At 62.4% G+C, this 57,671-nt stretch carries 38 protein-coding genes and 1 pseudogene (1 of these 39 running past the window's edge); 13 read left to right on the top strand and 26 right to left on the bottom strand.

What is annotated here, in order from left to right; translation table 11 throughout:
• Together PLJ71_08600 and PLJ71_08595 are read right to left on the bottom strand one after the other, a co-directional pair.
• Positions 1-1,183: the 5' portion of a hypothetical protein gene (locus tag PLJ71_08600; protein ID HQM48734.1), read on the bottom strand. It extends 161 nt beyond the left edge of the window; 1,183 of the gene's 1,344 nt are visible here — the first part of the coding sequence; the start codon lies at positions 1,181-1,183; its stop codon lies beyond the left edge, outside the window.
• A gap of 163 nt (positions 1,184-1,346) precedes the next feature.
• Positions 1,347-2,126, bottom strand: coding sequence for a DeoR/GlpR family DNA-binding transcription regulator (locus tag PLJ71_08595; protein HQM48733.1), 780 nt, complete (start codon positions 2,124-2,126; stop codon positions 1,347-1,349).
• A 234-nt stretch (positions 2,127-2,360) separates the two neighbouring features.
• Here PLJ71_08595 and PLJ71_08590 point away from each other — a divergent pair, with 234 nt between their 5' ends.
• Positions 2,361-3,299 (top strand): PfkB family carbohydrate kinase, encoded by a 939-nt coding sequence (locus tag PLJ71_08590; protein ID HQM48732.1) that lies wholly within the window; start codon positions 2,361-2,363, stop codon positions 3,297-3,299.
• Positions 3,300-3,355: 56 nt separating this feature from the next.
• On the opposite strand, the gene PLJ71_08585 is transcribed toward PLJ71_08590, so the two are convergent.
• The 3 genes from PLJ71_08585 to cysE all read right to left on the bottom strand — a co-directional run bounded on the left by PLJ71_08585 (position 3,356) and on the right by cysE (position 9,009).
• Entirely contained in the window at positions 3,356-6,625 is a 3,270-nt protein-coding gene (locus tag PLJ71_08585; GenBank protein HQM48731.1) for a hypothetical protein, read from the bottom strand.
• 19 nt (positions 6,626-6,644) lie between these two features.
• Positions 6,645-8,120, bottom strand: a complete 1,476-nt coding sequence (locus PLJ71_08580; protein HQM48730.1) for a sulfatase — start codon at positions 8,118-8,120, stop codon at positions 6,645-6,647.
• Positions 8,121-8,223: 103 nt separating this feature from the next.
• Positions 8,224-9,009, bottom strand: coding sequence for a serine O-acetyltransferase (gene cysE, locus PLJ71_08575; GenBank protein ID HQM48729.1), 786 nt, complete (start codon positions 9,007-9,009; stop codon positions 8,224-8,226).
• Between the two features lie 304 nt (positions 9,010-9,313).
• Between cysE and PLJ71_08570 the strand changes: the two genes are divergently transcribed.
• Entirely contained in the window at positions 9,314-9,769 is a 456-nt protein-coding gene (locus tag PLJ71_08570) for a PTS sugar transporter subunit IIA (GenBank protein HQM48728.1), read from the top strand.
• Between the two features lie 39 nt (positions 9,770-9,808).
• Entirely contained in the window at positions 9,809-10,873 is a 1,065-nt protein-coding gene (locus PLJ71_08565; GenBank protein HQM48727.1) for a hypothetical protein, read from the top strand.
• 31 nt (positions 10,874-10,904) lie between these two features.
• On the opposite strand, the gene PLJ71_08560 is transcribed toward PLJ71_08565, so the two are convergent.
• Positions 10,905-12,197 (bottom strand): Gfo/Idh/MocA family oxidoreductase, encoded by a 1,293-nt coding sequence (locus PLJ71_08560; protein HQM48726.1) that lies wholly within the window; start codon positions 12,195-12,197, stop codon positions 10,905-10,907.
• 159 nt (positions 12,198-12,356) lie between these two features.
• Positions 12,357-13,256 (bottom strand): SMP-30/gluconolactonase/LRE family protein, encoded by a 900-nt coding sequence (locus PLJ71_08555; GenBank protein ID HQM48725.1) that lies wholly within the window; start codon positions 13,254-13,256, stop codon positions 12,357-12,359.
• 312 nt (positions 13,257-13,568) lie between these two features.
• On the opposite strand from PLJ71_08555, the gene PLJ71_08550 reads away from it, so the two are divergent.
• The gene (locus tag PLJ71_08550; protein HQM48724.1) at positions 13,569-14,735 is read left to right on the top strand and encodes a SpoIIE family protein phosphatase; all 1,167 of its coding nucleotides are present in this window, start codon (positions 13,569-13,571) and stop codon (positions 14,733-14,735) included.
• Entirely contained in the window at positions 14,725-15,222 is a 498-nt protein-coding gene (locus PLJ71_08545; protein HQM48723.1) for an STAS domain-containing protein, read from the top strand. Before PLJ71_08550 ends, PLJ71_08545 begins: the two co-directional genes overlap by 11 nt.
• 280 nt (positions 15,223-15,502) lie before the next feature.
• Here the strand turns inward: PLJ71_08545 and PLJ71_08540 are convergent, their stop codons facing one another.
• Positions 15,503-16,051 carry an acyloxyacyl hydrolase gene (locus tag PLJ71_08540; GenBank protein HQM48722.1) on the bottom strand — a complete coding sequence of 183 codons (549 nt, stop codon included), beginning with the start codon at positions 16,049-16,051 and terminating at the stop codon, positions 15,503-15,505.
• A gap of 332 nt (positions 16,052-16,383) precedes the next feature.
• Between PLJ71_08540 and PLJ71_08535 the strand changes: the two genes are divergently transcribed.
• Positions 16,384-18,588 carry a DUF3857 domain-containing protein gene (locus PLJ71_08535; protein HQM48721.1) on the top strand — a complete coding sequence of 735 codons (2,205 nt, stop codon included), beginning with the start codon at positions 16,384-16,386 and terminating at the stop codon, positions 18,586-18,588.
• A 4-nt stretch (positions 18,589-18,592) separates the two neighbouring features.
• Complete coding sequence (locus PLJ71_08530; protein HQM48720.1) at positions 18,593-20,650, top strand: DUF3857 domain-containing protein; 2,058 nt, start codon at positions 18,593-18,595, stop codon at positions 20,648-20,650.
• A gap of 133 nt (positions 20,651-20,783) precedes the next feature.
• Here PLJ71_08530 and PLJ71_08525 read toward each other — a convergent pair whose 3' ends face one another.
• The 6 genes from PLJ71_08525 to aceE form a co-directional block, all read right to left on the bottom strand.
• Positions 20,784-21,872, bottom strand: coding sequence for a uroporphyrinogen decarboxylase family protein (locus PLJ71_08525; protein ID HQM48719.1), 1,089 nt, complete (start codon positions 21,870-21,872; stop codon positions 20,784-20,786).
• 23 nt (positions 21,873-21,895) lie between these two features.
• Positions 21,896-23,335 carry a dihydrolipoyl dehydrogenase gene (gene lpdA / locus PLJ71_08520; GenBank protein HQM48718.1) on the bottom strand — a complete coding sequence of 480 codons (1,440 nt, stop codon included), beginning with the start codon at positions 23,333-23,335 and terminating at the stop codon, positions 21,896-21,898.
• Positions 23,336-23,379: 44 nt separating this feature from the next.
• Positions 23,380-24,861: an FGGY family carbohydrate kinase gene (locus tag PLJ71_08515; protein ID HQM48717.1), complete on the bottom strand. Its 1,482-nt coding sequence runs from the start codon at positions 24,859-24,861 to the stop codon at positions 23,380-23,382.
• Positions 24,862-24,939: 78 nt separating this feature from the next.
• Complete coding sequence (locus PLJ71_08510; GenBank protein HQM48716.1) at positions 24,940-25,497, bottom strand: NUDIX hydrolase; 558 nt, start codon at positions 25,495-25,497, stop codon at positions 24,940-24,942.
• Between the two features lie 4 nt (positions 25,498-25,501).
• The gene (locus PLJ71_08505) at positions 25,502-26,839 is read right to left on the bottom strand and encodes a 2-oxo acid dehydrogenase subunit E2 (protein HQM48715.1); all 1,338 of its coding nucleotides are present in this window, start codon (positions 26,837-26,839) and stop codon (positions 25,502-25,504) included.
• Between the two features lie 85 nt (positions 26,840-26,924).
• Positions 26,925-29,606 carry a pyruvate dehydrogenase (acetyl-transferring), homodimeric type gene (aceE, locus tag PLJ71_08500; protein ID HQM48714.1) on the bottom strand — a complete coding sequence of 894 codons (2,682 nt, stop codon included), beginning with the start codon at positions 29,604-29,606 and terminating at the stop codon, positions 26,925-26,927.
• Between the two features lie 363 nt (positions 29,607-29,969).
• On the opposite strand from aceE, the gene PLJ71_08495 reads away from it, so the two are divergent.
• The 5 genes and pseudogenes from PLJ71_08495 (at position 29,970) to PLJ71_08475 (ending at position 38,484) form a co-directional block, all read left to right on the top strand.
• Entirely contained in the window at positions 29,970-31,148 is a 1,179-nt protein-coding gene (locus PLJ71_08495) for an acetylxylan esterase (GenBank protein ID HQM48713.1), read from the top strand.
• 79 nt (positions 31,149-31,227) lie between these two features.
• A pseudogene (locus PLJ71_08490) lies at positions 31,228-32,313 on the top strand (alpha-L-fucosidase).
• Between the two features lie 752 nt (positions 32,314-33,065).
• A complete protein-coding gene (locus PLJ71_08485) occupies positions 33,066-35,867 on the top strand; it encodes a family 78 glycoside hydrolase catalytic domain (GenBank protein HQM48712.1) in 2,802 nt (933 codons plus the stop codon).
• Positions 35,868-35,969: 102 nt separating this feature from the next.
• The gene (locus PLJ71_08480) at positions 35,970-36,764 is read left to right on the top strand and encodes an HAD family hydrolase (GenBank protein ID HQM48711.1); all 795 of its coding nucleotides are present in this window, start codon (positions 35,970-35,972) and stop codon (positions 36,762-36,764) included.
• Between the two features lie 199 nt (positions 36,765-36,963).
• The gene (locus PLJ71_08475; GenBank protein ID HQM48710.1) at positions 36,964-38,484 is read left to right on the top strand and encodes a hypothetical protein; all 1,521 of its coding nucleotides are present in this window, start codon (positions 36,964-36,966) and stop codon (positions 38,482-38,484) included.
• Positions 38,485-38,510: 26 nt separating this feature from the next.
• On the opposite strand, the gene vsr is transcribed toward PLJ71_08475, so the two are convergent.
• From vsr to PLJ71_08435, 8 genes are all read right to left on the bottom strand, one after another.
• Positions 38,511-38,945 (bottom strand): DNA mismatch endonuclease Vsr, encoded by a 435-nt coding sequence (gene vsr, locus PLJ71_08470; protein HQM48709.1) that lies wholly within the window; start codon positions 38,943-38,945, stop codon positions 38,511-38,513.
• Between the two features lie 5 nt (positions 38,946-38,950).
• Positions 38,951-39,901 carry a DUF4928 family protein gene (locus PLJ71_08465; GenBank protein ID HQM48708.1) on the bottom strand — a complete coding sequence of 317 codons (951 nt, stop codon included), beginning with the start codon at positions 39,899-39,901 and terminating at the stop codon, positions 38,951-38,953.
• Positions 39,901-41,094 carry a DNA cytosine methyltransferase gene (locus tag PLJ71_08460; protein HQM48707.1) on the bottom strand — a complete coding sequence of 398 codons (1,194 nt, stop codon included), beginning with the start codon at positions 41,092-41,094 and terminating at the stop codon, positions 39,901-39,903. Before PLJ71_08460 ends, PLJ71_08465 begins: the two co-directional genes overlap by 1 nt.
• A gap of 272 nt (positions 41,095-41,366) precedes the next feature.
• Positions 41,367-41,822 carry a hypothetical protein gene (locus tag PLJ71_08455; GenBank protein ID HQM48706.1) on the bottom strand — a complete coding sequence of 152 codons (456 nt, stop codon included), beginning with the start codon at positions 41,820-41,822 and terminating at the stop codon, positions 41,367-41,369.
• 70 nt (positions 41,823-41,892) lie between these two features.
• Positions 41,893-42,030 carry an entericidin A/B family lipoprotein gene (locus PLJ71_08450; protein HQM48705.1) on the bottom strand — a complete coding sequence of 46 codons (138 nt, stop codon included), beginning with the start codon at positions 42,028-42,030 and terminating at the stop codon, positions 41,893-41,895.
• A gap of 71 nt (positions 42,031-42,101) precedes the next feature.
• Complete coding sequence (locus tag PLJ71_08445) at positions 42,102-42,464, bottom strand: MTH938/NDUFAF3 family protein (protein ID HQM48704.1); 363 nt, start codon at positions 42,462-42,464, stop codon at positions 42,102-42,104.
• A gap of 173 nt (positions 42,465-42,637) precedes the next feature.
• Entirely contained in the window at positions 42,638-43,774 is a 1,137-nt protein-coding gene (locus PLJ71_08440) for an Sb-PDE family phosphodiesterase (protein ID HQM48703.1), read from the bottom strand.
• 144 nt (positions 43,775-43,918) lie between these two features.
• A complete protein-coding gene (locus PLJ71_08435) occupies positions 43,919-48,205 on the bottom strand; it encodes a sigma-70 family RNA polymerase sigma factor (GenBank protein ID HQM48702.1) in 4,287 nt (1,428 codons plus the stop codon).
• Between the two features lie 587 nt (positions 48,206-48,792).
• On the opposite strand from PLJ71_08435, the gene PLJ71_08430 reads away from it, so the two are divergent.
• Positions 48,793-50,874, top strand: a complete 2,082-nt coding sequence (locus tag PLJ71_08430) for a hypothetical protein (protein ID HQM48701.1) — start codon at positions 48,793-48,795, stop codon at positions 50,872-50,874.
• A gap of 10 nt (positions 50,875-50,884) precedes the next feature.
• Here PLJ71_08430 and PLJ71_08425 read toward each other — a convergent pair whose 3' ends face one another.
• The 4 genes from PLJ71_08425 to PLJ71_08410 all read right to left on the bottom strand — a co-directional run bounded on the left by PLJ71_08425 (position 50,885) and on the right by PLJ71_08410 (position 57,503).
• Positions 50,885-51,889 carry a nucleoside hydrolase gene (locus PLJ71_08425; protein ID HQM48700.1) on the bottom strand — a complete coding sequence of 335 codons (1,005 nt, stop codon included), beginning with the start codon at positions 51,887-51,889 and terminating at the stop codon, positions 50,885-50,887.
• A 278-nt stretch (positions 51,890-52,167) separates the two neighbouring features.
• On the bottom strand, positions 52,168-52,605 hold the full coding sequence (locus tag PLJ71_08420) for a hypothetical protein (protein ID HQM48699.1): 438 nt from the start codon (positions 52,603-52,605) through the stop codon (positions 52,168-52,170).
• Between the two features lie 65 nt (positions 52,606-52,670).
• Positions 52,671-54,866 carry a histidine kinase N-terminal 7TM domain-containing protein gene (locus PLJ71_08415; GenBank protein ID HQM48698.1) on the bottom strand — a complete coding sequence of 732 codons (2,196 nt, stop codon included), beginning with the start codon at positions 54,864-54,866 and terminating at the stop codon, positions 52,671-52,673.
• Positions 54,867-55,142: 276 nt separating this feature from the next.
• Positions 55,143-57,503 (bottom strand): GH92 family glycosyl hydrolase, encoded by a 2,361-nt coding sequence (locus tag PLJ71_08410; GenBank protein ID HQM48697.1) that lies wholly within the window; start codon positions 57,501-57,503, stop codon positions 55,143-55,145.
• Between the last annotated feature and the right edge of the window lie 168 nt (positions 57,504-57,671).

The raw sequence follows: 57,671 nt of genomic DNA, 5'->3' as shown, positions 1-57,671 counted from the left end.
ATTCCACGCAGTAGGCGTCGGAGAAGAAGCCCACCTGGCGGTTGAGGGGGAGCATGTCGAGCCGCTCGGCCATGACGCGCGACATGATCGACGGGAAGAAGTTGTGCCACCAGTATCCGGCCAGCGACAGGTTGGGCAGTTCGCGGCACAGCGTGCACAGCGACTGGTTGGCGTGCGCGCTCGACAGCGAGCATTGGAACTGGAGCCCGGGATGGCGGCCAACCATCGCGGCCAGTTGATCGATGGTGCGCTGCGCAAGACGGCTGCCGGTCTCGAAAGGCAGCGGTTCGGCGCCGAAACTGAACTGGAACAGGAGCCGTCCGCCGTAACGCCGCTCCAGGGCGGTGAGGAACGCCTCATGGATGTAGGAGGCGTAGATGTCCCGCTCGCGGGAACCGGCTGTGGAGCGGCGCGCGAGCGCTTGTTCCATCTCCGCGTCGCTGACCGGCTGGTAGTCGATGTCGGTGCTGATATGGGTTGCCGTCGAGATGATGTCGTCTATGGGGATCTGATCGACGTACCATGCAACGGCGTCGTGCACGCCGGCCAGGGTGCGGATAACGCGGTCCGTTGCCGGCCGCGGTCCGCCGCCGATGGGCGACGCGGCGGCGGGCGTACGGCCCCAGCATCGTTCCAGTTCGTACAGCGCCGTATCGTATTCTCCCCACTGGCACCGGGTAAAGAAAGCCCACTCGAGCGAATACTGCAGCAGGTCGTCATCCTGGCCCTGTTCCCGGCGCGAGAGCTCGGTGCAGATGCGTTCGATGCCCGCACGGCGCACGAGCTCGCGGTGCCATGTGCGGTCATCGGCCCGCTCGCGTATCAGCGCGTCCAGGTTACGCCAGTTGCCGGCTGTAACCGGCGCGGTCCAGCCGTAGAGTTCGTTGAGGAGCGTGCGAATGCCCCAACTGATGCTCGTGTTGCGGACCGCATCGAGATGGGGCAGCGCTTCTTCGATGCGGCGGCGGGCCTCGTCCGTGTCCGGCCAGCCGGGATACTGGGTCAGCCGCGCGCCCGAGGGACACCCGGCCGCGTACAGTTCGCTCACCGCCATGTGGTACAGGAGGATATCGTGCAGCCCTCGCGCGCCAAGGCGGCCGCCCACGAGGTGGGTATGCGTGTCCAGCAAGGGCGTTGCGTTGAGCGCCTCAAGCACTTGTTGTTCCAGAGAGTCCGTCGACATGGGGCCTTCGCCTTTCTTACCCACGCGGGGCGGCCTGTTCCGGGTTTGTTAGCGGACTGAGCGGGAAGTCCGTCCATTTCTTCTCGTGGACCATCATGTGGCCGCCGGGCGTTCCCGGTTTGCCGTTCATGCCCTGTCCCTTTCCATTCGCCACCTGCCGGGACTAGCCCGAAGTGGAAACCGCGATCACCTCCGCGCCTGCGCGGCGGAAGGCGTCGAGAATCTTTTCATCAGCCCCGTCGTCGGTCACCAGAGTGGTGATTGCAGTCACCGGGGCGACCTTATACAGGGAGAATTGACCCAGCTTGGCGTGGTCGGCAACCACGATCACCTCACGCGACGCGGCAATCATGGCCTTCTGGGTCTGGGCCGTGGCGAGCAGGGGCGAGCTGAGGCCCTCCTCGGGCGAGACCGCATCCGCGCCGAGGATCGCCTTGTTCGCGATGAGTTGAGCCAGCTGCTGTTCGGCAGCGGGCCCGGCGGTGGTCCCGGTCTCGGCGCTTACCTCTCCGCCAGCCATGACCAGTGCCACGTCACCGCGGGGAATCAGCGCCTGCACCACAACAAAGGAATTGGTGATAACCGTCACGCCCGGGGCGTTAAGATGGCGTGCGGTCTGATAGGCGGCATACCCGCCGTCCACCATGACCACGTCATTGGCCGCCACCAGCCCCGCCGCCGCACGGCCGATGCGCGCCTTCTCGTCCGGATTGACGAGGTGGGTTTCGGCGAATGCCCGATCCGTGCGCATGGGGCGGCTCGGCGCCGCGCCGCCGCGCGTGCGCTCGATGAGGCCCCGTTCTTGAAGATGCCTCAGGTCGCGGCGCACCGTAGCAGGGGAGATTCCGACACATTGGACAAGCTCCCCGATGCTCGCGCCGCCCCGGGACTCCACAAGCTGGATAATCCACTCCCATCGTTCTGGTATCAGGGTCCTTCTCAACAGATGTTTCCCCAACGCTCTCATCTGGCCTGTTTTTGGGGTCGAAGCGGCCAGAGGGCTGCTTTGTTTCGTTCTCAACGACAAGATCTATCAAAAACTGCTTGAAATGGCAACTCAAATCGTCAAATATGACCGAAATTGACCTATTATGGGCTTTTCAGGTCATTCTTCAATCATCTTGTGCTCATTCCCGGCTTGACGTGCCCTTTCCGCCCTGCAATACTGTCTCCCGTTATGGAAAGCCCGGACATAGAGAACCAGCCTATCCGTATTGTCGGGGCGGGCATCTGTTGTCTCGATCACATCGTGGTCGCGCCCACGGTTCCTTGGGGCAACACAGCGCCGGTGCGCGAGTACTGTATGCAGGGCGGCGGACTGGTTGCGACGGCCCTTGTGGCCTGCGCGCGCCTGGGCGCCCAAACGGAATTGCTGAGCATGCTGGGGGATGACGCGGCGGCGGACCACATCCTTGCGGAGCTGGGCGCCGAACATGTGTCGACCGCTCATGTGCTGCGCCAGCCGGGAGGGGCCAGCCCGTTCAGCTTCATCCATGTGGACGAGGAGACGGGCGAGCGCACGATCTTCCACCGGCGCGCCACAGGAATGGAATGGCGAACGATGGACCGGGGTCTTCTGGCGGGCGCTCGGGCGGTACTGGTCGACGGCTACTATCCCGAGCTCGCCCGCGACGCCGTGCGCGCCGCGCGGGACTGCGGTGTGCCGACGGTGGCCGACACGGTACCCGGCGAGGCTAACGCGGAATGGCTCCGCGACGTGAGCGTGCTGATCGCGCCGCGCCACTACTTGCGCGCAGGCGGGTTCGGCAACGACCTCGAACGGGCGCTGGACGCGATCCACGCGATGGGACCCGCCACGGCGGTCGTTACCCTGGGTGCCGACGGATGGGTGGCCTCCGCCCCCGAAGGCCGCTCGAAAGGCAATGCGTTTCAGGTCGACGTGGTGGACACGGTGGGCGCCGGCGACGTGTTTCACGGGGCTTACGCCTACGGTCTGGCGCGTGACTGGCCCACGGCGCGGTGTGCCGAATTCGCCGCGGCCGTCGCCGCCGTCAAGTGCACCCGCGTAGGCGGCCGCGCCGGCATCCCCACGCTGGGACAAGCCCTGGAATTCCTGCGGGCCCGCAGCGCCAACGGCTGGACCGGCATCGCCTGAAGCCGCAGGCCAAGAGCGCCCGGCCGAGCCGCACTGTCGGTTCTCCGGCACAAGTGCTATGCCGGCAGGCGAAAATAGTGGCGGGTCACGATACCCGAGGCCAATTCCCGCGCTTCGAGCGTCCACATACCCGGAACATCGTTTGGGGCAGGCGTGATAGTAAGAGTCAGCAGCCCGTCCCGCGCACCGTAGTACCCGCTGAACTCGGCGCGTCTTCCGTCCGGGTCTCTTATGACAACTTCGAGAGGAACGACCGCATTCAGGGGCGCGCCCGCATCGTCCGCTACCGTAATCGACACGGGCAGGTCTTCACCGCGGACTGCTTCCGCCGGGGCCTGAATATGAACGCCGCCGACCGCTTTTTCTGTAATCAGCCAGAGCCTTCCGCCTCCGGGTTCCAAGTCCACGGGGATGCGGAGCACGCTGCCATCACTTTCCACGGACACCGGGCGATGTTCAACCAGGTCGTAGACAAAACCCGCTTTCCTGTTTACCGTGAATTGCGCGCTTGCCGGGAGGCCATTTTCCATGACAAGGCCGTGGTGGCCAACATAAGTGCCGAATTCACGCCGGTCATTGATGGCGAATACGTAATCCGATGAGCCATAGGACCGCCGGTAGGGAAGCGCCTCCTCCAGGGAGGAGTCCACGTATGGCTGGTACCGCGGGCCAAGTTGTTCCCGAAGCAGCCGGGCACGGGCCAGCAGCGCTTCCTTGTCGGCGGCGGCCTGTTTCGTGCGTTCATACACTTCCAGAAGCACGTCCGGCCGGATGGCGGGACAGAGGCGCGCGTCGCCCACGATGACGCCCCCGGATTGCTGGAAAGCGGCGATACGTTCCACAACGGGCGCCGGGAGAACATCACAATCCGCCAGCACGAGGACTCGATAGCCTTCCAGCCCCCACTTCATGATGGTTTCTTCGTAAACGATCTCAGGCTGGAGCCGGGCATAGAGCAGCACGTGGTAGGCGTCGCCCGCCCAGGAACCGCCCCAGCCGTGCGTGCCCCGGCCGGCGAACATGGCCGAGGAGAAACTCTCGAGGAAGGCCACATCCGCCGGAACCGCGGGCACTTGAAGCAGCGTGGGACCCAGGGGCCGGATAACCCCGGCGATGAGTTCCTTCAGGGCGTAGCGCGTTTCGGGGTGGGTAAACCGGTATGCCGAAGCGCCCTCGGTAGGCACGAGGGATTGCCACCCGTGGTACATGATGCCTTTCACCGGACGGGCTATCTTGGTCCAGAACGCCTCTTTAAGATGCATGGGAGCAATGGTGATGTAGTTGGCGTCGGGGTCACGGTCCTCCCAGGGTGAAGAGGCGGCGGCGGCGCCGGCCGTTTCCGCTGGCGGCGCGGTTTGCGAGCGGTACCAGATGATCTGGGTCATCTTCATCACATCCTGTCCCTCAGGGCCGCCCTTTGCCATGGCGAAGAGTTCGTCGGCCGTCAGCCCGATTCGTACGGGGTCGGGGTAGGTATAGGTCCAGTGCGAGAGGAAATCGACGTTCCCCCCGCTGCCCCACAAAGGCGGAACGCGAACCGCCGGGTCGAAGTAGGACCAGAGATCCGGCCGTCCCGTGGATTTCAGCCCGTTGTTCACCGCCGAGTGAAATCCGTTCCATCCATCGCCTTTTCGCCAGAACCAGCGGTAGAACTGCAGGAGTTCATCGTCATCGGGCACCACGCGCGACGCTGGGAAACCCTCTATGTTCGCGTAGGCAACGCCGTTCTTTCGTGCGACAGCCTCCGGGACCTCTTTTCCTGTTTCCGCGCGGTACAGTTCGCGGTCGTGGTCGTGAAAACACACCTGCGTGCCGTCGCGCACTTCCGTGTTGATCATAGCTGCGTTGAATGCGGGAAACGCCCCGAATGTCTGCGCGACCGACGCGCCCACGTTCTGCGCGAACGCCGCCAACGGCGGGAAATTGCAGCAGATGTTGGCGGCTTCGTAAGGTTTGCCCGCGCGGTCCACGCGAAGCAGCTCCGGTTTGCCTTCCAACCAGTGTCCTATCCCCAATCCGATCACGATTCCGAGGTCGTTCACGAGGGCCTGGTCGAGCATGCGCCGGCTTGCCGCGAGTTCTTCGTCGCTCACGGCGGCAACGGGCGTTCCGGCGTCCCAGATCCGCTGGTAGTCGCACCGCAACCCCAGGCAATGCGTAAAACCGATGTCTTTGAGTGTTGGCAGGTTTTCCGTGACGGAGTCCGTGCCGCCCAGACCCCACATGATAACCGGCATCCGGAACGGCGGTTTTCGGGGAACGAGGTCCACTTCGAAGGACTCACGACTGACCCAAGCATCCGCCCCTTCGCCAAAGCGGCACTCTACCGACACGGGGTACGTGCCGGGGCGCAGGCGGGTGTCGAACGAGTATTCGAGGAGATGCGTCGCGCCCCCAGCCAGTTCGGGAACGGCATACGCTTGCTGGGGCAAGCCCGGCACGTTCACCGTGGCCGTTATGCCCGCAAGGCTTTCCCGGCGCATGTTGGTCAACCGAAACTGCAACAGCGGCGAGGGCTCCATGCGCAGGTACGCGGTCCGGGCGTGTTCCGCGGCAACGGTCAGCGGGCGGAATTCGCGCACTCCCCCGGTGATGCGAATCTCGTCCATACGCCCCGGGAAACCGTGGTAATAGCTGCCCACGCGGTCGCCAAGCGAGAGAAAATGGTCGCCGGGGCAGATGCTTCCGCGGCCCGGTTTTGTTGCCTTGCCCAATGACCGGCCGTCCTGAAAGAACTGAACCGTCCCCGCGCCGTCATATGAAAAAGCGATATGGGACCATACGTCGCGCGCAAAAAGCGCCGGTTCCGATGACCGCCACGTATCGGAGCCGGTTCCAAAGCCGAGGCATACGCGCATGCTTCGCTGTCCGAGCGCGCCGGCCTTCTCGAGCACCCACTGGTAGTCCATATGAGCGACGTATTTCTTGTCGACAATAAACGCTTCGTCATACCCATCGAATGTTTCGGCGGGACACACCCACATCTCAATGGTGAATGCGCCCTCGGGGGAGAGAGACGGGGCATCCTTGACTTGTATCGCGTGGCGCACATCCTCGACCGGCCAGCCCCGGAACGATTCAACGCACCCGCCGAAACGGCCGTCAGGACGCCAGACAGCGCCCTGCATCACTCCGGCATGACCCTTGCCCGACATGTCCGCGACACTGTCTCCGGATTCGTCAAAACTCCATAGGGCGACGACGTGTCCGCCATTCGCGTCCTCGCCGGCATAGCTCGCCTGCCAGGGCTCCGCGGATTGTCCGAACGCTCCACACGTGAAAGCGACCGAGACGACGACAATCAGGCCAGATGTTATGGTACGCATGATACGTTTTACCTTTCGCTCAAGTTTCGGTTTTTTGCGCGGGGTTTGGGGTGGGGAACCGCGCGCCCACTTCCTTTTGCCAGGCGTGGAGCTTGCCGGCGAGTTCCCGCGCCTCGTCCGGCATGCTCCCGGCGAGATTGCGGGTTTCGCCGAGGTCGTCGCTCAGGTTGTAGAGTTCGAGGCGGCCGTCTTCGAAGAATTCGATGAGTTTCCAGCCGCCCTGACGAATCGCCGCGCTTGGACTTCCACCCTGGTTGCCGTAATGCGGATAGTGCCAATACAACGCGCGTTCTCGCAGGGCCCCCCGCTGCATGAGCAGCGGGACAAGGCTCACGCCGTCCACGTGCTGCTCGTTGCGCCACGGCAACCCGGCCATCTCGAGCATGGTCGGATAGAAATCGGTACTGATAACCGGGACATCACAGACCGTGCCGGGCTTCGCGACGCCCGGCCACTTGATCATCATGGGTTCGCGGATGCCCCCTTCGTACAGCCAGCCTTTCCCGGCCCGTAACGGCAGGTTACTCGTGGGATGGCCCTCCGAAGTGCTCAATCCCCCGTTGTCGGACATGAACATGACGATCGTGTTGTCAGCCAGCTCAAGACGGTCGAGCGCGTCCAAGACCTTCCCGACGGCGAGGTCCATCGCCTCGACCATACCCCCGTAGACCGCATGCTCCTGTACCAGCCGCACCTCGCGGTCGCCTTCCTTTCCCCAGCGGGGCAGATTGGGGTCGATGGACTGCGCCTTCTTCGCGTATTTGGCTTCGAGGTCTTTGCGCGCCTGAAGGGGCGTGTGCACTGAATAGAACGCCAGATACGCCAGAAATGGCGTTTCGCGGTGAGCTTCGATGAACCGAACCGTCTCGGACGCCAGCCGGTCGGGCAGGTGCTCGCCGGGGGGGCCGTCCTCGAGCTTGGGATTTTTGTAAGGCGAGAAATACCCGCCGGGCGGGCTGCCGCGCTCGTAGCCGCCCTTGTTTATCTCGAATCCCTGGTCTTCGGGATAAAACCCGGGCCCGCCCAGATGCCACTTGCCCGCGAAGAAGGTCCGGTACCCGCCCTCTTTCAACGCCTCCGCGAGGGTGAGCTCCTCGAGGGCGAGCTTCTCGGCGTACGGCGCGGGCAGGAGCGGCTTGTCCTTGGTCCAGTGCCCGCTTACCGCTTCCGGCTGGGGCGCGCCAAACCAGTCGGTGGCGCCCATGCGCGCGGGATATTTCCCCGCCAGGATGCTCGCCCGCGTAGGACTGCATACGGGACACGCCGCGTACGCGTTCGTGAACCGCATCCCCTCCGCGGCGAGCCGGTCGCAATTCGGCGTCTCATAGAACGAGCTGCCGAACGCACCCAGATCGGTCCAGCCCAAGTCATCGACGAGAAAGAACACGAAATTGGGCCGCCGAACGGCTTCCTCCTCCATGCCATGCCCCTTTCCGGCCAGCGCCAATCCCACGGCTGCTCCCGCGAACCCTGCCAGAAACTCCCTGCGCGTCATTCTTGATGCCCTCCGGTTTTGGGGACACAATACTCAATTATGCATCCGCGGACCAGGGAATGGGTATGCGCGCAACCCCAATTGAGTATTGTGTCCCCAAAACTCAGATGATCCAGTGGTCCATGTCGAGGGCGGGCTGTTGCGATTTGGGGCGGCCCACGACGCGCGCGGGCACGCCGACAGCGGTGGTGTGAGGCGGGACATTGTCGAGCACGACGCTGCCGGCGCCGATTTTGGCGCCTTCGCCGATCTCGATGTTGCCGAGGATCTTGGCGCCCGCCGCGATCAGGACGCCTTTGCGGACCTTGGGATGGCGGTCGCCGGTTTCTTTGCCCGTACCGCCGAGGGTGACTTCGTGGAGCATCGACACGTTGTCCTCGACAACGGCCGTTTCGCCGATAACGACGCCGGTTGCGTGGTCCATGAGGATGCCGCGGCCGATGCGCGCGGCAGGGTGGATGTCGACGGCAAACACCTGGGAAACGCGGCTCTGGAGGAACAGGGCCAATGATTCGCGCCCGGTTCGCCAGTAATAGTGGGCGATGCGGTACGACTGGATGGCGTGAAACCCTTTGAAGAACAGCAACGGGTTGGAGTGCGTACGGCATGCGGGGTCGCGGCTCAGCACGGCCTTGATGTCCGCGCGCGCCGACGCCCCGATTTCGGGATCGTTGACCAGGGCTTCGTCGATGAGGTCCCGAAGCGCGACGGCGTTGATGATGGTACTCTCGAGCTTGGTGGCGAGGATGTAGCTCAGCGCGTCCTCGAAAGTCTTATGGTTCAACACCACGCTATAGAGGAAATTGGCCAGCAAGGGTTCCTTGCGCGTTTCCTCGGCGGCTTCTTTGCGTATTGCTTCCCATACGGGGTCGGCTTTTTCGAGCGTCATGAGCGTGCCTCCGGAACTCGGTTCGTCAGCGGACCAGTGTAATCGAAGCAAGGGCACAAGTTAAAAACGCCCTTCGGGCGCGGGAAGCTCTTTCTGGGTAAAGACTTCATCACGGCCGCACCTATAAGCCCAACGCCCGGCGGGCTGTCCCGCATTCCCCCTCCCGAGAGGGCGTTCATGGGCAGGAGCCGCTCCGCCGCCCCGATCGAAGAATTGACCTGGAATCGCGGGAAGTGTAAACTTGGCGGGATCGATTCGTTGGGAGGCAAGGGGGGCTCTTGCCATTCACTCGGAAAAGGTTGCCATGGCAGCGTTTGGCATCGATATAGACCGCGACCGCATTTGCGTGTTCAAGAAAGCGCTTTCCAAGCACGATGCGCTGTGCAAGCTCGTGGATGCTTTGTTTGCCACGGGCGGGATTCCCGATCGCGAGGCCTTCCGCAAGGCCGTGTGCGATCGGGAAGCCGTGATGAGCACGGGCATAGGCCAGGGCCTGGCCATCCCCCATGTGCGGTTCGAAGGCGTGCGCAAACCTGCCGTCGGCGTCGGCATCTCGAAACAGGGCATAGATTTCGACACCCTCGACAACCAGGTGGTCCACGTGATAGTGCTGTTTGCCATGCCTGCGGGTTCTCAGAAGGAGTATTTGGGCCTTCTCGCACAGGTCATGACCGCCCTCAAGGAACCGAAGTTTCTCGAACGCCTGGTCGAGTGCGACACCCCCGAAGAGGTGGAGGACGTTTTGGCCGAGGATGTTTAGGCGTGGCGGCCGAGAGCGCCGCCCCCGGAGCATTGTTAGATGAAAGTCGCCTTCTCGCGCGCGTATCTGGCGGCATGCGGCTTACTTCTGCTCGTCCCCGCTACCGCGATAGCGGGCGAAGCGCCGGAACCGGCAACTCCCGACTATGAATGGGTTTGCGTGACGCCAAAGGCTGCTTTTGCTCCTCGCGACGGGGCTGGCGCGCTGGTCTACCGCGACGCCATGTGGTTTATTGGCGGATGGAACCCCAGCAACAAGGACCATTTTCCGAAGGCCTGCACCAACGACGTCTGGCGGTCCGCGGACGGGGCGGAGTGGCGCCTCGTCAAGCCCAACACCTTCGGCACGGACCGGTTCAACCCCGAGACCGGCTGGGAAGGCCGCCATACTGCCGGGTACGTGGTTTTCCAGGACAAGATGTGGCTCGTGGGGGGCGACTCGCTCCAGGGATACTACCCGTGCGATGTCTGGAACTCGGAAGACGGCTTAACCTGGTCTCACGTCAATAAGGGCCAGGACGTTCCCTGGGCGCCCCGGGTACTTCACTACACCGCGGCGTTCAATGGCAAGATCTGGGTTATGGGCGGCCAGACCACGCCTCAGTTTGCTCCCGCCGAAGAAGTGTTTCATGACGATATCTGGAACACCTCCGACGGCGTTCACTGGACAAAGGTGGTCCCGGAGGGGCCCCACTGGTCCCCGCGCGGGATGATCGGCGGCAACGTGGTGCTGAACGGCCGCCTGTGGGTGCTCGGGGGCGGTACCTACGACACCCCGAAACAGCCCGGGCGGAATTTCTACAACGACGTCTGGAGCACCGCGGACGGCATTCACTGGGAATGCCGCCTTGAGCACGCCCCGTGGCATCCCCGGCAATATCATGACGTGGCCGCGTTCGACGGCCGCATGTGGGTGCTCGGGGGCTGGAACAAGCAGAACCGTAACGACGTCTGGCACTCGGGCGACGGCGTTACGTGGCACGAAGTGCCCGGCACGCCATGGGCGCCGAGACATGCCTCGAGCATCTTCGTGTATAAGGGCGCACTCTGGGTAGTCGCCGGAAACAACATGCAGAGCGACGTCTGGAAACTCGAACGGCGGTAACGGCGTACCAGCGCAACGCGCCCGCCGCCAGCTACACGATTTCTTCGCGCTCCCTGTCCCACCGGACCTGGCGCTTCTGTTTGTACGATTCGACGCTCATCAAGAGGGTCGCCGCCTCAATAAAAGCCTCGTCCTCGTTACAGCGCGGGGGTTTCCGCGTCCGCACGGCGTTGAAGAAGTCCTCCATGTGCGTGGGTTGCGGCGGCGCGGCGACCGGGTCGAATCGTTCGGCGGGCTCAGGGGGAGCTTCGCCCATGCGCCACGCGGGCACGTCTGGGTACAGTTCGTAGCGGCTGGCGTCCTGGCCGATCCCGTTGTAGATGATCCGGCCCTGGCGCCCGACGAATTCGGGGGTCTGCATGCGGTTCGAGTTCATGATGCCCTCGAAGATGGCCGTGCAGTCATGGCTCTCGAACTGGTACGTTGCGAGCCAGGTGTCGGGGGTTTCGCGGTCGTCTTTCCAGAACGCGTTCAGCCCCGCGCAGGCGCAGGTATCGGGGATGCCCCAGCCCAGGACCGTCTGCACGTAGTCCATCTCGTGCGAGAGGAGGTCGCCGGCCTGGCCGGTGCCGTACTGCCAGTAGCAGCGCCAATGCCAGAAATGCCGCTCGTTGAAATCGATAGCCGGCGCGGGCCCCAGCCATTTTGCCCAGTCCAGGTCCGCGAGCACTTGTTTGGGGTCGGGGTGGTCGTACCATGTATAGTTGCCGTACCAGCGCCACACCGGCCGGTCGGGGGAAGCGTTGAAATAGCGGCCCACTTTGACGAACGTGAGGGGGCCGATGCGGTCCGCGCGGATGAGGTCTCCGCCCGCGGCCGCGGCGGGCCATTGCCGGCCCTGGTGGCCCAGCTGCATGATGGCCCCCTGCTTCTTGACCGCCTCGCGCATCCGTTTCGCGGCGGCGATCGAGGTGGTCCAGCCTTTCTCGCAATACACGTCCTTGCCGGCGTTTACGGCGTCGATAAGCATCTGCTCGTGCCAGTGGTCGGGAGTGGCGATGACCACCGCCTCGATGTTGGGGTCGGCGAGCACGTCGTGATAATCGGTGATGGCCTTGACGCCGGGATTGTTGCTTGCTTCAAGCCCGCGCTGGAGATGCGGCTTGTATACGTCGCATACGGCCATCACTTTCGCGCCTTTGTGAGCCCCCGTGTACTTGATGAGGTCCCAGCCGCGCACGCCCGTGCCGATATGGGCGAGCCGCACGGGGTCCGCGGCCGGTTCCGCCGCCCCGGTGATCGACGGAGCGGCCGCCATCATTGCCGCGGCTGTTCCGGCGTTTTTCAAGAAGTCCCTGCGATTGACACCACTGTTTTTCTTCATGTTCACCTCGCGCCCGTCTTGTCCACGTTAACCCCGTCCGGCGCCGGGCCTGGCGCTACATGCCCGGCGGACTGCAGCGCGCGGCCCCCTTCCGGGCGAGTTTCTCCGCTATCCGGTCTGGCAGAACGCACTCGCTCGAATAGGGCATAAACCCCGTGATTACTGGCTTCCGACGCCCTTTACACGAGTCTGGAGCCGGTACAAGCCCTTGCTGGCCGTGATGAATAAGTATTCCATGTTCGTGCCGCCGAAACTCACGTTCGCGGTCCACGGCTCATCAACGGCGATATGATCGATCTGTTTGCCGGCCTTGTCAAAAACGAACACGCCTTTTCCGGTCAGGTACACGTTGCCTTTGTTGTCGATGGTCATTCCGTCGGAGCCCATTTCGCAGAAGAGGGTTTTGGCCGCAAGGCTGCCGTCCTCTTGGATCGCGTAGGCATAGGTTTTCTTGGCGTGGATGTCTGTCACGTAAAGGGTTTTTCCGTCGGGCGTGCCGATGATGCCGTTGGGTTGCTCAAGGTCGTCAATCACGCGGGTGACGGTCTTGCGGTCCGGCGCAAGGAAATACACGCCCTGGCACGGCTGTTCCATGGTCTCGCGGTCCCAGTACGAGCGCTTGTAGAAGGGGTCAGTGAAATACGCGCCGCCGTCCGGCCGAAGCCAGAGGTCGTTGGGACCGTTCAGGAGCTTGCCCTCGTGCTTGTCGATGAGCACCTCAACCTTTTTTTCGGGACTAATCCGCCAGAGCTGGTTTTTCTCGTCCGCGCACGCCCACAAAAACCCTTCCTTGTCGAAGCACAGGCCGTTGGCGCGTCCCGAGGGCTGCATGAAGGCGGTCAACGCGCCGTCGACGCTCCATTTCATGATGCGGTCGTTCGGCTGGTCGGTGAAATAGACGTTGCCCGCGGGGTCCGCGGCCGGGCCCTCGGTAAACTCGAACTCGCCCGAGAGTTTCTCGAGTGCCGCGCCCGGGGCGGCGATCCCGGCGGTTTCTTCCGCCGCAACGCGCGTGACACATGCCGCCGTAATCGCCAGGACGAGCCATCCGTTCCGCATGATACCGCTTCCTCCGAATCGTTGAGCTACCCCGCTGGACAGTCCCGGCAACTATACCACAGCGCCGCGGCAGGCGCGATCACGGTGTCCGAAGGTCATCTCCAGCGCGCACAGGCACGTCTCGTGCCCGCATCAGAGGTCACAGAATCAAGACCTGCGCAAATCTCCTCAAAACGGTATACTGAAAGCCGGGCTGCAATGGGGCGTTGAACGGCGTGGCGCCCCCGCAGGCGGTTTTCGAAGAGTGCGGCCGCAAACGGCAACCGAGACAGAGGGGCCCCTTGGCGCGGGCCCGTGGAGGAGCATACGGCCGTGGCCACTGATACGGGCATATCCATCCTCACCATAGATGACGACCCGATGGTGCGCCGAACGCTGGTTGTATACCTTAAAAAGTGCGGATTCGGGGTGTATGAAGCAGGGAACGGCGCGGAAGGCATTGCGGTATTTGAACGGGAACATCCTGATTTGGTGCTGGTTGACCTCCGCATGCCCGGCATGGACGGATTCGCCGTGCTCGAGGCCCTCAGCGCCCGGGCACCCGAGACGCCCCTGGTCGTCGTTTCCGGCGCGGACGTCATCAACGATGCCATCGAGGCGCAACGGAAGGGCGCCTGGGACTACGTAACCAAACCCGTCAGCCCGATGAGCGTGTTGCGCCACACCATCGACAACGTCCTTGAACGGGCGGAGTTGCGCCGCCAGAACGAGCGCTACCACCGCCAGCTCGAGGAGAATCTGCGTAAGATTAAGGAAGACGAGAGAGCGGGGAAGAAAGTCCAGATGAGACTGCTGCCCCCCGAGCAGTGCGTGTTCGGCCCCTACACGATCTCGCGCGAACTGATATCCTCGATGGAACTCAGCGGCGATTTCGTGGACTACTTTGCGCTCGACGGCGACCATATCGGGTTCTACAGCGCCGACGTGTCGGGCCACGGCGTTTCTTCGGCCTTGGTGACCGTCATCCTCAAGACCTTCTTTCGCAAGTATCAGGAGCGTTATCTGAACGGCGCCGATAATGCTGTTCTGAACCCGGGCATCGTTCTCGAGCGTCTCAATGCGGCCTTGCTTGACGAAGACCTCGAAAAACACGTGACCATGTTCTATGGCGTGCTGACAATCTCTCGAAACGTGCTCCGGTTCGCCAACGGAGGGCAATTCCCCTCGCCGTTTTTGTGGTCCGGCCATGGCTTCGAACTCCTGCAAGAATCCGGGACGGCCGTCGGGCTGTTTCCCTTTGCCGTCTATGAGACTTTCGAGAAGCGCCTCCCTTCGGCCTTTTTGCTCACGGTGTTTTCGGACGGCGTGCTCGACATCCTGCCCCAGGAAAGCCTCGACCAGAAGCTGGGCTTCCTCCAATCCCTGGGAAGCGGCGCCAGCATCCAGCGCTTCATGTCAGTGGTGAAAACCAACGCCGACCCTCCGGACGATGTGACGGTGCTGACAGTCAAGAAGGAGGCAGCGCACCATGGAAGCTAGGATTTGCTACGCACACTTGGGCCGCCGGTGCGTCCTGAGACTGGTCGGCGAGGTCCGGCATACCGTCAGCTCCGTTGTCGAGGCGATTATCAGCGAGTTTCTCAAGGTCGAGGAATCTCCTGAATTCATCATCGATTTGACGGAGACCGTCTTTATCGACAGCACAAACCTGGGGCTCATCGCCAGAATTGCCCGGGAAACATGGCGCCGCGGCGCCGGCAAGCCCATCCTTGTATCGAGTAACGCCGACATCAACGCGGTCATCCAGAGCATGGGGTTCGCAAAGGCGTTCGATATCGTTGAAACCCACGAAGCAACCAGCGCGGAACTGCACGAAGCGCCTACTCCCACGGACTACGCGGACCCGGGTAAAGCACGGCGTCTCCTCGAAGCCCACGAAGCGCTTATAGACCTTGACGAACGTAACCGGCAAACGTTCCAGCAGGTCGTGGACGTGCTACGCCGCGATTCCGCGCGCGAAAAGTAGTGTTTTGCGGCGTGGCCTGCATCACTCGACGTGGAGACCTTGCGGTCGTGGGGGTGGCGCGGTCAGGAGACCGCACCACAGCGGAGAGGTCTCCGGAGCGCCGAAGGCGCGTCACATACCAGCCTGGCCTGAAGGGCCAGGGGGGGGGATTCAAGACAAGAAAGAGGGCTGAAGGCCCGAAACATGTCGGAGAGGTCACTCAAGTAGCGCGCTCCGGACCCCGCCACAGCGAAGGCCGCGCCAGGTGGTGTTATTGGGGGCATTCGGCGGTCATACCGAACTAGAAGGTATATCCGACGCCGAGGCCGAGGGCGTTGACGCCCGCGTTGTCGTGGTGCATGCCGGCATTCGAGATGTGGCTGAACTTGAATGTCGCGTGCCAATCGCGTTCGAACTGGTAGCCCAGTCCGCCCTCGAGCATGAAGTTCACCCGCGAGCCGTTCTCTCGAAAATGCCGCGAGTGCCACAGGAGGCTGCCGCCGCCTTCGGCAAACCATCCCTTGTGGGTGTTCTCTTTGAAGTAGTACCGGGTCGTCACTCCGCCCGCCACCCCATAGATGGTGTCGTCGGAGGTGCGGTGCGGTTCGTACACAAACAACGGATAACCGCGCAGGCCGAACGCAAGGTGGCTTGTCAGCGGCATTTCATATTCCGCCGAAACGGCAGCAAACTTGTCGCCCTCGCGATCGGTCTTGCGGGAATGCAGCGTGGCGAACCCCTGAGCCTCGACCCGCCACCGGCCATCGCGAAACGCTTCCCGAAAGTCGATTCCTTCCGCGGCGGCCATGTTGTCCATACCCGCCAGAAGCAGGGCTAATGAACTGACCATGAGGCATCTTCTCATTGTATTCGGACCTTTCGCACAATGCCCCGCGATTCACGGGCCATCCAGGCGCGGGCGAGTTTACTGTAAGCACGATGGCATGTCAAAAGCGCCGTCAGGGGCGTCGGGACCCAGGCCACAGCAAACATCTTGCTGCCCCGACGGCGCGAAGATGGAGAAGGGAGGCCGTATCCACACCGGACCGATCGGACGGCACAGTCTGACGCAGCTTTGCCGGATTCCGTTCGTGCACGTGTTGAGGAGTTCCAGGGCGACCGCTCGGAACCGCCCGTTTTCCCGGAATCTCCCGCAGCGGGGCGTGGTTAGGAATTGACGGCATGTGGTTGCGGGGACACGCGCGCCGCATGTCTGGTATGCTGGCAGACAACGCGCGATTCCACGACCTTGACGAGGCTGCGAGCTATCGCAGGGAGGATGACGAAGTGAGAGCGGTTGCAAGACTCCTGGCGGCGCTGCTGGTGTGTGCCGGGTGCGCGCACGTGCCGGTCAACGAGAACCTGACTCTGTACCAGGGCGGACCCATCGAGAATGTCCAGGGCGTAACGTTTGACGGGACGGCCTTTACCGTGCCCGGCACGGGCGCGGTCAAGCGCGACGATGTCACCCTGCTCCTGTTCCAGCCCGCTGGTGCTGAAGGCGAGGCGGGGGCCGGGCTCGCGGAGGCCACGGGCCTCACCGAGCTTGCCCAGGAGATGCTTCCGAAAGGCCAGGCCCTTGCGGAACAGTTCCCAGGCACGGGCGGCGTCATCCTGGTCGACGACGGCGATTTCGTGTACAAGAATGACGGCACCCAAACCTACCGCTACCACTTCGCCGGGCTGGTGCTCAAGGAGGAGATGAAATCGTGGGCACAGTTCGCATCGGGCTTCACCGAGGGCCGGAGCCGGGTCCGCGTACTGGAAGCGAAGTCCGTCGCGCCCGACGGGACGGTCTACGCCCTTTCGGCGGACGCCCTGCGCGTAGGCAGCCCGTCGGAGGAGATGCAGTTCTTCAACCCCAGCCAGAAGATCATTGGGGGTGTGATCCCCGGCGTCGAGATCGGGTCCATCGTCGAATATATCTACGAGTATGAGAACTACAACCCGGAAGATTCGCGGTTGTTTTTCCCCGGCTACTATTTCCAGTCCGGCGAGCCGGTGGCGCTGTCCCGTGTGACCGTCGAGGTCCCGGAGAACCTGCCGTTCAACCACTACACGCGCCATTTCCCCGATCCCGGGCTTGCCGAGCCGAAGCTCGAACGCGTGAAGGGCCGGGTCCGCTACACGTGGGAACTGCGCGACGTGGCGCCCCTGGTGGAAGAGCCATTCATGCCGCCTCAGGCCGACCTTGCGCCGCGCATGGAAGCCTCGATATTCGGCTCGTTCGACGAAGTTTTCGCTCTGCAGCGAGACCTCCAGCTTTCGCGCATGAAGCTCACGCCCGAGATCGAGACGGAGGTCGCCAGGATTACTGACGGGGCGGAGACCGTCGACCAGAAACTCGCCCGCATTTACCACTGGGTGCAGACGAACACCCGGTACGTCTCGATCAAAGGGAGCCTGGGCTCCGGATTGTCGGGCCACACGGCCATGGAAACCTTCGAGAACCGGTACGGCGACTGCACCGACAAAGCCATCCTCTTCGCCACGATGTGCAAGGCCATCGGCGTCACCAGCTATCCGATCATTCTTTCGACGAACGACAACGGCGTCGGGGTCACCGAAATCCCGGCCATCGACGGCAACCACGCCATATCCGAGGTCGAGCTGGCCGACGGGCGCCGGTTCTACCTCGATGCCACCGCCCAGGACTTTCGGTATCCCTACTTTCGCGCCGACGACCACGGCTGCATCGCGATGAACGCTATCCGGGGCGATTTCAACACCATTCCCGTGCCCCCGCCCGAGGACAACGGGCGGCAGTCGGTGCTGGATGCGGAACTGGCGGCGTCCGGCGACGTGACCGTGCGCACACGGAACGACTACACCGGCACTATCGAGGCGGGGATCCGCGCGTTCTGGAAAACGGTTCGTGAGGATGAGCGCGCCGATCGCATGACCGAGTACGTGAACTCGCTGAGCCCGGGCGCCTTGCTCGATACCTTCACGCTGTCCGATTTGTCCGATTTGAACGAGCCGGTCCGGATGACCCTCGACTACCGGTTGCCGGGCCACGCCATTCGCGCCGGCAAGCTGATGTACCTGCGCATGCCCACCCTGGAGCGCAGCTATCCCGAGGTCGCCCTCGAGTCGCGCCGGTTTCCCATCCAGTACATGACCACCGAAGCGCGAACTCTCACCATCAACCTGAAACTGCCCCCTGGGTTCCGGTTGAAGTGGGCGCCGCCTCCGTTGCGGGTGAGCACCCCCTACCTTAAATACGAGGCGGTCTACGTCGAGACGGAGTCGGCCGTGACGTTTACGGAAGTTTTCCGGCGGCTTGAGCGCATCATCCCGGTCGAGGCGTATCCGGAGTATCGCGACGCATTGCGTGCGATCGCCTCGTTCAGCTCAAAAGAGATCTTCGTGACGGAGGAGGGTTGATCCGATGACACGCAAACGACGCGCGGTCTGGTTTGTCATGTTCGCGGTTTTGGCGGCTGTATCGAGCGCCGATACCCTCTACCTCCGCGACGGCGAGCAACACCCCGGGACGCTCAGAAAGATGACCGGGAAGAAGGTCTGGTTCGAGACCCCGGAGGGCGTGCTCGAGTACCCGAAGGCCAGCGTGCTCAAGATCCAGCTTCAGCGCGCGCGGCAGTACGATGACGTCGAGACGGCCGGCCAGATCACCGACCCCGAGCTCAAGGCCTGTCTCGAAGCTTTGCCCAAGCGCGAACAATTCCCCGCGGCCGGGTACGTCACCCTGTTGCACCGGCAAACCATCGATCTGAGAGAACGGGGCGTGATGAAAGAGACCGTGCGTCACATCGCGCTCATCCTGCAACAGCGCGGCGAGGACGTGGCCACCACCAACGTGTGGTACTTCGAAGATAGCGACGTGCCGCAGGTCGATTTTGCGCTTACCGTCACGCCCGACGGCAAGGTGCTGCACCTCAGCGATGCCGCTCTCAAATCCGAGAGCATTTATTCCCGCCTGCCCGAGTATCAACGCCTGGCGCGGCTGCGTTTCGCATGCAAGGAGCCGCGGCCCGGCAGCGTTATCGACGTGCAGTACACCGTTGTCCGCAAGCGGGGCGGGCCCCTTGAACCGGTTTACAGCATGCCGGTCTTTCGCGATCAGGAGCCCATTCTGCGCAAAGAGGTGCATGTCCTGCCGTCCGGGGGGGGCGGTGGGCAACAAATCGTGAGCGATTTGTACGAGCCCGGCGCGGTAGTGGGCGAGTCCAGCAGCCAGGGTTTTGTGTGGAAACTTGCGAGCATGCAGGAGGGGCTGCCGTCGGAACCGTTCATGCCGCCGCTGACGCGTATCGGGCCGACCCTGTCCATCGCTGAAACCGCCACCTGGGACGAACTGGGGAAAGCCTACGAGCAGGCGCTCGCGGAGCTGCCGCCGCTGTCGGACACGCTCGCCGCCCGCGCCAGGGAACTGGACCAGGCCGGCGGCGCCGAGGCTATCCGTAACTTCGTTGCGCGAACCATCCGCACGGCGCCCGTGCCGCACTGGCACTTCCGCATCGTTCCCCACGATCCGAACGAAACCGCGCAACGCGGGGTAGCCAACGAGCTCGACAAGAATGCCTTGTATTGGCGCATGCTCGAGGCGGCCGGGCTCGAAGCGCGGTTCGCCCTCGTGCGCAGCCGTGAGGCCGGGCCGTGGCCCGCCAAAACGCCGTCGCTGCGGCTGTTTGACCGGTCGGCCGTGTACCTTCCCTCTCTGGAGGGATTCACGTCGGCCGAAAGCGATGTACTGCCGTTCGACACGCTGCCCAGCTCGTTGCAGGGCGCCCACGCGATGCTGTTCCCCTACGACGCGGACACGACCCGCATCACGCAACTCTCCGAACCCGCCGGGGAGCGCGACGTGAGGCAATTCGACGCCGTCCTGAACGCGGACGGTTCCCTGGCGCTGACCGTGACCCTGACCGCCACCGGAAACGCTCAGGCGGGTCTGCGCAGTTTCAAAGATCTCGATGAACAGATGCTGCGCAACCAGCTCACCCAGTTCGCGGCCTATCTCCACCCCTCCGCGCTCCTCGAAGACTATAGCGTCTCGGACCTTGCGGACCTGGCGGTTCCGCCGGCGCTCACCGTCCGCTGCAGGATTCCTGACTTCGCCGTCAAGGCGGGCGAGGACCTCATGATGTTCACCTTGCCCGCGGTAGCGTACAGCGCTCACGCCGTCGGCCGCCCGACGCGCGCGTTTGACCTGTTCTGGGACCACCGGGCCATGGAAACCACGCAAGGGACTATCGCGCTTCCTGAGGGGTATACGGTGTATTCGATGCCCGCCAGCGAAGATTTCGTCTCCGACGTAGCCGAATACCGCGCCAAACTCACCGCGAAGGGCGGCGTAATCGTATTTGACGATGCGTATGCGTTGAAAGTCGAACAGGCGCCCGCATCGGCTTATGCCAACTATAAACAGTGCCTGGAACGCCGCGCCGGGCTCGCTCGCCAGCGCATCATCCTCAGCCGGAAGTGACGCAAGGTCTTGCGCGGCGAAACCGCGTGGTCCGTCCCGACCGCTCTGTGTCCTCCGGTTTGGCCGGCGGCATAGCCTCGCGCTCGAGGAACGGACGCCGTGAACAGGCGGACCGGCCGGCGGCCTTGGCCGCTCAGGCCTTGCCTACGAGCCTTTTGAGGCGTTCGGCGTAATAGCAGAAGTTCTCCCACGACACGTCGTCGGGCACGGAATGGTCGAGGTCGGGGATGTAACGGCCGTGTTCGAGAGCAGGGCGGACCCTTTCGAGTTCGGCGTCGATGGCGGCGGGGCCGCGCGCGAGGGCGCGTTTGTCGATTCCGCCCATCATGGCCAAGGCGGGATACTTGGCCCGCATCGCGTTGGCGTCGCACCCGGCGGCGACCTCGAGCGGCCAGAGGAAGTTGACCCCCGCGGCCATCATCGGCGGGATGATCAGGCCGGGCTGTCCATCGGTATCCACCGAAAACACGGGTATGCCGTGCTCCTTCGCGAACGCCGCGATGCGCCGGTAACACGGCCCGATAAACTCCTCCCACTGCCGCGGCGAGATGAGCGGCCCGTTGCGCCCGCACATGTCTTCCCACATATGAATGACGTCGATCCGCACCAGCTTCACCATCTTCTCGAAAACGGTGAGGTACAGCGACGTCAGGTGGTCCATGATCTCGTGGACCCATTCGGGGTCGGTGCAGAACGCCACGAGGCATTCCTCGTCTCCCAACAGCCACCGCAACCCGCCATAGATGCCTACGTCGGGAAACTCGCCCATCTGGATGGGGAACCCGAGTTGGGGCCATACTGCCAAGGCGTCGCGCCATTCGCCTTGGAGCCGCCCGGGGTCGTCGGGGTTCAGGCGCTCTTCTCTGTACTGCTGCCAGTCGCGGCGGCTCTTGACGGGGAATGCGACGAACTCGGGCATGGATTCCCTGGTCTTGAACACCCGGCGGGTGATGCCCCACGAATCGACAAAGAGCCGCCATTCCTCGGTCTCTTCGAGGGTAGTCTCTTCAAAGGGGGGATACGGGCCGAAACTTCCCGGCACAGGCACGGGGGGCGTCTCGGGCTCGAACAGAAGCCGCGGCTCGCCCAGCAGGCCGAAGTCCGCGCCCTCGCGTTTCCACCGCTCCAAGGTCGTGCCCCAGGGCCCCCACCGCAGCCAGTACGGCGGCCGGTCGACGGGCTCTCCGAGCACGCAGGCCAGGAACCGTTCCCGATCTGTCACGATTGCCCCCTTGGCGCCCGGCGTCAGGCCCGCTCGTCCTTTTTCGCTTTGGGACGGTACATGTGAATGCTCTGCCCGAAAATCATGTCGGCGGATTCCATGACGGTTTCGCTCAGCGTGGGGTGCGGATGAATGCTCAACCCGATGTCCTCGGCCGTGGCGCCCATTTCGATGGCCAACACCCCTTGAGATATCAACTCGCCCGCGGCCGTCCCCACGATCCCCACCCCGATCACCTGTCCGGTGTCGCGCTCGGTGATCAGTTTGGTCAGCCCGTCGGGACGGCTGAGGGTGGTCGCGCGTCCAGAAGCTCCCCACGGGAAGCGCGCCACGTTTATCGCCCGCCCCTCCTTCTTCGCCTGCGTTTCCGTAATGCCGCACCACGCCAGCTCGGGGTCGGTGAACACCACGGCGGGAATTGCGCGCGGCTCGAAGGCCACATTGTGTCCCGCGATGACCTCGGCCGCGACCCGGCCTTCGTGCGATGCCTTATGCGCCAGCATCGGCTCGCCCGTGATGTCGCCTATGGCGAAGATAGCCGGGTCGCTGGTGCGGCGCTGCGCGTCCACCTTGACGAAACCCCGGTCATTCAACTCGACCTTGGTAGTGTTCAGGCCGAGCCCGCTCGAGTTCGGCGTGCGGCCCACGGAAAGCAAGACCTTGTCAAACGTTTCCGCGAACGCATTGCCATCGCCGCCGCGAAACGATACGCGCAACCCCTTCTTCACTTCCTTGATTTTCTCGACGCGCGTGTTGAAATGCTTCTTGTAGAACAGGCCGCCCACCCGCTCGGACAGGATCTGGCGCAAATCCTCATCGACGCCGGGCAAGAAGGACGGCGTCATTTCGACCAGCGTTACCTGCGACCCAAGCGTGGCGTAGACGCTGCCCAGCTCGAGACCGATGTACCCGCCACCCACGACCAGCAGGGTCGGGGGCAAGTCTTCGATTTCCAGGGCCCGGGTCGAGTTCATCATCCGGGGGGAGTCCACCAGCAGGCTGGGGATGGTGGTAGGCCGCGAACCTGCCGCCAAAATCGACTGTTTGCACACGAGCGTCTGCTCTTCGCCGGTGTCGGCGGTCACCGTCAGCGTGGTTGAATCCTGGTATGCCGCGCGCCCCCGCATGTATCGAATCTTGCGCGCCTTCGCGAGCTGGCCGAGTCCGCCGGTCAGCTTGCCGACCACCGCATCCTTCTGCTCGCGCATTTGGGCAAGGTCGATGCGGAGCCGTTCGAAGTGAATGCCCCATTGCGCGGCTTCCTCGGCATCCTTGATGACCTTCGCGCAGTGCAACAAGGCCTTGGACGGAATGCAGCCCCGGTACAGGCAGACTCCGCCCGGGTTTGGCTCGAGGTCGATCAGAGTCACTTCGAGCCCGAGGTCGGCTGCGGCAAACGCCGCTGCGTAGCCTCCCGGACCGCCCCCGATGACAGCCACCTGGGTCTTCAACGGTTGACTCATTGCCTTCATCCTACTAGGTTGGGGTTTGCCTCTAGGCGGCCCGGCTACTCATTCTGCAGATGGCCCTTGAATGCCTGCCAATACCCGCGCAGGTCGCCGAAATCAGGGGGCGTTATGGGAGTCGTCTCGATCTCGAATTCCTTGCCGATGCTCGTCAAATCCAGGCCGTCAGCCAGCATCCATGCGGTCAGCGCCGCGCCAAACGCCGTGCCTTCGGCCTGATTGGTCAATGCGATGGTATAGTCCGGGCAGAGCGCGGCGAGCAGTTCACAATAGCGCTTGTTGTTGGCGAACCCGCCCTCGATGAACACCGCTGTTCCCTTCTCGCCGCCGCACCGTTCGAGAAGCTGGCGCGTGGCCAACGCCAGGCTCACGTTCAGCGCCGCATAGTACTCCTGGCCAAGATACGAATAGGGTTCGCCGCCCGCGGCCTCCAACTCCTCGTACAAACGCACCTCGCCGCCCGCTACCACCTTCGCATCCACTCCCGGAAACGCGCTTGCCGCGGGCATGACCCCGGGCACAACAAAAGTGCGCCTCTCGGCGATCACTTTTCTCACGCCGTCTACGGAACTTTCATCTTTCACACTGGTCAGGGCGCCGAATTTCTCGTATTCCATGCCGCCGGGGAAAATGACGGTTTTGAGGGGACGGTTGAATGCGTCGAGGTTGTAGAAGACCTTCGATTTGACCTCCGTCTCGGTCAGGATCGGCGTAGGCGCCTGGCTCATCAACACGCACCATGTGCCGGTCGAGTTCAGGATAAACTTCTCGTACCCCTTGGCCAGATAGGGCAGGAAATTGGCGTTCGAGTCGTGGATCCCCAGGGTGACCAGGCAGTCTTCGGGCAGGTTGCATGCCTTGGCCAGTTCGGGCTTCACCGTGCCGAGCGAGTCCCATGGATTTCCCATCTTGTCGGGAAACCGCGTGTGTGCCCCCATCCGGATCGCCACCTGGCTCCAGGTGCCGTCGAAGAAGTTCCACAGGTAGTTGTGATTGCCAAGGTACGTTGGCTCCATGCTGTAGTTGCCGGTCAGCTCGTACCCGAGATACGAATTGTAGAAGAGGACCGTGTCGACCTTGTCCCACACCTCGGGCATGCGCTTGAACACGTAAAACAGGGCTTTCCCGCAGTTGGCGAACCCGACGTTCGGGGTGCACGTGTCGTAGTGCAATTCCTCGGGAGCGCCGAACGTGTCGTAGAACTCCTGCTCGATTTCGGCGCCCTTCTCGCTCGTGTACGAGATCACCGGGTACGCCAGCTTGCCGTTCGCATCGAGCATAGCCAATGTCGCGCCGTGCGCACAGACGACAATCGCTCGAATGTCATACGTCTTGCCCAGTCCCGCCATCGCTTTCTTGAACCACGCGAGCAACTCCTCGGTGGGCTCGATTTCGAGGCCGTCCTTCATCCTGGCATCGAAACCCGTTCGTTCTTCCGCCAACGGTTGAAACCGGCGGTCGTACAACCGGATCTTCTTGTTCGTCTTGCCCACATCGAGTACCGCAACGGCGCGCGTTTTCACGGCAATTCCTCCCCCTGATTCATTAAGGGCCGCCTGCACCAACGTACCGTGAGCATAGCAAGTCGGGCGTATCGACGGCTAGTCAGCCGTTCGCCGCGCCAGAAAAGCGTGTGCCCGCAACAATCCGACAATGCTGAATACGTCTTGGATCTCGCCTCGATGCACCATCGCCACGGCGTCCTCGAACGGCATGGTGCGCACCTCGAGCACTTCGGTGCCTTCGGGGGACGCCTCGGTCTTTTCCAGGTCCTCCGCCAAGAACAACAGGCCGCGTTCCGCCGAGATACAGTTGCTGAAGTGGATTTCGCCGCCCAGGGGCGTCCATTTCGCGGCTTTCAGCCCGGCCTCTTCCTGCAATTCGCGCTGGATGCACGCCAGCGGCTGTTCGCCCGGCTCGGCGCCGCCTTCAACGATTTCCCACGAGTATTGCCGGGTCGGATACCGATACTGGCCGATCAGGTACACCTCGTTATCCGGGGTCAGGGCAACCGCTCCCACGGCGACCCGCGTCTCGATGTAGCTGTAGATGCCGTCGGCCCCGTCCGGGCGGACGACCTGGTCCTCGAGCACCCGCAACCACGGCGTTTCATAGACCAGGCGGCTGGACTTTATTTTCCAAGGGCTTTTCGTATGCACGCGGTCACCCCTCGAGAAACAGGAGGAACGGATTCTCGACGGCCTCACAAATCCACCGCAAGAAGCGCGCCCCGTCCGCCCCGTCAATCACCCGGTGGTCGTATGACAAGCTGAGCGGCAGCATGGTCCGGGCGTGGAACTCGCCATTGACGTACACGGGCTCGACGACGTTGCGCGACACGCCCAGAATCGCGACTTCGGGCGCGTTTATGATAGGGGTGAACGCCGTCCCGCCGATCCCTCCCAGATTGGATATCGTGAAGCAGCCTCCCTGCATTTCTTCCAGGGTCGTCTTCTTTGTACGCGCGCGCTCGGCCAACTGCGTAAGCTCGACGCTGATCTGGGTCAGATTCTTGGTATCGACATCGCGCAGCACGGGCACCAACAGGCCGCGATCCGTATCAACGGCAATCCCGATATGGCAATACTGCTTGTAAACGAGCTGCTCGTGCTCGAAATCCAGGGCCGTGTTGAACTGCGGGAACTTGCGCAACGCGGCAGCCGCCACCTTGGCCAGCACCGCCGTCACGGTGAGTTTGCCGCCGGCCGCTTCGACCTGTTTCGCGTAGCGTTTTCGCAACTCCTCGAGCCCCGTCACGTCGGCCTTGTCGAATTGCGTCACGTGGGGAATCGTGGCCCACGCATGCGCCAGGCGTTCGGCCGTGCGCCGTCGCACCGTGCTCATCTCGCGCCGCTCGATTTCGCCCCAGCGGGCGAAGTCAGGCAACGGAGACGCCGCCGCCGCGGCTGGTTTCGCGGGGCCTGAGGGCGCTACCCCGCCCGCGTCCACGTTCATGCGCCGCGCATAGGCCTTCACATCTTCCGGCGTCACGCGGCCGCCCTTTCCCGAGCCCGCGACCTGGTTCACGTCCACCCCGATCTCGCGGGCCAGTCTGCGAACGCTCGGCGATGCCGCCAGAGGGCCCGCTCCCGCCTGCCGAAGCGCCGGCGCCGGCGTCTCGGACTCGTCCGGCCCGGCAAGCTCATCGAACTCTTCGGCGGTCTCGGGCTCTTCCTGCACCGGTTCCGCCGCCTGCTGGACTTTCGCCGCGGATGGCTCTTCCGCCTTCCTGGCCTGGGCGGGTTTGGCTTTCGCGGCGCCGCCGCCTTCCTCGATAACCAGCACCACCGCCCCCACCCGGATATCCTGGCCCTCTTTCACCCGGACCTCTTTGATTGTGCCGCCAAAGGGCGAGGGCACCTCCAACGCTGCCTTATCGGTCTCGATCTCGATAACCGGCTGGTCCTTCTCAATCGTGTCCCCTACGGCGACCATCACGCTGGTAACCTTGCCGGATTCGATATTCTCGCCAAGTTCAGGGAGTGTGAATTCCGTTGCCATCGTTTTGTCCTTCCAATTCCTTCCCGGCCGTATTGCCGAACACTGCATACCCGGCGCAACAGAACCCGCGCCGCGCCCGGGTATTTTACGAAATCAGCGGATTGGCCTTCTCGGGATTGATCTCGAGCTTCTTGAAGGCTTTCTTGAGCGCGTCGCTCTTCAGCTTGCCTTCGCGGGCCAGCCCGGTCAGCGCGGCCAGCGCGATGTACCGCGCGTCTACCTCGAAGAAATCGCGCAGCGCCTCGCGCGACTCGCTCCGGCCGAAACCGTCGGTTCCCAGCGTGAGCAGGGTCCGCGGCACCCACCGCGCCAATCCGTCCGCGAGCAGCTTGATATAATCCGACGCCGCCACAACCACCCCTGGCGTATCCTTCAAACACCGGGTCACGTACGGCGTCCGCGCGTTCTTTCCGGGATTCAGCATATTCCAACGCTCGACATCCATGGCATCGCGGCGCAGCTCTTTGTAACTCGTGACGCTCCACACGTCCGCCGCCACGCCAAAATCCTCTTCGAGAATCGCCTGGGCCTTCACGGCCTCATTCAGAATGGCGCCGCTGCCCAGCAGTTGCGCATGCAATTTACCGCCCTTCTTCTCCGAAGGCTTGAACTTGTACATGCCTTTCAGGATGCCTTCCTGGGCGCCCTCCGGCATGGGTACCATTGGATAGTTCTCGTTCTCGACGGTCAAATAATAGAAGATACTCTCCTGTTCCTGGTACATCCGCCGGATCCCGTCCCGGATGATCACCGCCAGCTCGTAAGCATACGCCGCGTCATAGGCGAGCAGATTCGGCAACGGCTGCGCAAGAATGTGGCTGTTGCCGTCCTGGTGTTGAAGGCCTTCGCCATTGAGCGTGGTCCGCCCCGCCGTCCCCCCGACGAGAAAGCCCCGGGTTCGCATGTCGCCCGCGGCCCATATCAAGTCCCCGATGCGCTGAAACCCGAACATCGAGTAGTAGATAAAGAACGGAATCATGTTGATGCCGTGCGTCGCGTACGCGGTGCCCGCGCTGATAAACGACGACATCGAGCCCGCTTCCGTAATGCCCTCCTCAAGAATCTGCCCGTCTTTCGCCTCCTTGTAGTAGAGGAGGCTGGCCGAATCCACGGGCTCGTATAGCTGGCCCGTGTGCGCGTAAATTCCGATCTCCCGGAACAGCGCTTCCATGCCGAACGTGCGCGCCTCGTCCGGCACGATGGGCACGATGTATTTGCCGATGCGCTTATCTCGCAGCAGCTTGGACAATATCCGCACGAAGGCCATCGCTGTCGAGACCGGCCGCCCCTCCGTACCCTTATAAAACTCCTCGAACAGGGTTTCCTCGGGCGCGGGCATCGCCTCGGCGTTCACCTCGCGGCATGGCAGATACCCGCCCAGCGCCTCGCGCCGCTCCCGCAGATACACCATCTCCGGACTGTCGTCCGGCGGACGGTAGAACGGCGCCAGCGCCAGATCCTCGTCCGAGATGGGGATGCCGAACCGCGTCCGGAAGTCGCGCAACTCATCCTCGTTCAATTTTTTCTGCTGATGAGTGATGTTTTTGCCTTCGCCGCTCTCACCCAGACCGTACCCCTTGACCGTCTTTGCCAGAATCACCGTGGGCGCGCCCTTGTGATTCAGCGCCGCATGGTAGGCCGCATAGACTTTCTGAGGGTCGTGTCCGCCGCGATTCAGCCGCCGGAGCTGCTCGTCCGTATACTGCTCGATCAGCTTCAACAGACGCGGGTCTTTTCCGAAGAACTTCTCGCGGATGTATTGGCCCGATTCCACCAGGTACTTCTGGTATTCGCCGTCCACGACCTCGCCCATGCGCTCCACCAGGAGGCCATGCGTGTCTTTGGCCAGCAGGGGATCCCAGTCCGAGCCCCAGATAACCTTAATGACGTTCCAGCCCGCTCCGCGAAAGATCGCTTCGAGTTCCTGGATCACCTTGTGGTTGCCCCTCACCGGACCGTCCAGGCGTTGGAGGTTGCAGTTGATGACGAACACGAGGTTGTCGAGCTTCTCGCGGGAGGCCAGCGAGATCGCGCCCAGCGATTCCGGTTCGTCGCATTCCCCGTCCCCGAGAAACGCCCAGACCCGTCCCGTGTTTTCTTTGAGGCCCCGGTCCTCGAGATACCGGTTGAACCGCGCCTGATATATCGCCATGATCGGACCCAAACCCATCGAAACCGTCGGGAACTGCCAGAAGTCCGGCATCAGCCACGGGTGGGGATAGGACGACAAGCCTCCGCCATCCTGGAGTTCGCGCCGGAAATTGTTCAGCCGCTCGCGGCTCAGCCGCCCCTCGAGAAAAGCCCGCGCATACATCCCTGGCGCGGCGTGCCCTTGGAAATAGACCTGGTCCGCGCTCTTTCCTGGCGTATCCGGCCCGTGAAAGAAATGATTGAACGCCACCTCATACAACGTGGCCGCCGACGCAAAGGTCGAGATATGCCCTCCGATGCCGGCCTCGACACGGTTGGCCCGCACCACCATCGCCATCGCGTTCCACCGGATGAGGCTTTTGATGCGCCGCTCGAGCTGGCGGTTTCCCGGGTAAGCCGGCTGCGCGTTGACGGGTATCGTGTTGATATACGGAGTATTGGCGCTGAACGGCAGCTTGATCCCGGCTTCCTCCGCGCGGATCTGCAGATGCTGCAGCAAGTGCAGCACGCGCTCCGGACCGCCGTTCTCAATCACAAAGTCGAGTGATTCCAACCACTCACGCGTCTCGATATCCACCGGCTCATTGGGCTGGTGCCCGTTCGTAATGGGTTCCATGGTGTCTGCTTCCTCGATAAGATTCCCTGTACTCGTGCACCCTACTCACAAACGCTCAGTCACACGCCACGCCCACGGGAAACGACTGGAAAGACGCTCGATCCCCTCGGAGACGAACCAAGCATCTCGAGCAGCCCACAGGGTCGTGCCCATACAGCGCCGCGCCACAATTGTAAGTCCATATGAGCCAACGATCAAAGTCTTGCCCAAATTCCCTGGGCATGCCGCAGCCCCTCAGCAATCCCCGGTCAGCGCAGAGAGCGGAAGGGTGTGCGCTTGATTCGGGAGGATACGAGCGGTATCGTGTGGTGCCCAGGTGCACCTGTTCCGGCTACGGACGTATCCAAGGGGAAAGCCACGTTCATGCAAAAAGATGATCATGCGCGGGGAATGCAGATCGGACGCCGGGCCTTGTTGACCGGCGGGATTGCGGGGGCGGGATTGTTCGCGGCCGCGGCAGGGCAGCCCAAGGAGCCCCAGTCCATGCAACAAACCGTCGCAAACGATTTGCCGGGCCGTTTGGAGGGGATTCGGGCGGCGTGGCTCGAGATGATGGGCCCATTTCCGCCGGAGAAGCCCGCGCTCGATGTCCAGATGCGCCGGGTTGACGATATCGAGGGGATGGAATGCCACCATCTGAGCTTTCAGTCGGAACCCGGCGACCGTGTGCCGGCGTATCTGCTGGTTCCGAAAGGGGCAAGGCCTGGGCCGAGTCCGGCGCTGGTATGCCCGCATCCCACGAGCGCGGGTGCGGGGAAATCCCAATGCGTGGGTTTGACCGGGAAGGCGCCCGGAGACCCTCCGCTGCCGGCGGAGCGTAGCCGCGCCTATGGGTTGGAACTCGCCCGGTGGGGGTATGTGACCATCAGCATCGACCTGTTTGGGGATGGGGAGCGCATTCCTGAGGGGTTTACACATTACGATTCGGAGCCGTTCTACAAGCGCCACCCCGAATGGTCGCTGTTCGGCAAAAATGCGTGGGACTGCATGCGGGCGGTGGACGTGTTGGAGACGCTGGACTTTGTCGACCGCGCGCGCATCGGGTGTATAGGCCATTCGCTGGGCGGGCATACGACACTCTGCGCAGCGGCGTTCGACGGGCGCATTGCCGCGGCTATAAGTAATTGCGGCGAACTGGGTTGGGAACGAAATACCGACCACTGGTCACGTCCGCAGGACCCGAACAAGAAGCGCGGCCCGGTCGAAGACTACTGTTACCTGCCGAAGTTTGCGCCGTACATTGAGGACCCCGAAAGGCCCATTCCCTGCGATTTTGACGGTCTGATGATGCTTGTCGCGCCGCGGCCCCTCATGCTTCAGGGCACCGAAGGGGAATTCGAGAACCTGGGCACGGTCGAGCGGGTGTTGCGCGCACAGGAGGTTTATCATGCGCTTGGCGCGGGCGACCGCATCGGGATGTTCTCGTTTCCGGGGGAACACAATTTCCCGCCCGGTGCTAAGCGTTTCGGGTTTGCGTGGCTTGACCGCTGGCTGGGCCACACGCCTGCGCTCCCCACGATTTGGCCGGGTCAGGCGGTGTAGGCGGCAGGTGAGACTGGATGCATGACGGCGCAGGGCAAAGAGCGGCTTGCTTCTTGAGAAACAGCAGAGGGAGACGACAATGCAAACGACGGCACTTGTATTGACGGTTGCAGTGGTCACGGCGGCATTCAGCGCGTGGGCTCAGGATGCGGCGAAATACGAGCCCACGTGGGAATCCGTTGACAGCCGGCCGCTGCCGGCGTGGTTCGATAACGACAAATTCGGCATTTTCATCCATTGGGGGGTGTACTCCGTGCCATCGTGGGGTCCCAAAGGGCGCTATTCCGAGTGGTACTGGCACGATATGCAGGACAAGAACGGCGAGACCTGGAAGTTTCACGTTGAGAACTACGGTGAGGACTTCCGATATACCGATTTTGCGCCGCAATTTCGTGCGGAGCTGTTCAATCCCGCGCACTGGGCGGAGATCTTCGAGCGGTCGGGCGCGAAATACGTCGTTCTTACGTCGAAACACCACGAAGGATTCTGCCTGTGGCCCAGTATGGAGAGCTGGAACTGGAACAGCGCGGATGCGGGTCCCGGGCGCGACCTCTGCGGGGAACTGACCGCGGCGGTCAAGGCGCGCGGGTTGAAGATGGGCTTTTATTACTCCCTGTACGAGTGGTTCAACCCGATCTACCGCAGCGACCCCGCGCGGTATGTCGAGCAGCACATGCTGCCGCAGATGAAAGACCTTGTGTTGCGTTACGAACCGGATATCGTGTGGCCTGACGGTGAATGGGACCACCCCGACACCCTGTGGCGCAGCACGGAGTTTCTGGCGTGGCTGTATAACGAATCGCCCGTGCGCGAACGGGTCGTGGTGAATGATCGCTGGGGAAAAGACTGCCGCAGCAAGCATGGCGGTTTCTATACCACGGAGTACGGCCAGGTGGGTTGGGGCCAGGACCTCGGCGGCCGGCACAAGTGGGAAGAATGCCGGGGCATCGGCAAATCGTTTGGCTATAACCGCAACGAGGAAATCGACGATTACGCGACTCCGACAGAATTGATCCGCATGTTGATCTCGATTTGTAACGGCGGCGGCAATCTGCTCCTCGACATTGGGCCCACGGCCGACGGGCGGATCCCCGTGATCATGGAACAGCGCCTGCTCGCCCTGGGGGACTGGCTGAAGGACAACGGCGAGTCCATATACGGGACGGGGGCAAGCCCCTTCCCGAACCTGCCATGGGGACGCTGCACGGCCAAGCCCGGCAAACTGTATCTGCACGTATTCGATTGGCCGCGGGGTGTCCTGGAAGTACCCGGTCTCAAGAACGAAGTGAAGAAGGCCTATCTGCTTACGGAACCGGATGCGGCCCTTGCGGTTACACGCGCCGGCGAGCGCTCGGTCAGCGTTGACGTGCCCGAACACATGCCTGACAAGGACGCTACAGTAGTCGTGCTCGAGATCGAGGGCGAGCCGGATGTTGATATGTCTATTCACGCTGCCGAAGACGGGTCGTTCGCTCTGACGGCGGTACAGGCCCAGGTTACCGGCAATACGGCGCGCTACGAACCGGAGAAAGACGCCATTGGCTTCTGGACCGACCCCAAGGACACCGTTTCCTGGCACGTCACGGTCGACAAACCTGGCAAATACGCCGTGGCCTTGACCTACGCGTGCGCCAAGGGGTCGGGCGGCACGCCGCTGGAGATCAGCGTGGGCGATGCCGTCGCGAAGGCCAAGGTCAAGGAAACCGGGTCGTGGTCCGATTTCACCACGGAATCCGCCGGGACCGTTGATGTCGCCGGTCCGGGCGTCCTGGCGGTGACCGTGACGCCGAAAAGCAAACCTGCAGAAGGCGTGATGAACCTGCGGGCGGTCACGCTGCTCCCTACTCAATAACAAGCGGGGTTCCACATCGGTGGACACAGAGGACCCCGGAAGGGGGTTCGTTGCCGGAGGTGTGCATGCGGCGTATCGCAATCGGTTTACTTTTGGCGTTGATCGTGGTGGCCGCGGGGTGCCAGCACCTGCCTTCAGGGGTTAAGGCGGGCACACTGCAGCCCACGGGCCTGAGATGCGAGTACCTCGAGAATCCCCTCGGGATTGACAAGGCCGCGCCGCGTTTGAGCTGGATAAACGAATCCGTCGACCCGGAGGCACGCGGGAAAACGCAAACGGCCTACCGGATCCTGGCGGCGAGTTCCGCCGAACGTCTCGAGGGCGACACCGGTGATTTGTGGGACTCGGGCAGGGTTTGCTGCGCGGACAGCATCCAGGCGCCCTACGGCGGCCAGGCCCTGGGAGCGCGCCGGCGGGTGTACTGGAAGGTCCGGGTGTGGGACGAAGCGGGCATGGTCTCGGCATGGAGCGAACCGGCATGGTTCGAGACGGGGCTGCTCGCGGACGATGACTGGTCCGCCTTGTGGATCACGCGCAACGAGGCGCTTCCCGAGAACGAGGAAGCCTTGTTTGATGACCGTCCCGCGCCGCTGTTTCGCAAGGAGTTCCGCATCGAGAAGCCGGTCCGCAAGGCTCGCGCTTATGTTACCGGGCTGGGTTATTACGAGCTGCGGCTTAACGGCGCGAAAGTGGGCGATCACTGGCTTGACCCCGGCTGGACCAGTGTTTCGCAGCGCGTGTTGTATGCCGTCTATGACGTGAAAGACGTGTTGCGGCAGGGCACGAACGCGGTGGGCATCATGCTGGGCAACGGCTGGTACAATCCGCTGCCCCTGCTCATGTGGGGACACGTCAACATTCGCGAGAACCTCACCATCGGGCTCCCTCGGGCCATTCTGCAGCTCGAGGTGGAGTATGCGGACGGGACGCGGGACCGCATCGTGACTGATGCCAGCTGGAAAGCCGGCGCCGGACCTGTCGTGAGGAACAGCGTGTATTTGGGCGAGGTCTACGATGCGCGTCTCGAGCAGCCGGGCTGGGACGCTCCCGGATTCGACGATTCCCGATGGGAGGGCGTCATGGAGGCCCCCTCAGAAGTTGGTCCGCTGGTTGCCCAGATGGCGCCGCCGATCAAGGTTGGCCGTTCGATTCGCCCCGCCTCCGTACATGAGCCCGCGCCGGGAACATTCATTTTCGATATGGGGGAGAATTTCGCGGGCCTTGCGCGGCTGCGGGTTGAAGGACCGGCAGGGACGCGCGTGGCGCTCCGTTACGGCGAGTTGCTGCACGACGACGGCACGTTGAATCCCATGACGGCCGTGTGCGGGCAAATCAAGAACCGCGAGCGCCCGCCCGATTCCAAACGCCCGGCGACCGCGTGGCAGGAAGACGTGTACATTCTCAAAGGAGACGGCGTCGAGACGTACGTTCCGCGGTTCACGTTTCGCGGATTTCGTTACGTTGAAGTGACGGGATTTCCAGGCACGCTTTCGCTCGAGAATCTGGAAGGTCTTGTTATGTACTCGGCCGTCGAGCCGGCGGGCACGTTCCGGTGCGGAAACGATCTTTACAACCAGATCCAGGACGTCACGCTCCGCACGTTCCTGAGCAACCTGTTCAGCGTGCAGTCTGATTGTCCGCACCGGGAGAAGTTCGGATACGGCGGCGACATCGTCGCATCGAGCGAGGCCTTGATCTTCAATTTCAACATGGCGGGGTTCTACACGAAGGCCGTCGAGGATCTGGCCGATGCGGCAAGGCCTAACGGAGGGTTCACGGAAACGTCGCCTTTCGTGGGTATCGCGGACGCGGGATTGGGGGGCGGGTCTGGCCCGATCGGCTGGGGCACGGCGCATCCGCTGCTCCTGCGCCAGCTACACCAATACTACGGAGACCGCCGCCTGATAGAAGCCCAGTACGAGCGCGTGAAGGCATGGCTCGAACTCATCGAAGCGAACGCTCCGGAGCACATTTATGTCGGCGGCATCAGCGACCACGAGAGCCTTGTCGAGAAGCCGGAGCTTACTGGCACGGCGTTCTACGCGTATAACGTCGCGCTTGCCCGCGAGTTTGCCGCGCTGCTTGGCAGGAAAGACGATGCGGCGCGGTACGACGCCTTGGGCGCGAAGATTGCCGCAGCGTTCAACAGCCGTTATCTCGAGCCCGAAACCGGCCGGTATGGGGCAGGCACCCAGGCATCGCAGGCGTTCCCGCTTTACATGAACCTCGTGCCCGATTCGGCCCGCGCGCGCGCATTGGATGTCCTTATCAACGACATTGCCGCGCGGGACGGCCACCTTTCGACCGGCATCTTCGGCACCAAGTACGTGCTGGACGTGTTGAGCGCGATGGGCCGTCACGACGCCGCCTGCGCGATGGCCGGCAAACGAGCATTCCCCGGCTGGGGCTACATGATTGAAAACGGCGCCACGACCCTCTGGGAACACTGGGAGGGCAGCGACAACACGTTTTCAAACAACCATCCCATGTTCGGCTCGGTGAGCGAGTGGTTCTTCAAGCATGTCGCGGGCATTCGTCCCGCGCCGGACGCCGTGGGGTGCAACCGGGTTATCATCGCGCCGGGTCCGCCACAACCTGGACTCGAATGGGCCGAAGCTTCCTACAGCTCGGTACGGGGCCTCATTCGGGCCGCGTGGCGAGTGGAAGGAGAAAATCTCCATCTCGACGTGACCGTTCCGGTTGGCGTTACCGCGCGCGTCGTATTACCGGTGAATGCAGGGACGGAGCTCCTGGAAAGCGGCGTGCCTGCCGCGACCGCCGCCGGCGTCGCCCCTGCGACAGGGGACGGGTCGGCGCCGTCGTTCGACGTGGGCTCGGGCACATACCATTTCAAGGCGCGGCTGTGAGCGAAGAAACGTTGCGCGCGCACCCTCCGGTGTGCATGATCGTGGTCCGCTGAAAGACTGCCCGGCACGAGCAAACAGAAACATCGAAGGGACCGACCCCGTATGGGCGAATGCGCAGTGCTCCTTGACCTGGACGACACGCTGGTTATCCAGCGCGAGGTGCTCGAGGAGGCCTTCTTCGCTACGTGCGCGGCGGCATGGGCTGAATGCGACATCGAGCCCGAGGCCCTGACTCAATCCGTCAAGCTGCATGCGCGGCGTTTGTGGGCCGAATGCGAGTTCGTGAGGTATTTCGAGCGGATAGGTTTGAGCGCCAGCGAGGGTCTGTGGGCGGGTTTCGAAGGAGCAGGGGAACCCATGCAGCGGATGCGGCCGTGGGCACACGGCTATCAGCGCGAGGCATGGCGCAGGGCGTTGGCGGACCACGGCGTGAAGAATGAGCCCCTCGCCAAAGAGCTCGCCGCAATGTTTCAGGAGGAATGCTGGGCAAGCTTCGCCCTGTTTCATGATACTATCCCGACGGTCGAGACCCTGGCGCGGCAATACCGGCTCGCGCTCGTGACCAACGGTCTCGCGGCCCTTCAGCGGAAGAAGATCGAGTGCGCCGGGTTCGGGGCTCACTTCGAAGCTGTTGTTATCTCGGGCGAGCTCGGCGCGGGCAAACCCGAGGCAATCATGTACGGTACCGCACTGGAACGGCTCGGCATACCGCGCGGCCGTGCGGTGATGGCGGGCAATAACCTCGAATGGGACGTGGCCGGGCCGCAGAGAATCGGCGTCAAAGGCGTTTGGACCAACATGGCCGGAGAACCCGCGCGCGAGAGCGTGAGGCCGGACGCCGTCGTTGCATCCCTGAGCGAGCTGCCAGGCGTTGTGGCATCGCTGCTGGGACAGTGACTTCTGTGAGCGCGCCGCTCTGACGGCCGCACGGTCTCCATAGTCAGAGAGGGGCAGGAAAAGACATGAACAGCCAGGCGCTGCATGGGGAACCGCGGGAAGCGGCGCCCGCGAGCGCGGCTTGTCAGCGGGCACGCAACGCTTGCCCTACACACTCCGCGCGGTTCCCATGAGTCCCTCGGGAACCAAGGAGAACGCCATGCAGACTTCACAAACTGAACATCGGAACAGCGGCCATTCGCGATTTCAGCGAGCGCGGTCTGCCGCAATCACGGTCATGACGCTCGCGCTCATTTCGACAGCCGCGCACGCAGCCGGGCAATTGGGGGACCTGACGGGTCCGTGGCAGTTGTTTGTCGACGATTACCTTGTTGCGGAGAGCACCAGCCTCACCCGGGTCTACCATGCCTTCGAGAAATACGCGGGGAACCCGGTCATGCGGGCGGACAAGCCCTGGGAAGGCAAGGCCGTCTACCTCTACGGCACCGTACTGCCTAACGAAAACGGAGAGGGCTACCGCGCGTGGTACCACTCGTACGACGGCAGCTACCGCATGCTCTACGCGACCAGCGGCGACGGCATCCAATGGACGAAACCCGCCCTGAGCCTCACCGATTTCAACGGTTCGACCGAGAACAACATCTTGTTTCAGCTCACCCATGAGAACCACAACCCCCAGGTGCTCCATACGCCCTGGGACCCTGATCCGCAACGCCGGTACAAGATGCTGTACTTCGAATACGGCCGCACGCCGCCCGTGAGCACGGTTACGGGGTATCGCGGAGCATGGTCGCCCGACGGCATCCATTGGACCGAGTGCCCCGTCAATCCCGTGCTCGTGGACAGCCCCGGAGACGTCGGCAACTTCGTATGGGATCCCCTCGAGGAGCGCTATCTCGGCTACCCCAAGAAATTCGAGGAGGTGCGGGGATTCCGCCGGCGCTGCGTCGGGTTCTCGGCCACCGGCATCTTCGAATCCTGGCCCGGCAGCACGCTCATCCTGACGCCCGATGAATACGACGACCGCTGGGCCGCGGACTCGGCGGTCAGGGGCGCGCATACCGATTTCTACGGGCTCTGCGGGTTCGCTTACCAAACGATGTACCTGGGATTCCTCTGGATATTCCGCATCACGGACGGCCAGAACGACGGCCCGATCTTCGTCGAGCTGGTGAGCAGCCGGGACGGCGTGCACTGGCGGCGGCAGGACGAGCCTCGCCCGCCTATCCTGTCCCTCGGAGCCGAAGGCTCATGGGACGACGGCATGTTGTTCACGCCGAACCATCCCCTGGCCGAAGGAGACAGGATCAAGCTGTTCTACGGCGGTTTCGATGCCACCCACGGTCAGGAGTCCGCCAACGCCGCTATCGGGCTCGCCACGCTGCGCAAAGACGGTTTTGCGTCGATGCACGCCGGCGGTGAACCGGGAACGCTTACCACCCCGCCCCTCGAAAAGGTCTCCGGACCCCTGCGCGTGAACTACGCCGCCACGGGAGACGGTTTCCTCCGCGTCGAGGTCCTGGATGCCTCCGGCGGCGTCCTCCCCGGCTACACCGCATCCGATTGCGCTCCCCTGACCGGGGACCACGTGGAGCAGGTGGTGACGTGGCGCGGGAAGAACGCGCTGCCCGTCGCGCCGGAGCCCATTTGCCTGCGCTTCGTCCTGCAAAACGCCGACCTCTATTCGTTCGCCGTGGGGGATGCGGTCAATATACAGTGAGCTGATTGTGTTGCTCCGGTTGCTGCCTAGCGGCCCTGTGCTGGATAGTCTCGTTTTGTCCCAATTCTTTTAGCTAAGCGCGTGGCCAAGCTGTCGGGTTTGGTCAATTCACACTCCCATACGATGACGACATTCCATCCCAGTCTTCTCAAGAGTCGACGATTGGTTCTATCTCTCGCGACCGTTCGCCGAAACTTGGGAAGCCAATACGTGCGATTGCTGGCTGGAACAGTCGCGCGTTTGCACCTTGCGTGCCTATGCCAGAAACAACCGTGGACAAAGACGACGGCGCGATGCTTCGGCAGCACAATGTCCGGTTTGCCTGGCAAGTTTCTGCAGTGAAGGCGGAATCGGTACCCCATTCTGTGCAATATCGAACGCACCGCAACTTCGGCAGATGTATCAGACGAGGCCACCCGGCTCATTATCCAGCTGCGTGTGGCTTGGGAGAATTGGTCCATCCATTCTAGCCCAATGCGATCAATAGCCGCGGGTCACTCTCAAATTCCTGCACGATCTCATTGTAAGTCTTGAGGAGGTCGCGCACCGATATGGGACGCTGTTGACCTTGAAAACGGGTCCATTCATAGATATTCGTTGTCAAAAACTGTTCGATATCCAAAACATCTATGCGATGGGCGACTCTTGCATTCTTGGCCAATAAGTACGTGCCTTCGACACCACCCTTGACAGTGATAATGAGTGGTCTGAGATTTGCCGCCAGATTCTGACAGCACTTTTGGATGAGATGCTCGGTTGGCGCGGTGGTTACATGGATTGCGGTATCTCCGACGCAGAAGTCGCTATTACGGCCAGAGGATTCGTCGGCAACCGAAGATCCGTGATGTTCGATGGTTAGAGATGGGAGCGCAATTGATAGCTTGGCTCCCACCAAGTGCTGCATTACGGCTCCGGCAATCATTGTTCCGGGACACTGCTCCTGGCGTGCAAGAGCAGCTGCCATAAGTTCGCTGACGAGCTGGCGATGTGATGTTGAAGCATCTATCTTGACCTTAAGAGGTTTCGACGCGAAGAAATCCCGAACCCTGTCTATCCACCAAGGCTCGATCTTGTCAAGATCTAGCAGACTCCTGGCATACAGGTTGTTCAAGAATTTCACATAGGCGGCCATCAAACCAATGCTGCCTCGGCTGGTTCTTCCTCCTTCACTAGAAAGAGTCTGAGTTATTCCGTAATCCTTGAGAATCGCCTTGATTGCGGAACCCCCAAGCCCCTTTACCTGACCCTTCTTTGGCGAAAGGAAGTCATTCTCTTGAAACGGAGGAGTCATCTTGCGCACAGTGCGCGTTAATATGAGAACAGTGGAAAGGGGGCCCTTACTGGCCACTCCGTTTTGCGCCGCAAAGTCATATAGGGCCTGATTGAGCGTCGCGTCTTTCTCTCGTGCTCCGGTCATCAAACTGCTCCGCCTATCGCAGCATGCTGCTTCGAGCCGAGCAACTCTGCTGCAAGGGGGTTCAGGTGATTCTCGGCGAGCCACGTCACCGCGGAAACGCACACGGCGTCTCCGAACCCAAAAAGAGCCTTGTTAAGAGACGCCTCAATGCAAAAGCCATCCGCGCCCATGAGCCTAGCGCACTCCTTGGGGGTTAGCAAACGTGCTCTCACGTTTCCGTGCCCCGCCTTCACCACAATTTGCCGTCCACTTCCGCCTCGCGGCGTCCTTAAACACCCCGCGATACCGTCCGTCCGAAGTTCGGCCATGGAGCGACCGTTTCGGACACGTCGGAATACCGTGCCGTAAGTACACGAAGAGCCTGATTTCATTCTCTGCAGTTCTGCATGATGTTTAGGACTCATTTGGCTCAAAAGGTACTCTGTTCGAGACTTGCTCCACCAAAACGGGGATGTCTCAGGCAGATCTTCAAGAATGTCTGTGAGTTGCATTTCTCGACGCGGAGGTTCGGGCAGAGCTCGCAACTCCCAGGCAATATCCGGATGTGCAAAGATGAAATCAGCCAATGCCCTGGGCCTGAGAGTCGATTGATAGAAACCTGGAGACTCTCGCGGGCATTGCAACTCGCCCGTGTTAATCTGAGACCCTATCACGAAGAGTCGCGCGCGACTTTGAGGGACAAATCTCTCCGCATCGAGAACGACCGCATCGACTGCGTACCCCAGCCGATTCAGGGCCAACAGGGCATCGTGAAAATCTCTCCCGTGATGCGACGTGAGGAAACCCGTGACGTTCTCGAGCAGGACAATTGGCGGCCGTCTGGCCTCTAGTTCCGCCAAGATGCGAATGAAACCCCAATATGCCGATGAGTGACGGCCTCCTAATCCTCGACGCATTCCGGCCAAGGAGAGATCTGTGCAAGGAAAAGACGCCGTAGCCAGAGTAACTGTAGGGACCCGGCGCGCATCGAGTTTGTGGATATCTTCAAGAATGAAGTGGTCGGACGCGTCGCGAAAATGCGCATCGTACATTGCTTGCTTGTCTTCATCAATGTCATTCGCGAATGCGATAGTCCATCCGGCGGCTTCCAGTCCCATTCTCATGAGCCCAATGCCAGCAAAAAACTCGGCAAAGGTCCAACGGCCGATCCCAGCTACCGGCTGGGATGAGTATTTGCGGTTCCTGCAAGGCATGGACTTCATAGTGGGGAGTTTACCACGCTTTCACGAAAAACTGAACAGGAATACATTTTCAACGGAGATTTACGAGCCCATCGAAGAGGCACTACACACCCACCAGGAAATTAGCGACTGGACCCAATAATAGCAAATAATCATTAAATAGTAAACCGTGCTTCTAGCGACAGGGGAAAGAATTTGGCTCGTAGGGGCCCATGGAATATCTGAGCGGGAAGTCCCAATCTGACCGCTGTCCCTCTACGGCCGGGGGGCAAACCCTCGTCTGGTCACACAAAGCCGATCAGGGGGGTGGCTGCGAATTGGAGTTCGAGTTTTGGTACGTCTTTGCCCTGCTGCTCGTAGGTGACGAGACCGTAAAAATCGGTTGCGGCGTCGTCCACGGTGAATTTCTTTTCGGCGGCGATATCCTGTCCTGCAACTTCCGCCCGCAGAACATGTTCTCCGGGAGGGACCTGGATTCGAATGGCGTAGATGACATTTCTGAGAGACGGACATCCCCGGCGGATTCTCTGAGGCTGTCCGAGCGCGGTCCCGTCGAGATAGAACCGCATTTCGACGCTTCTTGGGTTTCCGCCGCCGTGGTATACCCTCAGGAGCAGGTTTCCGTACGCACCCCAGGACGGCGTAACGGACTTGACCCGCGTACCCCCCATTGCGTTGCACCCGGTCACTGCCACGGCGGCGACGGTCATCGCCAGCGCAATCGTTCTCAGCCGTATCATCGCAGGCCCCCATTTCTCGTGCATCCACGCGCGTCAAAAGGCGAAAGCCGAAGGGCGGGAATTGTTGAGGTTACTTCGCGGCGTCCTGAATCGCTTGGCCGCCCTTTTCGATATCCTTGCCCATACCCCGAATCGTGTTGCATCCGGATACGCTGGCAAACGCAGACATAAACGCAAGCATAAGAGCCGCGATTTTTAAGCATCTCATCCGTCGTTCCTCCTGACTTCTACACCGATAGGATAGGAATCGCGGCCGGCGGAGTCAATCGGCGCGGGCCGTCAGCAGGTCACGTGAAACATGGCGACAACCTTGCCCTCGGCCGAATTCCACGCGGCGGCGGCCTCGGGGGTGGGCCGCATATCCACTATGCAGTCGTGTTTGTGGAAATAGGTCAAGGCTTCGGGCGAGAGGTCGAGCGCGCCGTTCTGGCCGCAACCGATGATGACCAGGTCGGCGCCGGTGTCGTAGATGTGTTCGGCCTCGCCGCGCGATACCATGTGAGAAGAGCCGGTTTCTTCTTTGGACAGGCTCTTTTTCCGTTTCTTGACCTTGCCCGAGAGTCGAATCACGATGTCGTGGTCGTAGGTCTCTCCGTCGACGGTGATGCTGCCGAACGACGTGCCGTCAATGCTGGGTTTCATGGCGTCCACCTCCGCGGCTTGCGCCCGATATGGCCTGACTCCAGCCTAGATCCGCGAGGAAAACGTGTCAATGGGCCAGCGGCGTTTCTCCGCCACAAAAGGAGAAATCCGTCCGAGCGGACCGTCTGGCCCGGCCGGACGGATTGCATTGTGCCGGGATTAGCCGGGAGACCTCATCCTTCCGCCTGGAACGTGACGTTCAGGTCGATCGTGACGGGCAGGAACTGGTCCGGTGCGATCCAGATGTTCTCGACCTCGTAGGGCAGTTGCACGGCGCGAGTTCCGCTTTCCGTGATGCCGCTGCCCTCAAGCCGCAACAGAGCCGTTTTGCCGGCGGGCAGGCTCACCCTGCCCGGGAACGCCACGCCCGGCGCCCCGCCTTTGGCCTTCAGGTTGAAGGTGACGGGCGAGGAGTTGTGGATGCCCACGTAAAACACCGTCTTGTTTTTCAGCGCGACGTCCGGGTGCTGCACGGCGATCGACTGTTTGAACAAGGGCGCGACCCATTGGGTTTCGCCCACCAGCACGTTGCGGCTGAAAGCGGCGGTGCGCCGGGCGCGCAACGCTTCCTCGATGGCTTCGGGCGAGTTGTTTTGCGCGAACACGAGCGTCATAGCCCGATGATTGCCCGCTGCCGCATTGTAGTAATCGGAGACAGGGCCGTGAATGTCCGTGTTGGCCAGCATGGTCAGCTTGTGTTCGAGGCACCACTTGTGCGCGGACGGATAATAGTCGCCGCCGTTGAACACCTCCATGCCCTGCATCCATCCGAGCTTGATGTACTCGGCCTGGATGTCGCTCCACGCCGTGTCTCCTTTGCGCTTCCATTCGGGGTGGTTCCACCACACGAACGCGCCCTGCTCGTTGGCGATGCGGACGGCGTCTTTTTCGTTCTCGACATCGAGCGCTTTGGGGTCGTCGAGGAAGATGGCGTTGAAATGGCCGTGGGGTTCGTCGCGCGTGATCTCGGCGCCTCGAATCAGGACAATATGCTGTTCGTCGGCCTCCGGTTTCGCGATCTCATACGGCCGGTTGAAGTTGATGATTATGTCATCCTTGTGGGGCAGGTACTCGATGTGATCGGTGATCGCCAGCACGTCGAGGCCGTCGCGCCACGCTTCGTCCACCCTCATCGATGGCCATACCGAGCCGTCCGAGAACACGGTGTGCGAGTGGAGGTCGCATGCCAGTGTCACATAGCCCTCGATGTCGGGGAAACTCAGTTCCGTGCGCTGAGCGAAAGCCGTGCCGGCCGCCAGCATGATTACTGCCGTAACAAGCAACAGATTGCGGCAAAACGAGCGTTTCATGGGATCGATTCCTCCTTGATTGCCTTCCGAATTGCGCCAGGTTCGCGATTCATCGCCAATGGGACGCCGTCAGGCTAACACGCCACGGCGCGGAGGGCAAACCCGCGCTGCACCACGATGACGCGACGTGATGCTGCTCTTATTTCACCGCAACTGGAGATTGACCACCGTCTCGCCGCCTTCTTCCAGCGTGATATAGGCCATCGCGCAGGGCATGGCGACGCAGTCCGCTTCAGAGCCGATTCCGCCTCCCGATGGGATCAGGGCGGTTGCGCAGAGGGTGTATTCGCCCGCATCGAAGGATGACATGGAAAACGTCCCATCCTCGTTCACGTCAACGCCTTTGATAAGGAATTCCATGGCATAATCGGATACGTTCCAGGGCACCGAGGGCCAGGTATGGCATCCCTGCAGGAGATATACGCTGACGCGCATCCCGGGCGCGGCGCCAGTGACCGTTCCCCTGACCGAGGCGGCGCCCGTCAGGTCCACGTCATACCTCCTGTTTTCGCCCGCCTTTACCTGGATGGTCTCGAGGCGGCGCCTGGATGGAGCTTCCCCGGCATTCGCCTCGATCAGGAGAACCACTTCGCCCGCCTGGAGCCCATCGAGGCGATAGCGGCCGGACTCGTCCAAGCGGCCGCCGGCATGCCACTGCTTGCCCAAGGTAACCCATCCGCGCGCCGGTTTCTCGCCGTCAATCGTGACCAGACCTTCCACTGATGCGGTTCCTTGCGAGAAATCGAAGTCCACAACGGTTTCGTTGCCTGCTTCTATCAGGGCGCGTTTGTATGCGGCATAATGCGCATTCTGCCCGTCCGCCGTGCTGAACCATGCCATCCCGCGGACCAGAATCTCGCCCGGAGCCAAGTCGGCGATTGCATAGGTCCCGTCCGGGTTGACTTTCACCCCGGATTCACCTAACGCGGGCTCGAAAGGATGACGGACGTCCACGCCAATGTGGTATGGCTCGCCGGGAATATTGTCTGTGTTAACCATACCCTTCAAGACACCGCCGCCGGTCAGGGCGATGGTGACCCGTTGCGTTTGGCCGCCTACGGGCGACACCAGCGTGAAGCCCGGTCCGTATCCCGGCTTCGCGGCGGAGATGCAGCGGACGCTCTGCTCGACGGTGTCGAGGCGGAACCGGCCCTGTGCATCGGCATAGCCGACGTTGCGCTCGCCGCGCTGCACCGTGTGAGGCAGCGCGCCCGTGAACAGCATCGCCCCAGGAGCAGGAGCGCCGCCGGGATCCACTACTTCACCCTCAATGATGGCTCCCCGTTTCATTGCGATCACGACGCCGGTCAACGGCTCTTGGTCCGACGTAACGCTGATCCTGGTCTTCTGCCACGTGTAGCCGTCAGCCCAGGTGTAAATGAATGAATCGCGCACGTGGATGCACTCGAGCTTGAACCGGCCCTCTTCATCCTGGAACCGCTGAGCGTCTTCTTTCATCTGGCCCGTGATGCGGGAGAGCTCATCGTCCCGCTCGTACGCGTAGAACGTCGTTATGGGTTGCTTCGTGACTGCATCGATGACCGTGCCATGGACTTCCGTGAGGCCGAGCAGCGTAACGAAGACGTTTCGCGTGCCCGCCGCCACGTCCTTGACGTATGCGACGCTGTATTGGGGATGCCAGACCTGCAGTTCGTGCGTGCCGTCGGGGAGCCCCGTAATTTCAAACGTCCCATCGGCCCCTGTCGCCACCTCTCTGGTCTGCCGGAAGATGTGGACTTCCGCGCGCTCGATGGGCTTGCCGGTCTTGTCCGCCACGCGTCCCGCAATCACGCCGGTCTGGCTGGGGTCGCCCGGAGGCTGATAAATCAGCTCGAGGTTCTCCACGGTCCCGCCAGCAGGCACCACGATATCTTTGTATTCGGTGCGCGCGTTGAGATCAGTATTCCTCGGAATAACAGAAACGGTCGTCGGGCCGGGGAGCAGCCCCGAGAACGAGAACTCCCCGGCGTTGTTGGTGCGTTCCGAATCCCATCCCAACTGCCGGGCTTCCTGGTGCTCCACATAGACTTCCGCCTTCGGCAGGGGCCGCCCGGCGGCGTCTCGTGCCGTGCCCTTGATCGCCCCTGCGGGTCCCAACGGAATGGTGAGCGGCTCGTTGCCTTCCAGGCTCACCGTGAGCGGACCGACAGGGGCGCTGATTCGGTCATGTTTGCGGGCAATGACTTCCAGCCTGTCGGTAGGAGGCAATCCCGCCAGCAGGAAATGGCCCGTTTTGTCGGCGCCGACATAGTCGCGGTAGTCTTGACCGATTACGCAGTTGATCTTGGCCCGCGGCACCGGCTGCCCCTCGGCATCTACGACCTTGCCCGTTAACCGGATGCCATGGGAGAGGGAGAAATCGACGCCGGAAACCGTCTGGCCAGCCACGACCTGGAGTTCCTTGGCGTTTTTCTCGTTGTAGGGACGGGAATAGCCCTCGACGGGACTCCAGCGGACCGCGTAACTTCCCGAGGGAAGGCCTGTCAGGACGTAGCCCCCCGTAGCGTCGGTGAACGCTTCGCGATGCCGCACGATCTCCTGCGGTTCCGGGTAGGTGTAGATCTTCACGCCTGCAAGGCCTTCGCCCGAGTCGGCATCCGTGATGCGTCCCATCACGAGGGCGCCTGGCATGACCGGGACTTCGAGAGCCGGGGCCTCCTCACCATCCTTCATATTAAACGCTACCGGCCCGCCCGATGAGATCCATTCGGGGTCGTCGGCCACCGCCGTATACTCGCCCGCGCGAAGGCCTGCGACGCTGAATGCGCCACCGTCATCGCTCGTCGCGTAGAACTGGTCACGCTTCAGTATCTTCGACTCCACGCGCACCCGTATCTTCGCCAGAGGCGTGCGGGACGCATGGTCCACCACCTGACCCGCAATCGCGCGGCCCTTTGCGAGCGTGAGTTCAACGTCCTCGCTGCCTGCTCCAATGAACTCGCTGAGCAGCGATTCATACCCCTCCGCGCGTACGAGGAATTTCCACTGCCCCGGCCAGAGGGGGATCGATGCAAACCGCCCCTCGCCATCCGTGACCATTCGGGCAGCCGTGGTTTCGGGAAGGGGTAGATCACCAGGTTCCTTGTCGTACGCCTGGACGTATAACGCGGCGCCCGAAACCGGACGCCCCGACTCGTCCGCTACCCGGCCCCGCACAGGCGCTCCGGGCAGCAACACCACATCCAGATAGGGTTCGGGACTGTACGTATCGGGGCGCGCCCTTGCCGCGATGAAGGCATCCACCGTATATGCCTCCACAACATACCATCCGCTTGGAATATCTTCGAAGAGAAACGCCCCGTCTTTGTCTGCCGTCGTGGACATCACAACGGCATCCTCGGGCTCACACTCGTAGCCGTAGATGTCCACCCGCTCGAGCCGGACCGTTGCACCGGGCTTGTCCACCTTACCCGCAATGCCGTAGGGGCCGGTGGGCTGCTTAACGGCCGCGCTCTGGGCTGCCGCCTTCGGCTCACCCGCCTCAACCGTGGAAGCCATGCGCTGCCGTTGCGGAAGCGGCGCGGCGCTATCCGTAATCCCCTCCTGTTCAGCCGGTTGCGCGGCCAGCGCTGGGCGATTTGTCGGGGGTATCGCGTCCCCGCCGTTTTGGAGACTCACGACCCCGACCACGCCGCCGGCCACCGCCACTGCAGCCACGAGGACTATCCCCGCTTTCGACGATAAAAATCCCATGAGCATCTGCAGACCCCCTATGGTCATTCCTGACGTTGTGGCGGCCGTGCCGGCGGACCCCGTGCCCGCCGATGCCGCGCTTCCAGCCTCCGCGCTCGCGCGTTGCCAGCCCGCGGACGCCCCCGCAACGGCCCCGATGATCGTCAGCGCCCGTTTCTCGAGCGCCTTCTCGGAGTCTCGGTCGCGGCCCAGTTCGTCGAGCAACTGTTTGCCGAGGGCTTCGCGCGCCCGTTGCAGGCGTTTCCGGACCGCCTCGTGGGATATCTCGAGCAATTGGGCCATCTCCCGCGTTTTCACCCCCGCGAAATAGTGCATGAACAGGACCTCGCGGAAGTCTTCGTCCAATTCCTCGACGCGGCGGCGCAGCATCGCGCGCATTTCCCGGACCTCCAGTTCGCGAGCGGCATCCTCGAAGGGTTCGGCGGCATCCTCGAGGCCCGCGTTCAGGCGTTTTTCGCGCGCGCGCTTCGTAAGCCAGTCGTTGGCCTTGTTGCGGGCGATGCGCAGCAGCCACGGACCGAACTTGCCGGGTTCGCGGAGCGTGTCGAGAGCGGTATAGGCCGCCAGGAAGGCCTCCTGAGCGATGTCCTCGGCCTCGGCGAAACTCCCCGTTCGCGCCCGCCCTACGGCGTGAACCGCCGGCAGATAATGCCGTACCAGCGCACCATAGGCTTCCCGCTCGCCAGCCAGGACCCGCTTAACCAAACGCGCATCGTCGTGTTTCAGGGCAAACAGCACGGCCAAACTCCTTCGTCTGCCTTATAGTCTCTCGCCGCGCCGGGAATGTGACAGCGAGAGGGGGTCTTTCCTGGAAAGGTAGGCCAATTGGCCGTTCTACGCAAGCGGCAAGCCGCCCGGAGACTGGACGGAGTCCATAAAGATGGACTCGGTAGACGTGGTAAACCCGGCGCTCGGCCTGTCGCCTGTAGTCACCCCTTCCGGGGTCCATCCCGGGGTCCGCGCAACGGAGGGCCGGTTTTCCAACCGGCCCCTGAATCGCCGCGGCCCGCCGGGGCTGCGCACCGGTTAGATGGGCACACGGGCGTGCACATATGCTCGCGCCGTTGGTTCTTTCGGGTGTTGGAGACCTTCGGTCGTGACAGTGGCATGGTCAGGAAACCATGCCACAGCGGGGGCAGGAAGGGTGTAAAGGGATTGGGAAACGCGCCGCAGGGGAGACGAATGCAGGAAGAAGGTTTGACTGCCGCGGCCACATTGCCCATGATGATGCCGGCTCGGCGTTATGGTTAACGCGCCTTCGGCAGGGGACTCAGCGCGGGGAAAGGACAGTTCATATGCGCTTCACACGGAGAGGAATTCTCAAGATGGGTATGGTAAGCGGTCCCTTGGCGTCAATCCTGGCCGGATTGCCTTCGGCGGCGCAGACGCCCGAAAATGCCGCTGGCGCCTCCACACCGGGCATCGAAAAGGCGTATATCTGCTTCCGTATCGGCGTGCCAACGTACCGGAACGAGGCGCGGTTCCAGGAACTCCTGGATCTTTTCGAGCGCTATCGCGGGGTGACGGACGAGATCACGCTGTTCACATCGGAGACGCACCCTCCCCTGCCCCTGGACGTCATGTTCGAACGCATCGCCCTGCTCGAGTCACGCATGGCCATGGCCCGCGCACGCGGTTACCGCACGGGCATCAACATCCTTTCCACCGTCGGCCACCACGAAGAGAATCTGCCCAACTCGCTGTCGGGCGAGTTCGTGCCTATGACGGACGTCAACGGCGGGGTATGCCGGGGCTCGTTCTGCCCCAACTGCGAGCCCATGCGCGAATATATCCGGCGGGTGTACGAGGCCTTGGCGAAGGCAAAACCCGACTACATCTGGATCGACGATGACGTGCGCCTCTTCGGACACATGCCCATCGGGGCCGCGTGTTTCTGCGACACGTGCATCGCTCTGTTCGGCCAGCGCGCGGGCAAGACGTTCACGCGCGAGTCTTTGAGTGCCGCGCTGTCGTCGGGGCCTGTCGCGGAGAAACTCGACCTCCGCCGCCGGTACCTGCAACACAATCGCGAGACCATTGGCAATCTGTTCCGCATGATCGAGACGACCGTACATGACGTCCAACCCGGTTTGCCTCTGGGATTCATGACGGGCGACCGGTTCTTCGAGGGCTACGATTTCGACACGTGGGCGGACATCCTTTCCGGGCCCGGGCGGGCGGAGGTGATGTGGCGGCCCGGTGGCGGGACGTACACGGACGAGCGCATGGCCGGGATCACCGACAAGGCGCACGACGTCGGACGCCAGACCGCGCTTTTGCCCGGATACGTGAAGTGCATCGAATCGGAACTCGAGAGTTTTCCGTACCAGCGTCTCAAAAAGAGCGCGCACTCGACGTTTCTCGAAGCCGCGGCCTATATCGCGGGCGGGTGCACCGGCACCGCGTTCAACGTGCTGTCCATGTACGACGAACCGCTGGACGAATACGAGCCGCTTGTGAAACGCCTGCGCGCGGGACGCCCTTTCCTCGATGTGCTCGCCCGGACGCTAGGACGCGCCCCCTCGATCGGCCTCCACAGCGGCTGGGTGAAAGACACCTATGCGGCGCAGAACGTCGACGGCGCATGGTTCGGAGGCCCCGGGGCCCCGGGGCATTGCAACGAGCTCTGGTCGACGGGCCTTCCCGCGGCGTATACCGCCGCGCACGCGACGGTAACCGCGCTGTCCGGCGAACAGGTGATGGCTTTTACAAAGGAAGAACTCCAGAAGCTCCTGTCGGGCGCCGTGTATCTCGATGGGCCGGCCCTCGACCGCCTGAATGCGCTGGGTTACGGCGCCTTGACCGGATTCGAGACCGTCGAAGTGCGCCACGAGGACTGCATCGAGGAAATGACGAATCATCCGCTCAACGGCCCCTACGCGGGACGCCGCCGCAACGGCCGGCAATCATTCTGGAAGTGCCCGGCATACTTCTTCCGCCCGACCTCTGACGGGGCGCAGGCGTTGTCGCGTTGCGTGGACTACACGTACACGGAAACGGGGCCCTGTTGTCTGGGAGTGTTCGAGAACGGCAGCGGCGGCCGCGTTTGCGTCGAGGGGTACTACCCCTGGCAGCAGGTTCAGACCCTGTCCAAATCGGCGCAGGTAAAGGCTATCATGCGTTGGCTTTCGCGGGACACCCTTCCGGCCTATGTCGCGTCGTTCCACCGGGTGAACCTCTGGGTTCGCCGTCCCCATGAGAATACGATGGCGGTCGCCCTGTTGAACGCCTATATGGACCCCGCTGAAGGGATGACCCTGCTGGTTCACACGGCGGGCGACGTGATGCGAATCACCGACATGCGCGGCGCGCAATCTGAAGTCGAAGCGGCAGGAGCCGACGGCCCCTACAAAGAATTCGTGCTGCCAGCCATCGCGCCGTGGGAGATGCTCCTCGCCGTCGCGTGAAACGGTTTGGCTACCGCTTGTGGGGCGGCTGACTCGAGAGCAGGGACAGCGCTTCGCGGATGCGCACGGCCTGCATCTCGTCGACTATCAGGTAGCGGTGTTTCCCGTCCGGGGTTTCTTGGAAAGTGGTGACGCCGTTTTCGTTGACGATTGCGCGGCCCGGAGGCGACAGGCGAAAATAACCGCGCTCGGGGCGCACGGCCCACAACACGCTGGTGAGGTCCCACGTTGGCCGCTCGTGCGGAGTGGGCATGTACAGCTGGTACGCTTCGGCCAGCGGGTGATGCTCTATGTAACTGAAATCCTGCTCGATGCTGTCCGCGGGATACGTGATGGCGGCGCCAATCTCGTAGCCGCTGTACACGATGGGCGTGGGCCACTCCCGCACCAGTTTCTGCGCGGACGGAATGTCCATCACGACGTTGTACTCGCGGTGTTCCTTGCCGTCAATAGGCGCGAACGCTCCCGCCATGATCGACAGCACGCGCACCTTGGTCGCCGCCAAGTCGCGCCCGCTCAACGGCGAAACAGCGTCGGGCGGCGAGTCAAGAAGCCGCGCGAGATTGGTCGAGAACCCGACCTGCGCGATGGCTACCGAGTTGTCGGGCTGAGCGGCGAGCGCCTGCCGGAGAACCGTCACGGCGCCGGGTGCGTCTTTCCCGCTCGCCAGACCGTGGGGATAGCGGAGCGTGCCGTTGTCCTGGGCGCGCGCCAGTGCCAGGAACTTGCTGTCCTCGGGCGTCACGCCGCTGTTCGTCACGCCGATGGGAATCCCGCCGCGCCCATAGAACGTGTTGACCGCATCGACGAACGCCGCGCATAGCTCATGATCCTTGGTGATGGTGACGGCCACGAGTTCGCATTCGCCGCGGCTCTGGAGGGCATGGATCACGCCGAGGGCGAGGGCGTCGTCCACGTCATTGCCGATATCCGTGTCAAAAATGAGCTTAACCGGGTCGGCCGGCTTCAGATTGACCCGCTCGGGGGCCACGCCGCCCGCGGCATTCAACAACATCGAAACCACACACGCACATCGCAACATCTCATCGCTCCTTAATCTTGGGGACACAATACTCAATTATGCCCCCGGCGCGCCTTGTTTGCCATCTTTATCCCATCATGTGCGGCGTGTGATTGAGCATTGTGCCGGGAATGACACTGGCTCAATCCGTTAACCGAGGGCGGGGTCTTCTTACCCGTCCCTTCCGGATCAAGGGTGTTCCCGGCGTCAACCAGCGGCGCCCGGTCTTGAGTCGGCGCAACTCTGTTGTGTCCCCAAGAGTCGGCACTCGGCTAGCCGGCGAGCGGGATATCGTGATCCTCGCACCACTCGCGCACGGCGCTATGCATGGCAGCGTTCTCGTAGTCATACCACTGCTGGAGCATGTCGTGGTGCTGGAGAAGATCTTTGAACCGCGCATAGGCTCCGGAACGGCTGAAGATCTCGCGGACTTTGCCGGAGGACTCTGGCATGTGCTGGTCGGCAAACCGCACCGCCAGTGCTGGTCCGAGGTCGAGCTCGCTCTTGTGCGGGATGGCCACGCATTTAGCCTCAATGGCCTCTATATCTTCCTCTTCCTCGCCCGATTCGGACGCCTCGAAATATGCGCTCCAAAAATGCATTTCCCCGGTCTCCGGATCCAGAAAGGCCACGTTCTCCGACGGCGGCCCCGAACTGACGAAGTCGAATGCGTCCCGGATCTGATCGAACTTGATGGGTTTCGCGCTCATGGTGTGCCCCCTGCAATTGACTACATATCTCCTGCAATGCTATTCAAGAATACCGACACCCGAACCTATGAATCAAGGGTCTCCGCGGTGTGAGCGGCCTTCGGGAGTTCCGCGGAGGAGTCTTTGGCGGGGAACAGGGCGCGGAAGGTCGAGCCGCTGCCGAGGATGCTATCGACCTTGATGGCTCCGTAGTGCCCGCGCACGATACCCAGGACGGCGGCGAGACCGAGACCGCGGCCAGTGAATTTGGTGGTGTAGAATGGGTCGAAAATACGGGACACGGCGGCTTCGTCCATGCCCGCGCCGGTATCGCCGACTTCGAGGTAGGCGTACATGCCCTCGGGCTGGTTTTCGTGGAGCCAGGTCGAGGCGAGATAGGCCCGAGTGCAGAACATTACGCCGGTGGACACCGTGACAAGCCCGCCCTCCGGCCCGATAGCTTCGGCGGCGTTGCTCGCGAGGTTCATGAGCAGCTGGCTGATCTGCGAGGGGTCGCCCTCGATGGACGCCGCACGCTCGGCAAGGGCGAGGCGAAGGCTGCAATTCTCGGGAAGGGACGCCTCGAGCAATTGCGCCATCTGCATAACCAGGGTGTTGAGGTCGATCGCCTCGAGGACGGCCTTGCCCCTTCCAGAATACGCCAGCATCTGCCGCGAGAGTTCGGCGGCCCTATGCGCGGCCTGAGCGACCTCTTTGAGGTAGGGGCGCACGCCCGAGGCTTGCGGGAGTTGTCTCATGGCCAGTTCGGCATTGCCTGCGATGATGGCGAGGATGTTGTTGAAATCGTGGGCGATGCCCCCGGCTACAGTAACCAGGCTCTCGAGTTTCTGGGCCTGGCGGACCTGCGTCTCCAGCTCGAGCTGCCGGGTGACATCGCGCTTTACCGAGACGAATCCCATGATGTTGCCGCCGTAATCGAAGATGGGCGAGATCGTCGCGTCTTCCTGAATGTGGACCCCGTCCTTCCTACGGTTGGTGATGGTGCCATGCCAGATCTTGCCTTTGGTCACCGTCGCCCAGATGTCTTCGTAGAAGGCAGGGTCATGAACGCCGCTCTTGACGATACGGGGGGTCTGGCCCAGCGCTTCGGCCCGCGAATATCCGGTAATACGCTCAAAGGCGGGGTTGACGTACACAATGACGCCCTTCGGGTCCGTGATCACGATATCTTCCGCCGCATACTCGATGGCGGTGAAGAGACGGCGCTGCTCCAATTCGGCGAGTTTGCGGTCCGTGACGTCCCGCAGAATCATGACGCTGCCCACGGGTGTAACCCAGCGCGACCGTATGGGCGAGAGACCCGCCTCGAGATACCGGGTACTGCCGCCGTCGATCTGTACGGTGGTTTCGACGTATCTGCCGGGGTGCATCGAGGCATCGAACAGCGCCTGCGAGAACACCAGAAAATCGGTAACAGGCCTCCCGAGAATCTCAGGCACCTCCTTGCCCAGCATGGTCCGGGCAGCGTCGTTCAGATCGAGAATCCGGTGACCGCGATCGAAGACAATAACGCCGTCCTTCATGCTTTGAATCACCTGGTCTTTGGCAACGGGCACGGGCGACAGCAACAAACCGTACCGGAGAAAGTTCCATCCAATGACTATGGCCGCAAACCCAAACGACAGGGGCGTGAGGTCCATGTAAGGGAGAGGACTCAGCCGGAGCTGGAACACGAGGTTCGCGGATAAGGGCGCGAGCGCCCCGACAAGGAGGAAGAAGGCCTGCCTTCGGTAGGTGCGATGGGAGCGCAGCGCTGCAAGCACCAGGAACGCTGTTCCCACGAGCACGAACGTGTAACCACACGAAACCGCAACCCAATACAGTGGACCTCGCACAGTGGCGAGCGTCGTCACGGGCCCGCTGGTATCGAGCCACAGCTTCCGCCACACCAGGCCATGACGCCCGTTTGTCCAGACAACGGCCAGATTCATGATAGGCAACACTGCAAGGGCTTTAAGAAACCAGGGCACGCTACGGTGGCGGCCCCATGTGAACTGGAAGGCGAAGATAAACCAGGCAAAGGGGACGGTAACAATCCCCACGTAGCGCACGTGGGTCCAGAACATGCGGCCTTCGAAAGTCTGACAGCCGAGTTCGGCTGTTTCGGCGAACGTCCATATGCCCGCGCCAGCTATCAGCACCAGTAGCGTGAGCGCGCCTTGTTCGCTGCGGCGGCGCCACAAGACGGCGACGAAGACGACCGCGATTGCCGCCGTTGCCAACAGCGGCGCGGCGAAGGGATGGAGCTGCCACACGGGCATCGCCGAAGAACCCTCCTGAAGCCCCAGCGTCAGACACGAGGCCTCAGTGTATCATGCCGGTCAAGCGGAACAGGAATTACCAAATCGGATAACACGACGATTGCGGAAACTCACACGGAGACACAAAGGACACGGGAGAAATGGAGCGTTCGCCGAAGCGAAGCCTGCGCGAGCAGATGGGCGTGCTCCCGCGTTCGCGCAGGGGATTTGGTTGCAGTCAACGGCCGCGCCAGGTGCATTTGGTGTTCTTCTTTTGCGCGCAATTCCCGCCCGCACTCACTCTGCTTTGCCCGCCGGCTCTGGGGCCATCGCGAACCGGAGCTCGCCGCCGCGGGCGAGCTGCTCGTGGGTGACGCGGAACTCGTCGAGCCGGTAACCGTTGATGCGGACGCTGCGCGCGTACAGATTCTCCGGGGCGTAGTTGTCGGCGATGACCGTGAGTGTGCCGTCTCGCACCTTCACCTCGGCCCGTTCGAAGAGCGGCGCGCCGGCCCAGTACTCGTTCGTGCCTGCCACGGGATACAAACCCAGGGCGCTGAAAACGAACCAGGCGGAGAGGGTGCCGCCGTCGTCATTGCCGTCGAGGCCGACGTAATCGGCGCTGTGCTTGGTGTCCAGAATCCAACGGACCCATTTCTGTGTGAGATCGGGGCGGAGGGCTTCGATAAACAGGTAGGCGGCGTGCAGGTCGGGCTGATTCCCCTGCCAGTAGTAAGAGGACGGGATAAGCACCCCCATGTCCTCGTCCGCATTTTCGAAAAACGCGTTCAATTCATCGACAAAATACGCATTACTGCCGAAAAGGCCGATCATCCCGCGGGCGTCATACGGGGCGCCCCACCGCCACTGGAGAGCACTGCCTTCCACGTAGTCATTCGTCAGATCTCCTTTGCTGTCGAGATAGCTCAGCTTCAGCGGGTCAAAAGGCTCGACAAACGCGCCGGCGGCGGTCCGAGGCTGAAAATACCGCGTTTCGGGGTTCCAGAGGTTGCGGTAGTACGCCGCATGTTCTCGGAACAGGGCGGCGTCTTCCTCATTGCCGAGGCCGTAGTATGCGAGGTTGGCGAGCGCGCTGTCCGCCCATCCGAATTCGAAGGTGCGCGAGACGGCCTCCTCCATCAGCTCGGCGGGACAATATCTGTATTCGAGGTAATGCTCGATGCCCTCGCGGCCAGAGAACGCGGCGCCCTTCGGCGTTGGCCCGAGCGCGGTGCGGCGCATCATCTCGTAAGCCGTTTCGATGTCAAAACCGCGAATGCCTTTCAGATACGACTCGGAAATGACGATATCCGCGGGCGTGCCCAGCATGGAGTTCGTATACCCGTTTCCCGAAGGCCATCGCGGCAGCCATCCGCCGCCCTGTTCGGCCATCGCGATGAGCGAAACGAGCATGTCGCGCTGGTCGTCGGGCGCGATAAGTGTATACAGGGGATGAACGGTGCGAAACGTGTCCCAAAGCGACATATCCGTGAAGTAACGGAAACCCTCGGCCCGGTGGACCTGCTTGTCGAAGCCGAAATAGTCTCCGTTGACGTCGCTGAAGACCGTGGGCATCTGAAAGACACGGTACAGCGCCGTATAGAAGATGGTGCGCTGTTGTTCCGAGCCTCCCTGGATCTTAATGAGCGACAGGCGCTCCTCCCAGGCGGCCTTGGCTTCTTCGAGGATTGCCTCGAACGTTTTTCCCGCCGTTTCGGCCTCGAGGTTTTCTTTGGCATTGGCGATGCTGACATGCGAGATCGCCAGCCGGAGCTCCACGGTCTGCGCCTGGCCGGACGCGTTGAACGTGAGATCCGCACCGACGTCGCTTCCTTCGGCTACGGCATGGCCGTCCGCGCATTGAACGCCGCTCCACGTCGAGTACGCGCTGAACGGGCGGTCGAAACGCGCGGCGAAATATACCTTGATGCCGCCGTAGCGCCCCGCGAAGGCGCCAAAGGTACGCACCGACCCTTCGAGCTCGCCCGCGGCGGGGAAAACGCGCACCTCGCCTTCCTCGCTGCGCCGTCCGCCGAGCGCGTTGGATACGTCGATGTGCACGTGGGCGGTCCTGTTTGCGGGAAACGTGTAGCGGTGCACGCCCACCCGGGGCGTCGCGGTAAGCTCGGCCAGGATCCCGGGTTTGGACAGACGCACGGCGTAGTATCCGGGAAACGCCTCTTCCTCGGCGTGCGTGAACGTGTCGCAACGGGCGTCTTTGGGAACATCAAACGCGACCGGCGCCAGCGCGGGACGCACAAGAAAATGCCCCCCGTCCACTGCTCCCGTGCCGTTCAGGCGCGTGTGGCTGAATCCCAGCATCTTGTTGTCGCCGTAATAATAGCCGGATTTGTTGAGAGCCCGCTCCGCAGTGAGCATGGATACCGTTTCGGGGCTGAGCCGCACGACGCCGAAGGGCAGCGACACGCCGGGATAGTTGTTGGCGCACATCCAGGGAACGCCGCCCGTGCCGATGAAGGGGTCTACCCATCTGCCGAGCTCGCCGGGTTGCGCGTTCGTCGCGACCGAGCCCGGGCCCGCCCCCACTATCCTCTTGTATTTGAAGGCGAGGCCGCCCACGAACACACCGGCGGCCAGAACGGCAACCAGCACCGCCAGCCCGACAACGAGCGCCACCCGCTTGAACCATTTCTTCATTACCCCACCCTTTTGTCTGGCTTCGAAAACCCGCTGACCGGCGGGCGGCGCCCGCCGCAAAGGAAGCTATTCGCGCGACAACGCTTCCTGCACACAACGCAAGAGCGTTTCCGAGCGGAACGGTTTCCGCAGAATCTCCGCCTTACCCGAGGGCAAATGACCCTTGTC

Source organism: Candidatus Hydrogenedentota bacterium, from assembly GCA_035416745.1.
Taxonomy (GTDB): domain Bacteria; phylum Hydrogenedentota; class Hydrogenedentia; order Hydrogenedentales; family SLHB01; genus UBA2224.
The sequence above is the reverse complement of the archived record's forward strand: the minus strand, read 5'-3'. Positions and strand labels throughout refer to the sequence as shown.

Bases quoted from the DNA above. Each gene is read 5' to 3' on its own strand.
- PLJ71_08555 (HQM48725.1), bottom strand. From the start codon at position 13,256: ATGCGGAACGGATGGCTCGTCCTGGCGATTACGGCGGCATGTGTCACG.
- PLJ71_08585 (HQM48731.1), bottom strand. From the start codon at position 6,625: ATGCGTACCATAACATCTGGCCTGATTGTCGTCGTCTCGGTCGCTTTC.
- PLJ71_08540 (HQM48722.1), bottom strand. From the start codon at position 16,051: ATGGTCAGTTCATTAGCCCTGCTTCTGGCGGGTATGGACAACATGGCC.
- PLJ71_08465 (HQM48708.1), bottom strand. From the start codon at position 39,901: ATGACCGGAGCACGAGAGAAAGACGCGACGCTCAATCAGGCCCTATAT.
- PLJ71_08430 (HQM48701.1), top strand. From the start codon at position 48,793: ATGGGTATGGTAAGCGGTCCCTTGGCGTCAATCCTGGCCGGATTGCCT.
- PLJ71_08455 (HQM48706.1), bottom strand. From the start codon at position 41,822: ATGATACGGCTGAGAACGATTGCGCTGGCGATGACCGTCGCCGCCGTG.
- PLJ71_08445 (HQM48704.1), bottom strand. From the start codon at position 42,464: ATGAAACCCAGCATTGACGGCACGTCGTTCGGCAGCATCACCGTCGAC.
- lpdA (HQM48718.1), bottom strand. From the start codon at position 23,335: ATGAGTCAACCGTTGAAGACCCAGGTGGCTGTCATCGGGGGCGGTCCG.
- PLJ71_08420 (HQM48699.1), bottom strand. From the start codon at position 52,605: ATGAGCGCGAAACCCATCAAGTTCGATCAGATCCGGGACGCATTCGAC.
- PLJ71_08590 (HQM48732.1), top strand. From the start codon at position 2,361: ATGGAAAGCCCGGACATAGAGAACCAGCCTATCCGTATTGTCGGGGCG.
- PLJ71_08440 (HQM48703.1), bottom strand. From the start codon at position 43,774: ATGAAACGCTCGTTTTGCCGCAATCTGTTGCTTGTTACGGCAGTAATC.
- PLJ71_08560 (HQM48726.1), bottom strand. From the start codon at position 12,197: ATGAAGAAAAACAGTGGTGTCAATCGCAGGGACTTCTTGAAAAACGCC.
- PLJ71_08545 (HQM48723.1), top strand. From the start codon at position 14,725: ATGGAAGCTAGGATTTGCTACGCACACTTGGGCCGCCGGTGCGTCCTG.
- PLJ71_08410 (HQM48697.1), bottom strand. From the start codon at position 57,503: ATGAAGAAATGGTTCAAGCGGGTGGCGCTCGTTGTCGGGCTGGCGGTG.
- PLJ71_08450 (HQM48705.1), bottom strand. From the start codon at position 42,030: ATGAGATGCTTAAAAATCGCGGCTCTTATGCTTGCGTTTATGTCTGCG.
- cysE (HQM48729.1), bottom strand. From the start codon at position 9,009: ATGACGCTCGAAAAAGCCGACCCCGTATGGGAAGCAATACGCAAAGAA.
- PLJ71_08480 (HQM48711.1), top strand. From the start codon at position 35,970: ATGGGCGAATGCGCAGTGCTCCTTGACCTGGACGACACGCTGGTTATC.
- PLJ71_08530 (HQM48720.1), top strand. From the start codon at position 18,593: ATGACACGCAAACGACGCGCGGTCTGGTTTGTCATGTTCGCGGTTTTG.
- PLJ71_08565 (HQM48727.1), top strand. From the start codon at position 9,809: ATGAAAGTCGCCTTCTCGCGCGCGTATCTGGCGGCATGCGGCTTACTT.
- PLJ71_08580 (HQM48730.1), bottom strand. From the start codon at position 8,120: ATGACGCGCAGGGAGTTTCTGGCAGGGTTCGCGGGAGCAGCCGTGGGA.
- PLJ71_08460 (HQM48707.1), bottom strand. From the start codon at position 41,094: ATGCCTTGCAGGAACCGCAAATACTCATCCCAGCCGGTAGCTGGGATC.
- vsr (HQM48709.1), bottom strand. From the start codon at position 38,945: ATGGACCAATTCTCCCAAGCCACACGCAGCTGGATAATGAGCCGGGTG.
- PLJ71_08535 (HQM48721.1), top strand. From the start codon at position 16,384: ATGTGGTTGCGGGGACACGCGCGCCGCATGTCTGGTATGCTGGCAGAC.
- PLJ71_08570 (HQM48728.1), top strand. From the start codon at position 9,314: ATGGCAGCGTTTGGCATCGATATAGACCGCGACCGCATTTGCGTGTTC.
- PLJ71_08415 (HQM48698.1), bottom strand. From the start codon at position 54,866: ATGCCCGTGTGGCAGCTCCATCCCTTCGCCGCGCCGCTGTTGGCAACG.
- PLJ71_08485 (HQM48712.1), top strand. From the start codon at position 33,066: ATGCGGCGTATCGCAATCGGTTTACTTTTGGCGTTGATCGTGGTGGCC.
- PLJ71_08475 (HQM48710.1), top strand. From the start codon at position 36,964: ATGCAGACTTCACAAACTGAACATCGGAACAGCGGCCATTCGCGATTT.
- PLJ71_08495 (HQM48713.1), top strand. From the start codon at position 29,970: ATGCAAAAAGATGATCATGCGCGGGGAATGCAGATCGGACGCCGGGCC.
- PLJ71_08425 (HQM48700.1), bottom strand. From the start codon at position 51,889: ATGTTGTTGAATGCCGCGGGCGGCGTGGCCCCCGAGCGGGTCAATCTG.
- PLJ71_08505 (HQM48715.1), bottom strand. From the start codon at position 26,839: ATGGCAACGGAATTCACACTCCCTGAACTTGGCGAGAATATCGAATCC.
- aceE (HQM48714.1), bottom strand. From the start codon at position 29,606: ATGGAACCCATTACGAACGGGCACCAGCCCAATGAGCCGGTGGATATC.